Source organism: Pseudomonas citronellolis, from assembly GCF_029335315.1.
GTDB classification, from domain to species: Bacteria; Pseudomonadota; Gammaproteobacteria; order Pseudomonadales; family Pseudomonadaceae; genus Pseudomonas; species Pseudomonas citronellolis_A.
Window position 1 is genome coordinate 1 of the sequence record NZ_JARJLT010000417.1, and the last position, 56805, is coordinate 56805.

The following is a 56805-nucleotide window of genomic DNA, read 5'->3' on the forward strand; positions in this document are numbered from 1 at the left end:
TTTTTGCGCCCCGCCCCGGGATCGCGGGCATGGCCCGTTCCTACGAAAAATCCACATACCTGAAATAGCTGACCAAAAGATCAGAATTTATGTTGACTTGAAAGTCAGCTTTTCCTAGATTCGCCTCCAGCGCCCCGCACAAAACAAGAATCCGCCTGGAGGCATGCCTTGATCAGGTTCCTGCTCAACCGCGAGCTGCGTGTCGAAGACCGCCTCGACCCGAATCTCACCGTGCTCAACTACCTGCGCCAGCACCTCGGCAAGACCGGCACCAAGGAGGGCTGCGCCTCCGGTGACTGCGGCGCCTGCACCGTGGTGGTCGGCGAGCTGGTCGGTGCCGACGGCGCCGAGCGCATCCGTTACCGCACCCTCAATTCCTGCCTGACCTTCGTCTCCGCCCTGCACGGCAAGCAGTTGATCGTGGTCGACGACCTCAAGCACCGCGGCGAACTGCACGGCGTGCAGCAGGCCATGGTGGATTGCCACGGTTCGCAGTGCGGCTTCTGCACCCCCGGCTTCGTCATGTCGCTGTTCGCCCTGCAGAAGAACAGCGCCGGCGAAACCCCTGAAGCGCGCAAGGCCGAGGCCTACGAAGCGCTGGCCGGCAACCTCTGCCGCTGCACCGGCTACCGGCCGATCCTCGACGCCGCCGAGCAGTCCTGCTGCCAGCAGCGCCCGGACCAGTTCGACGCCGCCGAACCCCAGACCATCGCCCAGCTGAAAGCCATCGCCCCGCGCGAAACCGCCGAGCTGAACAGCGGCGACAAGCGCTGCCTGCTGCCGCTGACCATCGGCGACCTGGCCGACCTCTACTCCGCCAACCCGCAGGCGCGCCTGCTGGCCGGCGGCACCGACCTGGCCCTGGAAGTCACCCAGTTCCACCGCGAACTGCCGGTGATGATCTACGTCGGGCATGTCGAGGAGATGAAACGCGTCGAGGTGTTCGCCGACCGCATCGAGCTGGGCGCCGCGGCCTCGCTGACCGACTGCTACGAAGCCCTGGCCCACGACTACCCGGACTTCGGCGAGCTGCTGCACCGCTTCGCCTCGCTGCAGATCCGCAACCAGGGCACCCTCGGCGGCAACATCGGCAACGCCTCGCCCATCGGCGACTCGCCGCCGCTGCTGATCGCCCTGGGCGCGCGCATCGTGCTGCGCAAGGGCGCCGAGAGCCGCGAGCTGCCGATCGAGGACTACTTCATCGACTACAAGGTCACCGCGCGCCAGGAAGGCGAGTTCATCGAGAAGGTGATAGTCCCGCGCCCGCAGGCCCACCAGGCGTTCCGCGCCTACAAGGTGTCCAAGCGCCTGGACGACGACATCTCGGCGGTCTGCGCGGCCTTCAGCATTACCGTCGAGGACTGCCGCATCAGCGCCGTGCGCAGTGGCTTCGGCGGCATGGCGGCGATCCCCAAGCGCGCCCGCGCCTGCGAGGCGGCGTTGCTCGGCCAGCCGTTCAGCGCCGCCACCTTCGAGAACGCGGCCGTCGCCCTGGGCGAGGACTTCACCCCGCTCTCGGACTTCCGCGCCAGCAAGGAATACCGCCTGCTCACCGCGCAGAACCTGCTGCGCAAATGCTTCCTCGAACTGGAAGCGCCCCAGGCCGTGACTCGGGTGACCGCATATGCATAAGCAACAGAAAAGCCAGGAAGAACTGCAGGCGCTGTTCCGCGCCGACCTGACCACCGGCGTGGGCAGGAGCGTCAAGCACGAGAGCGCGCCCAAGCACGTCAGCGGCGAGGCGGTGTACATCGACGACCGCCTGGAATTCCCCAACCAGTTGCACGTCTATGCCCGCATGAGCGACCGCGCCCACGCGCGCATCACCCGGCTCGACGTCAGCCCCTGCTATGACTTCCCCGGCGTGGCCATCGCCATCACCAAGGACGACGTGCCCGGCCAGCTGGACATCGGCCCGGTGGTCGCCGGCGACCCGCTGCTGGCCGACGGCAAGGTCGAATACCTCGGCCAGATGGTCATCGCGGTGGCCGCCGACAGCCTGGAGACCGCGCGCAAGGCGGCCATGGCGGCGATCATCGAGTACGAGGACCTGGAGCCGGTGCTCGACGTGGTCGAGGCGCTGCGCAAGAAGCATTTCGTGCTGGACAGCCACCAGCACAAGATCGGCGACTCCACCGCGCAGCTGGCCAGCGCGCCGCACCGCATCCAGGGCACCCTGCACATCGGCGGCCAGGAGCACTTCTACCTGGAGACGCAGATTTCCTCGGTGATGCCCACCGAGGACGGCGGCGTGATCGTCTACACCTCCACGCAGAACCCCACCGAGGTGCAGAAGCTGGTGGCCGAGGTGCTGGGCATCTCCTTCAACAAGGTGGTGATCGACATGCGCCGCATGGGTGGCGGCTTCGGCGGCAAGGAAACCCAGGCCGCCGCGCCCGCCTGCCTGTGCGCGGTGATCGCCACGCTCACCGGACGCCCGGCGAAGATGCGCCTGCCGCGCGTCGAAGACATGCAGATGACCGGCAAGCGTCACCCGTTCTACGTCGAGTACGACGTGGGCTTCGACGACGACGGCCTGCTGCACGGCATCCACATGGACCTGGCCGGCAACTGCGGCTACTCGCCGGACCTCTCCGGCTCCATCGTCGACCGCGCGATGTTCCACTCCGACAACGCCTACTTCCTCGGCAACGCCACCATCAACGGCCACCGCTGCAAGACCAACACCGCCTCGAACACCGCCTACCGCGGCTTCGGCGGCCCGCAGGGGATGGTCGCCATCGAGGAAGTGATGGACGCCGTGGCGCGCCACCTGGGCAAGGACCCGCTGGAGGTGCGCAAGCGCAACTACTACGGCAAGGAAGAACGCAACGTCACCCACTACCACCAGCAGGTGGAACACAACCTGCTGGAGGAAATGACCGCCGAGCTCGAAGCCAGCGCCGACTATGCCAAGCGTCGCGCCGAGATTCGCGCGTTCAACGCCGCCAGCCCGGTCCTCAAGAAAGGCCTGGCGCTGACCCCGGTGAAGTTCGGCATCAGCTTCACCGCCACCTTCCTCAACCAGGCCGGCGCGCTGATCCACATCTACACCGACGGCAGCATCCACCTGAACCACGGCGGCACCGAGATGGGCCAGGGGCTCAACACCAAGGTCGCGCAGGTGGTGGCGGAGGTCTTCCAGGTCGACATCGACCGCGTGCAGATCACCGCGACCAACACCGACAAGGTGCCGAACACCTCGCCCACCGCCGCCTCCAGCGGCGCCGACCTCAACGGCAAGGCCGCGCAGAACGCCGCCGAAACCCTCAGGCAGCGCCTGGTGGAGTTCGCCGCGCGGCACTGGAAGGTCACCGAGGAAGACGTCGAGTTCCGCAACAACCAGGTGCGCGTGCGCGACCTGATCCTGCCGTTCGAGGAACTGGTGCAGCAGGCCTACTTCGGCCAGGTGTCGCTCTCCTCCACCGGCTTCTACCGCACGCCGAAGATTTTCTACGACCGCACCAAGGCCGCCGGCCGGCCGTTCTACTACTTCGCCTTCGGCGTGTCCTGCTCCGAGGTGCTGGTGGACACCCTGACCGGCGAATACCGCATGCTGCGCACCGACATCCTGCACGACGTCGGCGACTCGCTGAACCCGGCCATCGACATCGGCCAGGTGGAGGGCGGCTTCGTCCAGGGCATGGGCTGGCTGACCATGGAAGAGCTGGTGTGGAACGCCAAGGGCAAGCTCGTGACCAACGGCCCGGCCAGCTACAAGATCCCGGCGATCGCCGACATGCCGCTGGATTTGCGGGTGAAGCTGGTGGAGAACCGCAAGAACCCGGAGCAGACGGTGTTCCACTCCAAGGCCGTCGGCGAGCCGCCGTTCATGCTCGGCATCTCGGTGTTCTGCGCGATCAAGGACGCCGTGGCGAGCCTGGCCGACTACCGCGTGCAGCCGCAGATCGACGCCCCGGCGACGCCGGAGCGGGTGCTCTGGGGCGTGGAGCAGATGCGCAAGCTCAAGCAGGCGCAGCAACAGCCCACGCCGACAGCGGTCGAGCCCGCGTGACGATCCACCGTAGGGCGCATAACGCCACAGCGTTATCCGCCGCCAACGGCGTACAACCGCGAACGGTTGTACGCCCTACGCCCCTTCCGAGGTTGAAGCCATGAACTGGATCAGCGCCCTCGCCGACCTGCAGCAACGCGGCGAAGCCGCCGTGCTGGTGACCATCATCGAGGAGCGCGGCTCCACGCCGCGCAACGCCGGCTCGAAGATGGTCGTCGGCGCCGACAAGCTGTACGACACCATCGGCGGCGGCCACCTGGAGTACAAGGCCCTGCAGATCGCCCGCGAGATGCTCCAGCAGCGCAGCCAGCAGCCGCGCCTGGAGCGCTTCAGCCTGGGCGCCAGCCTCGGCCAGTGCTGCGGCGGCGCCACCGTGCTGTTGTTCGAGCCGATGGGCCAGCCGCAGGCGCATATCGCGGTGTTCGGCGCCGGCCACGTCGGCCGCGCGCTGGTGCCGCTGCTCGCCAGCCTGCCGTGCAAGGTGCGCTGGATCGACTCGCGCGACGCCGAGTTCCCCGAGGCGATCCCCGCCGGGGTGGAGAAAATCCTGAATGACGACGTGCTCGATGAGGTCGAGAATATGCCGGCGGGCAGCTACTACATCGTCATGACCCACAACCACGCCCTGGACCTGGAGCTGACCGCGGCGATACTGGGGCGCGACGACTTCGGCTACTTCGGCCTGATCGGCTCGGACACCAAGCGCGCCAAGTTCGAACACCGCCTGCGCGACCGCGGCTTCGCCAGCGAGAGCGTGCAGCGCATGCGCTGCCCGATGGGCATCGCCGAGGTGAAGGGCAAGCTGCCGGCGGAGATCGCCGTGTCCATCGCCGGCGAAGTGATCGCCACCTACAACGCCGCCTTCGGCCAGGAAAAGGCCAGCGGCGAACACTCGGTGGCCAGGCTCCTGCCCAGCAGCCGCCGCGCCCGCACCGCCGAGAGCGGTGCCTGACGGCAGACAACAGACATTCGTAGGATGGGTTGAGCGAAGCGATACCCATCGTTCCCAGGATCGAGAGAACGACATGACCAGCAAAGCCTACCGCGCCAGCATCCTGCACAGCGTCGCCGACCCCGCCGAAGTGGGTGTCGACCAGTCCTACCAATACTTCGAAGACGGCATCCTGCTGGTGGAGGACGGCAAGGTCGCGCGCCTCGGCCACGCCGCCGAACTGCTGCCGCAACTGGGCGGCGTGGAAGTGGAGGAATACCGCGACGCGCTGATCACCCCCGGCTTCATCGACACCCACATCCACTACCCGCAGACCGGCATGATCGCCTCCTACGGCGAGCAGCTGCTGGACTGGCTGAACACCTACACCTTCCCCACCGAGAAGCAGTTCGCCGACCCGGCCCACGCCGCCGACGTCGCCGGCATCTTCCTCAAGGAACTGCTGCGCAACGGCACCACCACCGCGCTGGTGTTCGGCAGCGTGCACCCGCAGTCGGTGGACGCGCTGTTCGGCGCCGCCGAGAAGCTCGACCTGCGCCTGATCGCCGGCAAGGTGATGATGGACCGCAACGCCCCGGACTACCTGACCGACACCGCCGAGAGCAGCTACCGCGACAGCAAGGCGCTGATCGAGCGCTGGCACGGCAAGGGCCGCCTGCTCTACGCGGTGACCCCGCGCTTCGCGCCCACAAGCACCCCCGAACAGCTCGACGCCGCCGGGCGCCTGCTCAAGGAGCACCCGGGCGTGTACCTGCACACCCACCTGTCGGAGAACCGCAAGGAGATCGAATGGGTCAAGGAGCTGTTCCCCGAGCGCAGCGGCTACCTGGACGTCTACGACCACCACGGCCTGCTCGGCGCGCGCTCGGTGTTCGCCCATGGCGTGCACCTGTGCGACGGCGAATGCCAGCGCCTGGCCGAAACCGGCTCGGCGGTGGCCTTCTGCCCAACCTCGAACCTGTTCCTCGGCAGCGGCCTGTTCGACCTGGCGAAGCTGGAGAAGTACAAGGTCAAGGTCGGCCTGGGCACCGACGTCGGCGCCGGCACCAGCTTCTCCCAGCTGCAATCGCTGAACGAGGCGTACAAGGTGATGCAGCTGCAGGGCATCAAGCTCGACCCGTTCAAGTCGCTGTACCTCGCCACCCTCGGCGGCGCCCGCGCGCTGGAGCTGCAGGACAAGGTCGGCAGCTTCGCCCAGGGCAACGAGGCGGACTTCGTGGTCCTCGACTACAAGGCCACCCCGCTGCTGGACTACCGCCTGCAACAGGCGAAGAGCCTGGAAGAGAAGCTCTTCGCCCTGATCATCCTCGGCGACGACCGCGCGGTGCGCGAAACCTTCGCCCACGGCCGCCCGGTGCACCAGCGCGGCTGACCCTTACGGTCGCGCCGGCCGGGCCCTCGCTCAGGACCACCCGCCGGCGTGGCCGCTTTTCTCCCCCGAACCGTAGGGCGCATAACGCCCCAGGCGTTATCCGCCGCAAGGCCAAGGTCTGGCGGCGGATAACCGCGAACGGTTATTCGCCCTACGTATGCCGCCGAGTCGGGGTGATGCGGAAGAGCTTCGCGCTATTCCCGCACCTCGACCAACACCGGACAGGGCGCGCGCTCGATCACCCGCTGCCCCACCGACGGGTCGAGCAGCCGTTCGATCCGTCCCAGGTGGCGGTGGCCGATGACGATCAGGTCGCACGCCAGGCGCTCCGCCTCGCGCAGGATCGCCCGCGCCGGGTCGCCGGCCAGCAGGCGGCCCTCGGCGCGCCCGGCCGGCAGCTCGCGCAGCGCGGCGTCGAGCAGGCCCTGGGCTTCATGCTGCTCGTGCTCGGCCGGCGGATAATCGAGGCCGTCCTCCTGGGTCAGGGCGAAGGCCCGGTCCACCACGCAGACCACCTGCAGGCGCGACTCGCCGCCAGCGGCCAGCTCGGCGGCGGTGGCGACGATGCGCCGCGACTGCGGCGAGCCATCGATGGCGACCAGGATGCATTCGAACATGGGGTTTCCTCTTCAAGACGGCAAATGCCCGTCATTCTTCGGGCTGGCCCGGAGTGCGTAAAGGCACCGCTGGCGCATTCCAGAGTTGCGCCGCACGCACGTATCGCCGAGCATCGCTGCGAACGAACGCTCCCGGAGGCGCCATGGCCCTGCCCGACCTCAACCTGCTGGTCGCCCTCAACGTGCTGCTCGAAGAGGGCAGCGTGGTCGGCGCCGCGCGCCGCCTGCACCTGAGCCCGCCGGCCATGAGCCGCACGCTGGGGCGCATCCGCGAGGCGGTGGGCGACCCGATCATGGTCCGCGCCGGGCGCAACCTGGTGCCCACGCCACGGGCGCTGCAACTGCGCGAGGAAGTCAGCGAGCTGGTGGAACACGCCATGCGCCTGTTCAACGCCAAGGAAAACCTGCGCCTGGACCAGCTCGAACGCTGCTTCGTGCTGCGTTCCAACAACGTACTGGTGGGCGGCTTCGCCTCGCGCATGCTCGCGGTGATGCGCGACGAGGCGCCGCGTTGCAGCCTGCGCATCGCCCCCGAGGCCGACTTCGACGACGAGGCCCTGCGGCAGAACCGCATCGACCTGTACATCGGCGCCACCTCCAGCCTGGAACCGGAAATCCGCACCCAGACCCTGTTCACAACCAACTTCGTCGGCCTGGCGCGCCGCGACCACCCGATCTTCGACGGCGAGATCACCCCGCAGCGTTTCGCCGCCTACCCGCAGATCAGCGTGTCGCGGCGCGGCCGGTCCGCCGGGCCGATCGACGAGGAACTGGCCAACCTCGGGCTCAGGCGCGACATCCGCCTGATCGCACCGACTTTCCATTCCTCGATCTTCGCCCTGCTCGAATCCGACCTGCTGCTGCCGATCGCCGAGCATTCGCTGTGGCGCCTCGACCGCCTGGGCCTGTCGCTGCGCAAGTTCGACATTCCGCTGCCGCTGAAATCGGTGGTGATCCTCCAGGCCTGGCACCCGCGCTTCGACAACGACCCGGCGCACAGCTGGCTGCGGCAAACGGTGAAGCGCGTGTGCATCGAGCTGCGGGAGAGTTCGGGGCTGCTGAACTGATGCCCAACCAGTGCGCCAGGCGCACTGATTAGTTGTAATCATTTCAATTTTCACAGCAATTGGCGCTCCCTAGACTCACGGCAAAACCGCAGAGTTCCCGACGCCATGCCTTGTCCAATCCCGCCGCCCGGCCTCCCTCGCGAGGTTCGGACATGACCGCCGCGCTCACGCCGCTCGCCACCCCCGCCGCCGCCCAGCCGGCGAAACCGGCGGCCCAGCCGTTCGGCCCGCGCATCGTGGTCGGCATGCTCGGCGTGCTGGTCGCCTCGCTCAGCGCCGGGCTCAACGACAAGGTCACCGACCTGGCGATGAGCGACGTGCGCGGCGCGCTCGCCATCGGCCACGACGAAGGCACCTGGCTGCTGGCGCTGTACGCGGCCTTCCAGGTCGCCGCCATGGCCTTCGCGCCCTGGTTCTCGGTGACCTTCTCGCTGCGCCGCTTCACCCTCGGCGCCATCGCCGTGTTCGCCGTGCTCGGGCTGCTCTGCCCGTTCGCCCCCAACGTGCAGACGCTGTACCTGCTGCGCGCCCTGCAAGGGCTGGCCGGCGGCTGCATGCCGCCGATGCTGATGACCGTGGCGCTGCGCTTCCTGCCGCCGGGGATCAAGCTCTACGGCCTGGGCGCCTACGCCCTCACCGCGACCTTCGCGCCCAACCTGGGCATGCCGCTGGCGGCACTGTGGACCGAGTACGTCGGCTGGCAGTGGGTGTTCTGGCAGGTCATTCCGCTCTGCGCGCTGGCCACGGCCGCGGTGGCCTGGGGCATTCCCCAGGACCCGACGCGCCTGGAGCGTTTCCGCCAGTTCGACTGGATCGGCCTGGGCCTCGGCCTGCCAGGCATCCTCATGCTGGTGCTGGGCCTGCTGCAGGGCGAGCGCCTGGACTGGTTCGAATCCGATCTCATCTGCCTGCTGCTGGTCGGCGGCGCGGCGCTGCTGGTGGCGTTCTTCCTCAACGAATGGACCCACCCGCTGCCGTTCTTCCGCCTGGACATCCTCAAGCGGCACAACTTCAGCCATTCGCTGCTGACCCTGGCCGGCGTCCTGGTGGTGCTCGGCGCCTGCGCCGGGGTACCGGCTTCCTACCTGGCCGCGGCCCACGGCTACCGCCCGCTGCAAACCGCGCCCATGGCGCTGCTGGTGGCGCTGCCGCAGCTGCTGACGCTGCCGCTGGTGGCCGGCCTGTGCAACATCCCGCGCGTCGATTGCCGCTGGGTGCTGGCCATCGGCATCGGCCTCTGCGGCCTCTCGGCCTACGGCATGAGCCAGCTCACCAGCGACTGGACGCGGGACAACTTCTACCTGCTGCTGGCCCTGCAGATCATCGGCCAGCCGATGGCCGTGGTGCCGCTGCTGATGTCCGCCACCAGCGTGGTGGCGCCCATCGAGGGGCCCTTCGCCTCGGCCTGGTTCAACAGCGTGCGGGCCTTCGCCGGGGTCATCGGCAGCGCCGTGGTGGGCATCCTCATGACCGCCCGCGAGCACTACCACTCCAACCGCCTGGTCGACCACCTGGGCGCCGCGCCCCAGGCCCTGGACCTGCGCCTGGGGCAGCTCGACGGCAGCCTCGCGCGCCTGGCCGGGCAGGTACACGGCCAGGCCGCCGTGCTCGCCGCCGCCGACACCCTCTGGTGCATGGCCTGGCTCGCCGCCGCCCTGCTCCCGCTGATCGCCCTGATGCCGCTGCGCGTGTACCCGCCGCGCCCGGTCGCCCCCGCTCACTGAGATTCGGAACGCCATCATGACCAAGACCTCGCTCACCTCCCGCCGCGCCGGCCTGACGCTGGCCGCCGTGCTGCTGCTCGCCACGCTGGCCTGGCTGCTGCTGCGCCTGCTCGCCCCGGAACGCGCGCAGAGCACCGACGACGCCTATGTGCACGCCGACTTCACCCTGGTGGCGCCGAAGGTCGCCGGGATCGTCGACGACGTGCGGGTGGAAGACAACCAGGCGGTCAAGGCCGGCCAGGTATTGGCGCGCATCGACGCCCGCGACTACCAGGCCGCCCTGGCCGCCGCCGAGGCCGACCTGCTGTCGGCCCAGGCGCGCCTGCGCCACGTCAGCGCCGACCTCGAGCGCCAGCAGGCGGTGATCGCCCAGAACAGCGCCCAGGTCGAGGCCGACCAGGCCACCCAGCGCTTCGCCCGCCAGGAACTGGAGCGCTACCAGCACCTCGCCAGCCAGGGCGCCGGAACCCTGCAGAACGCCCAGCAGGCGCGCTCGCGCCTGGACACCAGCCAGGCCGCGCTGGACAAGGCGCGCGCCGCCACCCTCGCCTCGCGCAAGCAGCTGGACGTGCTGCTGGCCCAGCAGGCCGAGGCGCAGAGCGCGGTGAAACGCGGCGAAGCGCAGTTGCGGCAGGCGCAGCTGAACCTGTCCTATTGCGAGATTCGCGCGCCCTTCGACGGCATGGTCGGCCGCCGTGGCGTGCGCGTCGGCGCCTACGTCACCCCGGGCAGCCCGCTGCTGGCGGTGGTGCCGCTGCAGCAGGCCTACGTGGTCGGCAACTTCCAGGAAACCCAGCTCACCGAGGTGCGTCCTGGCCAGGCGGTCAGCGTGCGCGTCGACAGCTTCCCCGGCGAAGTGCTGCGCGGCCACGTCGACAGCATCGCCCCGGCCACTGGCCTGAGCTTCGCGCCCATCGCCCCGGACAACGCCACCGGCAACTTCACCAAGGTGGTGCAGCGCATTCCGGTGAAGATCGTGCTGGAACCGAACCAGGCGCTGCTTGCCCGCCTGCGCGTGGGCATGTCGGTGATCGCCAGCATCGACACCGCTTCCGCCGCCGGCGAACAGGTGGCTGCGCAATGAAGCACGCCCCGCTCCTGCTCGCCTGCCTGGCCCTGGGCGCCTGCAGCCTCGGCCCGGACTTCCGCACACCCGACGCCGCCGCGCCGGCCGCCTGGAACGCCAAGGGCGCCGACGTACCCAGCCAGCCCGCCGACGGCGCCGTGGAAAGCCGCTGGTGGCGGCTGTTCAACGACCCGCAACTGGACCGCCTGCAAGCCCGCGTGGCGGCCGGCAACCTCGACCTGCAGGCCGCCGCCGCGCGCCTGCAGCAGAGCCGCGCGATCCGCCAGGCGCTGGGCGCCGACGCCGTGCCGACGGTGGACGGCAACGCCGCCTACTCGCGCCAGCGCAACAGCGAGGTGGGCCTGTCCGACCCGTCCGGCGAGAGCGGCCGGCACAACTTCAACCAGCTCGACGCCGGCTTCACCCTGAGCTGGGAACTGGACCTGTGGGGCCGCGTGCGCCGCGAGCTGGAGGCGGCCAACGCGCAGGTCGAGGCCAGCCAGGCGAGCCGCCACGACGTGCTGGTCGCGGTGCTCGCCGAAAGCGTCCGCGACTACCTGCAGCTGCGCGGCGAGCAGCGCCGCGAGGCGATCCTGCGCGGCAACCTGGAGATCGCCCGGCACAGCCTGCAGCTGACCCAGATGCGCCGCGCCGAGGGCGTGGCCACCGAGCTCGACGTCGCCGAGGCCAAGGCCCAGGTGGCGGTGATCGAATCGCAGCTGCCCGGCAGCCAGAAGCGCCAGGCACGGCTGCTCAACGCCCTGGCCTTCCTGCTCGGCGAGCAGCCCGGCGCGCTGACCGCCGAACTGGCCCAGGCCGCTCCCCTGCCGCGCCCGCCGCGCGCGGTGCCGGTGGGCCTGCCCTCGCAACTGGCGCAACGCCGCCCGGACATCCGCCAGGCCGAGGCGCAGCTGCACGCCGCCACCGCCGGCATCGGCATGGCCCGGGCGGACTTCTACCCGCGCATCAGCCTCAACGGCGACTTCGGTTTCCAGGCCCTGCAACTGGCCAACTTCGGCGACTGGAACAGCCACACCTTCGGTATCGGCCCCAGCCTGCACCTTCCGATCTTCGAGGGCGGACGGCTCAAGGGCACCCTGGCCCTGCGCGAGGCGCAGCAACGCGAGGCGGCCATCGCCTACCGGCGCACCGTGCTCAACGCCTGGCGCGAAGTGGACGACGCACTGAGCGACTACGCCGCCGACCAGCGCGAACTGGCGGCCCTCGACGAGGCGGTGGAACACGGCCGCACGGCCCTGGCGAACGCTCGCGAGCAGTACAAGGCGGGGGCGGTGGACTTCCTCAACGTGCTCAGCGCGCAGCGCGAGCTACTGGCCAGCGAGGAACGCCAGGCGCGCAGCGGCGAGGCCGTGGCGGTGAACCTGGCGCTGCTCTACAAGGCGTTGGGTGGGGGGTGGGAAGAGGCGGCTGCGTTATAGAAGCGAAGAGCCCCTCTCCCCAGCCCTCTCCCGCAAGCGGGAGAGGGGGCTATCCGTGCCGAGAAGGGATTTGGTAGCAGCCGGCGACTCGGTGCAAGCCGGCTAACGCGAAAATAGCAGCGCACTCCGAACGGTCCCCTCTCCCGCTTGCGGGAGAGGGTTAGGGAGAGGGAGCGGAGTCACCCTGGGCACCACAGCCGCCGGGTAACTCCGTTCGCGAGCAAGCTCGCTCCTACAAAAAGCGCGCTTTAGCGCGAAGCCTTGCGGCGCAGCGCCGCCGGGCTGAACTCGGCGACGTCCGGCGCCGGTTTGCTGAAGTCCGCGGTGCCGGCCTCTTCGTTGTCCAGCCATTGCACGCTGTAACGGCGCGATTGCAGGTCGTGGAAGGTGTCCAGCGCGGTCCACACCATGGGCTGCTCGTAGAAGTTCTTCAGGTAGGCCATCGACACCCGCCACAGCTCGCCGCGGCCGTCGTACTGGTCGACCACCGCCGCGCCCCAGCTGTCCTCGTCGAGGTACAGGGTGCGCTTGCTGTAGATGTGCCGCGCGCCGGGCTTCAGCTTGCCTTCCACCACCCATACCCGGTGCAGCTCGTAGCGGGTGTATTTCGGGTTGATATGGCCGGGGGTGAGCAGGTCCTGGTACTTAACCTGGGGACTGGTGACCAGGTAGTTGTTGTAGGGGATGTAGATCTCCTTCTTGCCTACCAGGGTCCAGGTGTAGCGGTCCGGGGCACCGTTGTACATGTCGGTGTCGTCGGCGGTGCGCAGGCCGTCGGAGTCCTCGATCGGGGTGTCGTAGGCCAGCGTCGGCGCGCGCCGCACGCGGCGCTGGCCAGGGCTGTAGCCCCAGGCCTGGCGCGGTTCCTTGACCTGGTCGAGGGTCTCCTGCACCAGCGCGCCCTCGCCCGCCAGGCGCGCCGGCGCGGTGGTGAAGGTCATGTAGTAGAACAGGGTGTTGCCCAGTTGCTCGAAGCTGCCCTTGGGATCGTAGAAGCGGAACAGCGCGGCGTCCTGGGAGGTCACCAGCGAGTAGGCGCCGTTGCGCTGCACGCCGGTCTGCGCCGAGCGCCGCTCGATGTAGGTGCCACGGTAGCGGGCGATGTGGTTCCACAGCGCTTCCAGGCCGCTCTGCGGAATCGGGAACGGCACGCCGCCATAGGCGTTGGCGAAGCCGTTGCCGCCCTCCACCAGGGTCCCGGTGGTGGCGTTCCTGAAGGTGTTGTCATACACCCACTGCGGGGCCGCGCCGCTGCGCCGGGTCTGGTAGACCGGCATCTGGAAGCTGTCCGGGTAGGTGTTGAACAGGGCGATCTGGCCGGGGGTCAGGTTCGCCTTGTACTGCTCCAGGTTGGCCTTGCTGATGGTGAACTGCGGCTTGTCGCCGGCGAAGGGGTCCACGTGGTGGCTGCCCGGGCCCTTGTAGCCGGCCGGGGCCTGGGTCAGGCCGCCGGTCCAGGCGGGGATGGTGCCGGCGGCGTTGCCGGCCTTCTCCGCGCCCAGCGGGGTCAGGCTGCTCTTGAGCTGCGCGGCCTGGTCGGCGCTGACGGCGGCGCGCGCGTCGGTCGCGGCCAGGGCCGCCAGGGCCAGCAGGGCGACCAGGGGTTTCTTGATGATCATACGAGTCTCCGTGCCCAGGTTGATCAGAACGAGTACTTGCCGGTGATCGAGACGTTGTCGCGGTCACGCATGGAGTTGTCGTCCCCCGCCCCGTAGTAGTTGGTGTACTGCATGCCGACCTGGAAGGCGTTCAGGTAGGTGGCGTCGGCGCCCAGGGTGTAGGCCTTGCGGCCCTCGATGAAGTTGCCGGTGCGGTCGGAGTTGCCCTTGAAGTCGTCCTGGTAGACCACGTACGGGGTCAGCTTCACGCCGGCGAACACGTCGTTCCAGGTACCACTGAGCAACAGGGTGTAGCCATAGCTGTCGCGGGTGATCTGCTGGTCGTCGTCGGCGCCGCCGACATAGGACTTGTCCTGCGCGCCCACGTACTTGCGCGTGGTGCCGTCCCAGGCGGTGTACTCCAGGCTGCTGCCACGGATGAACTCGCCGGCCACCTCGGCCACACCGACCACCGAGTCGAAGGTCATGTGCGGGCCGAAGTTGTAGATGCCGGTCAGCGAGGCGTTGTAGGTCTCGGCGCGCTCGTAGTTCTCGAACAGGCTGCCACGGCACAGCTGCTTGCCGGACACCGCGGCGCAGGCCTGGTCGGCCGGGGTATTGCCGTCGTACAGGTTGGTCAGGCCGAGCACGCCCTGGGTCAGCAGGTCGCCGAGCAGGTCGTTGGTGGCCGAGATGCTGATCGGCATGTTCGGCCGGTAGGCCAGCTCGCCCGCCACCGAGGCGTCGCCCAGGGTGGTGTTGAAGCTGAAGCCGTACATGCGGATGTCTTCGACGTAGTCGCGACGCGCCTGGGCGTTGCTGGCCATGTCGAGGGTCGCGAGGCCGGGAATCGCGCTCGCGAAGCCCGGGCCGAGCGCCGTGTTGAGCAGGCCGAGGTCGACGCCCTGGTAGTTGCGCAGGTCGACCGCCACCTGCGGTTCCTTCGAGTGGTAGTTGACGAAGTACAGGCCGAACTCGGTGGAGTTCAGCTCCTCGGCGACGTAGCGGAAGGCCACGCCGTATTCGCCGCTGTCGCGGGCGTCGAGGTCCTTGCCGATGCTGGCGACCTTGAAGGTGCCGGTGGCCGGGTTCAGGTAGGCGTTCGGGCCGGCCGGGCCGTTGCCCAGCAGGCCGAGGCCGGCCACGGTCGGATAGGCGCCCAGCAACTGCTTGAACAGCGGGCTGTCTTCGGTGGTGTAGGCGACGTCGCCGCCGTCGGCGAACAGGTCGGTGTCGGAGAAGTAGGTGCCCACCGGGTCCAGGCGGGTCTCTTTCCACTTCCACTGGTAGTAGCTTTCCATCGACAGGTTGTCGGTCAGCCCCAGGTTGAAGCTCAGCGCCTCGACCGGCACCAGCACTTCCTTGAGTTCCGAGCCCGGCAGGTGGAAGCGCGAGGCGTCCACCGGGTTGATGGTGTTGATGCCACCGCGGTAGAAGGTGCTCTCGCCCCAGTTCAGCACCTGGCGGCCGACGCGGCTGCTCAGCGGGTGCTCGGCCACGTCCCATTCGCCGGACAGGTAGGCGTCCAGCAGCTCGGCCTTGCGGCCGCTGATGTGGCGGGTGTCCGAGGTGAAGTGGTCGTCGTTGGGGAACGACTGGCTGGGCCGCTCGACGCCGTCGGTGGTGCTCAGGTAGTCGTTGCGCTTGTCCATGATCTGCGTGTCGTAGTACGCGGTACCACGCATGAACAGGCCATAGTTCTGGTATTTGGCGGAGAGGTCCGAGGTCATCTTGAAGACCTGGGAAACCAACCCCTTGTCGAAGTTGCGGTTACCGTCATCGGTGTTGATATCGTCGATGTTCGCGGTACCGCGGCCTTGCACGCGCCACATGGCGCCGTACGACAGAGTGGTGTCCAGCGAGCCGGTGACCTGGTTGTCGGCGAAGCTGAATTCGGCGGCCTGCACGGTCCCCGCCACCAGCAACGGCAGCAGCCCCATGAGCGCGCCAGCCCGACTCGGGGCCCAGAATACCGGGCGCCCCCACCCTTTTTCGATGCGCATACGACTGATCATCGAAGCATTACCTCCATGACGGCCAAGATTTATCGCCCCGGGCATTGCGTCCGGCGCTGTTGTTATTTGTTTCTCGGCTGCTGGCCAGCACGATGGCTCAGCAGTAAATCTCCCCTTCTGGCGCTTGCCGGCGCCCGCTGACTCCTCCGGAGAACCCTGCACGCGGGATTTTGGCACTATCGTGCAGGCAAGGTAACAAACTGTTTCCCCTCTTGCCAAGGCACGGGTATGAGGCGCCCGCTCATCCCTCAATCGTACAAAGGTGCGACCCAGACGGATTGGACCTGAGCGCCAGGCGCGCAGCAATGACAGGGCGCGCCACTCAGACTCACAAATCTGTCCTCTCCCGCACCACGCCGGTGCGTCAAGCATCGTCCTGCGCGCGCGATCGTGGTCAGGGGCGCAGGCTGCCGAGGGCGCCAATGATGGCACTTGGCTTGCTAGCGGAACGACAGACCCAAGGGAGATCGCCATGCTGCAGCTGTTGCGCCAACCGGCCCGCCAGGCCGCTGAAGAACAGGGCCTGCGCGCCCTGCTGGAAGACCACGACCTGAGCACCCGCCTGCCCGAGCGGCAACCGCTGCTGGCGCGCCTGAACCGCTTCAGCGACGGCCTGCAGCAGCGCATCGGCGGCAGCCTGGCGGCGGCCGTCGACATCGCCGCACACGCGCCGCGCCTGGCGCAGATCGCCGCCGCCACCGAGAGCAGCGGGCAGTTGCTGGCGCAGTCCTCGGAGCTGATCGCCAGCGCCAGCGAGCAGGCCAGCACCAGCCTCGACGCCGAGCTGGTGCCCGGCGCCAGCCGGGTGGCGCAGCTTTCCGGCGAAGTCGCGGCGACCCTGCGCGCCTGCCAGGCCAGCGGCCAGCAGGTGCTCGGCCAGGTCGAGGCCATCGGCCACAGCGAGGCGCTGCTGGAGGCGGTGATCCAGCGCCTGCTCGGGCAACTGGAGGAAGTCAGCCAGGTGATCGGGGTGATCGCCAGCATCAGCCAGCAGACCAACCTGCTGGCGCTCAACGCCGCCATCGAGGCTGCCCGCGCCGGCGAGCACGGCCGCGGCTTCGCCGTGGTCGCCGAGGAGGTGCGGCGCCTCGCCGGGCACACCACCAGCGCCACCGGCGAGGTCAGCCGGATCATCGAGGGCTTTCGCGCCGGCATGGCCGAATTGGGCGAGGCCGGCGCGCAGATGCACCAGTCGGTGGCCGCCGGGCGCAGCGGCATGGCCAGCGTCGGCGAGGGCCTGGAGCGCACGCGCCAGGCCATGGACAGCCTCGACGAGCGGGTCAGCCATATCGCCAGCGGCACCGAGCAGATCGGCCAGGCGGTGCGGGCGATCAACGCCGACGTGCAGAACATCGCCCAGGTCGCCGGCGACCTGCTCGGCAAGGCCGGCCAGGTGCTGACCCACAGCCAGGCGGTGCGCGCCGACGCCGACCAGTTGCTCGACGGCCTGGGCGCCTTCCGCCTGCGCCTGCACCGCGAGGTGCGCGAAAGCGTCGAACGGCTGGTGAGCGATCCGCGCCTGGGCGCCGGCCTCGACGAAGCCGAACAACTGCTGCGCCAGACCCTGGCGGCCGATCCGCGCTTCGAGTTGTTCTACCTGGTGGGCGGCGATGGTATCCAGCTGTCGCAGAACCTCTTCGCCGAGGGCATCGGCGATGCCGGGGGCGCCAGCGCGCGCGGCCGCGACTGGTCGCAGCGGCCCTGGTTCCGCGCCGTGCGCGACAGCGGGCGGGCCCACGTCACCGGCGTGTATCGCTCCAGCGCCACCGACGACTATTGCTTCACCGTCTCGGTGCCGCTGTTCGCGGCGGATGGCCGGCTGCAGCGGGTGCTGGGCGCCGACGTGCGGCTTTCGGCCCTGCTCTGAGGCGGGTGGGCCGGGCGCCGAGCGGCTATCCTATTGGCCATCGCCTTCCGGAACGCCCGCCATGACCGCCACCCCCTTCGCCATCCGCCCCCACGCCGAAGACGTCGAGGGCATGCCGATCCTGCGCGCGCTGCCGTCGGCGCAGTTCCGCAGCATCGGGCCCTTCGTGTTCTTCGATCACATGCTGGCCACCGACTTCGCCCCCGGCCGCGGCATGAACATCAACCAGCACCCGCATATCGGCCTGTCCACCCTCACCTACCTGCTCGAAGGCCAGGTGCAGCACAAGGACAGCCTCGGCTCCGACCAGCTGGTGCGCCCCGGCGACGTCAGCTGGATGAGCGCCGGGCGCGGCGTCGCGCATGTCGAGCGAACCCCGGCGGACCTGCGCGAGCGCGGCTCGCGCCTGCACGGCCTGCAGGTCTGGCTGGCCCATCCGCAGGCCGAGGAAGGCCGCGAGCCCAGCTACAGCCACCACCCCGTCGCCAGCCTGCCGCAGAGCGAGAGCCTCGGCGTGCGCATCCGCCTGATCGCCGGCAGCGGCTTCTGCCTCACCTCGCCGGTGCCGGTGTTGTCGCCGACGCTCTACGCCGACCTCGAGATGGTCGCCGGCAGCACCCTGAACCTGTCGCCTGAATATCCGCAAAGGGCGCTCTATCTGTTGGAAGGCGAGGCCCTGCTCGACGACAATCCCGCGCCGCTGCGCCAGCTGCTGGTCCTGCCCGAGGGCGAGAGCCCGCTGCTGAGCGCCTGCAGCGACTGCCGCGCAGTGCTCATCGGCGGCGCGGCGCTGGACGGGCCGCGGCGGATGAACTGGAACTTCGTCGCCAGCGACCCGGCCCTGATCGACCAGGCCCGCCAGCGCTGGGCCGCCGGCGACTGGCCGACGGTGCCCGGCGAGCACGAGCGCATCGAACTGCCGCGCTGAGCGCGGCGGTCCACCCTTTCCCCCGCTACCACCTCCTGGAGCTCCCATGCCAGAGCAGAACCGCCACACCAGCGCCCTCACGGTGCTCACCATTCTCTTCTTCATGTGGGGCCTGATCACCTCGCTGAACGACATCCTGGTGCCGCACCTGAAGGCGGTGTTCACCCTCAACTACGTGCAGGCCTCGCTGATCCAGTTCAGCTTCTTCACCGCCTACTTCATCATGTCCTTCCCGTCCGGGCGGCTGGTGGAGCGCCTGGGCTACAAGCGCGGGATCATCTTCGGCCTGCTCACCGCCGGCGTCGGTTGCCTGCTGTTCCTGCCGGCGGCCAGCGCGCAGTCCTACCCGGCGTTCCTCGCCGCGCTGTTCATCCTCGCCTCGGGCATCACCCTGCTGCAGGTGGCGGCCAACCCCTACGTCAACGTGCTGGGCAGCCCCGAGTCGGCGGCCAGCCGGTTGAACATGACCCAGGCCTTCAACTCCCTGGGCACCACCGTCGGCCCGCTGGTGGGTTCGGTGACCATCCTCGCCATCGGCGCCGGCGCGGTCGAAGGGCTAAGCAGCGCCGCCGCAGAAGCCGATTCGGTGAAGACCCCCTACCTGGTGCTGGCCGGCCTGCTGTTCGCCATCGCCATCGTCATCGGCCTGTTCCGCCTGCCGAAGATCACCCACGGCGAGCCCAGCGACGGCGCGGCCGCCGGCCAGCACTCGCTGTTCGCCCACCGGCACCTGGTGTTCGGGGTGATCGGCATCTTCTGCTACGTCGGCGCCGAGGTGTCGATCGGCAGCTACCTGGTCAGCCTGATGGGCCAGCCGGACATCGCCGGGCTGCCCAGCGAGCAGGCCAGCAAGTACCTCTCGCTGTACTGGGGCGGCGCCATGGTCGGCCGCTTCATCGGCAGCGTGCTGATGCGCAGCATCCGCCCGAACCGCATCCTCGCCTTCAACGCACTGACCATCGTGGCGCTGCTGGCGGTGGCGATCGGCGTGGGCGGGCACGTGGCGATGTGGGCGCTGATCCTCATCGGCCTGTTCAACTCGATCATGTTCCCGACCATCTTCTCGCTGGCCCTGGAAGGGCTGGGCAACCTGACCAGCAAGGGCTCGGGCCTGCTCTGCATGGCCATCGTCGGCGGCGCGGTGATGCCGCTGCTGCAAGGCTTCTTCGCCGATCGCGTGGGCCTGCTGCTGTCCTTCGCGGTGCCGCTGGTGTGCTACCTGTACATCACCTGGTTCGGCGCACGCGGCTATCGCGCGGATGAGAGCAAGGTGGTGCGGCAGGCGGTGGAGCCCTGACGGCGACCTGAGCGGGGCTCCAGCGACGCCCCCCTGTAGGAGCGAGCTTGCTCGCGAACGAACCCCGCCGCGAAGCTGTTCGCGAGCAAGCTCGCTCCTGCGAAAAGCCTCTCGCGAGGCTCCGGCGCCTACGCGCCCTCGGCTCCGCGACAAGAAAAAGCCCGGCGAACGCCGGGCTTTTGCATGGCGCAGGTGAAACGCCTTACTCGCCGAACTGCTCGTCCAGCAGGTCGTACATCGCCTGGAAGGCGCGGCGCGAGACTTTCGCGTCGTACTGCATCTTGCCGGGGATCTGCGCGTGCGGGTCGGTGAAGGAATGCGCCGCGCCGCCGTAGCTGGTCAGGGTCCAGTCCACCCCGGCGTCGTTCATTTCCTTGGCGAAGTCGCGCAGCTGCTCGCGCGGCACCAGCGGGTCGATGGCGCCATCCAGGACCAGCACCGCGCCCTTGATGTTCTTCGCCTCGGCCGGATCCGTCGCGTCGAGGGTGCCGTGGAAAGACACCGCGGCGGCGATCGGCGCGCCGTCGCGGGCCAGGTCCAGGGCGCAGCAACCGCCGAAGCAGAAACCGAAGGCGGCGAGCTTGGCGCCATCCAGCGGCGCCTTGCCGGCCTGGGCCTGGAGCGCCTTGAAGGCGGCCTGCAGGCGGCGGCGCAGGGCCGCGCGGTCGTTCTTCAGCGGCATCATCGCGGCGCCGGCCTGGTCCGGGCCGTTGGGGCGCACGTCCTTGCCATAGACGTCGGCCACCAGCACCACGTAACCGTGGCCGGCGACCTGGCGGGCGATATCCAGCGCGCCCTGGCTGACGCCCATCCAGTTCGGCGCCATCAGCAGGCCCGGGCGTTGCACGGTGCTGGAGGCGTCGAAGACGAGCTGGCCTTCGAAAGACACACCGTCGGCTTCATAGGCGACGGGCTGGACGCTGATCTGACTCATGGGTGGCTTCCTTGAGTGGGGTAGGAAAAGCACAAAGCCCGCTAAGGCGGGCTTTGTGGGAGGTTACTCGCTCAGGCGGAAAGTTCCACCAGCAGCTTGTTCAACCGGCGCACATAGGCGGCCGGGTCCTTCAGGCTGTCGCCGGCGGCCAGCGCGGCCTGGTCGAAGAGGATGTGCGCCAGTTCGCCGAAGCGCTCCTCGTCGGGCTCGGCGTCGAGCTTCTCGATCAGCGGGTGGGCCGGGTTGAACTCGAAGATCGGCTTCGACTCCGGCACCTTCTGCCCGCTGGCCTCGAGGATCTGGCGCATCTGCAGGCCGAGGTCGGCCTCGCCGATGGCGAGGATCGCCGGCGAGTCGGTCAGGCGGTGCGACACGCGCACTTCCGCGACTTCCTCGCCGAGAGCGGCTTTCAGGCGCTCGACCAGGCCCTCTTTGGCCTTGGCGACTTCTTCCTGGGCCTTCTTGTCCTCTTCGGAGTCCAGGCTGCCCAGGTCCAGGTCGCCACGGGCGACATCGACGAAGGCCTTGCCGTCGAAGTCCGACAGGTAGCTCATCAGCCACTCGTCGATGCGGTCGGTGAGCAGCAGCACTTCGATGCCTTTCTTGCGGAAGACTTCCAGGTGCGGGCTGCTCTTCACCTGCGCGTAACTCTCGCCGGTGAGGTAGTAGATCTTGTCCTGGCCTTCCTTCAGGCGGCCCAGGTAGTCGGCCAGGGAGACGCTCTGCTCGCCGGACTCGTCGCTGGTGGAGGAGAAGCGCAGCAGGCCGGCGATCTTCTCCTTGTTGGCGAAGTCTTCCGCCGGGCCTTCCTTGAGGACCTGGCCGAAGTTCTTCCAGAAGCCCTTGTAGGCCTCGGCGTCATTGCCCGCCAGCTTCTCCAGCATGTCCAGCACGCGCTTGGTCAGCGCCGACTTCATCGAGTCGATCACCGGGCCGGACTGGAGGATTTCGCGGGAGACGTTCAGCGACAGGTCGTTGGAGTCCACCACGCCCTTGATGAAGCGCAGGTACAGCGGCAGGAACTGCTCGGCCTGGTCCATGATGAACACGCGCTGCACGTACAGCTTCAGGCCGCGCGGGGCTTCGCGGTGGTACAGGTCGAACGGGGCGCGGCCGGGCACGTAGAGCAGCGAGGTGTATTCCAGCTTGCCTTCGACCTTGTTGTGGCTCCAGCTCAGCGGGTTCTCGAAGTCGTGGGCGATGTGCTTGTAGAACTCCTGGTATTCCTCGTCCTTGATCTCGGTACGCGGACGGGTCCAGAGGGCGCTGGCGCGGTTGACCACTTCCCACTCGACTTCCGCTGGCGCGTCTTCACCGTGCTGTTCTTTCGGCAGCTCGATGGGCAGGGCGATGTGGTCGGAGTACTTCTTGATGACGTTGCGCAGGCGCCAGCCGTCGGCGAACTCGTCCTCGCCATCCTTCAGGTGCAGGACGATGCGGGTGCCGCGCTCGGCCTTGTCGACGGTGGCGACGTCGAAGTCGCCCTCGCCTTTCGACGACCAGTGCACACCCTCGCTGGCCGGTGCGCCGGCGCGACGGCTGAACACGTCGACCTTGTCGGCGACGATGAAGGCCGAATAGAAGCCCACGCCGAACTGGCCGATCAGGTGCGAATCCTTCTTCTGGTCGCCCGACAGGTTCTTCAGGAAGTCGGCGGTGCCGGACTTGGCGATGGTGCCCAGGTGCGCGATCACTTCCTCGCGGCTCATGCCGATGCCGTTGTCTTCGAGGGTGACGGTCTTGGCGTCCTTGTCGAAGCTGACGCGGATCTTCAACTCGGCGCCGCCTTCGAGCAGCTCCGGCTTGGCCAGGGCTTCGAAGCGCAGCTTGTCGGCCGCGTCGGAGGCGTTGGAAATCAGCTCGCGGAGGAAGATTTCCTTGTTCGAATACAGGGAATGGATCATCAGGTGAAGCAGTTGCTTCACTTCGGTCTGAAAGCCCAGGGTCTCTTTCTGCGTCTCCACGCTCATTGGTTCTCGCTCCGAGGATGACAAAAGCCGCAGCGGGCGGCGGATGTCAGCGAAATGGGGTCTTCCCGAAGCTTTTCAAGGGCTTGCCCGACGAGGCGATCAATTCACCAGCAATTCGATCGCGCTGATCTCGCTCGGCCGCAGGCTGTAGCTGGCCTGCCCGGCGCCGGTGAGCAGGCGGCGGATGACCACCCGGCCGTCCTGGTCGAAGCCGGTGAAGATGCCCTCGGCCACCCGCCCGCGCTCGGTGGTCACGCGCATGCCGCGATTCACGTAGCGCTGCGGCTCGGCCTGCAGGCGCTGCAGCGACAGGGCCCCGCCGGCGCGGGAGAGCGGCGCCTGGGCCGGCTGCGCGGCGCGCGTCGGCGCGCTTTCGACCAGCGCGCGTGGCGCCAGGCGGGCGTAATGGTCGTCGCGCACCACCCAGCCGCGCTGCGCGTCGCGCTGCAATACCAGGTCCAGGTGGCGTGGCTGGCCATCGAGGTCGAAGTCCAGCGCCAGCGGCAGCTCGTGCTGGCCGGGAAGCGGCCGTGGCGCCTGCGCGAAGGCCGCCCGCTGACCGGGAAAGCGCCGCTGCAGGTAGTCACGCAGGACGTAGGCCAGGGTGTCGGCGGAGTCGTAACGGGTGTCGACCCGGCCGTCGCGGTAGCGCAGCTGATCGGTGTACAGCTCGACGCGGCCGCTGAGTGTGGTGCGGTATTCCGCCGGCAGCACCAGGTGGAAGTCGCCGACCAGGCGGTTCGACGCCTTGGGCTGCAGGTCCAGGTGCAGGCTGTAGCCGTCGCGCAGGCGCAGCGCCTGGGGCAGGTCCTGGCCCGGCTGCAGCTGGCTGATTTCCACGATCGGCCGCGCACCGCGGTCTTCGGGCAACAGGTCGAGACGCAACGGGCCGTGCGTCACGCCGGGCAGATGGATGCGCACTTCGCGGCTGGCGTAGAAGCCCTGCCCTTCGCGCAGGCTCAGCACGCCGTCGATCAGGTCCGCCTGGCGCGGTTCGAAGGCTTCGCCCTGCAGTTCGCCGCGCAGCTCGATGGCCAGCTCCGGCGCCGCCGCCGGCTCGCTGTGCAGCCACTGGAGCGCGACTATGGCCTGCAGCCGCGCCGGGTCCTGGGCGGCCAGCATGGCCAGGCCGACCACCAGCGGAATCCAGCCCAGCGCGCCGAAGATCACCGCGCGGCGGGCGAACGCCCAGTGCCGCGCGAGGAACACCGGCGCCAGCGGCGGCAGGAGGCAGGCGAGGCCCCACAGCGGGCCGCGCTCGAAGGCCAGCAGCACCAGCCAGACGTAGCCGGCCAGGATCAGCAGCAAGCCGCCGAGGATCAGCAGGGTGTCCATGGCCCGGACCTAGGCGCCGTCGACCTTGAAATGCGCACGGGCCGTGGCGATGGGCTCCGCGCGGGTGGTCTGCCAGGCGCTGATGGCGACGTTGGCCACGCGCCGGCCCTGGCGCCAGACCTGGCATTGCGCATAGGTGTCGCGGAAATGCCCGGCGCGCAGGTAGTCGACCGAGAAGTCGATGATCTTCGGCAGGTGCGGCTGGCCCATCAGCATCAGCAGGTGGAGCATGGCCGCGTGTTCCATGAAGCCGGCGATCACCCCGCCATGCAGCGCCGGCAGGGTCGGGTTGCCGATGTTGTCGCGGCTGGCCGGCAGGTGGAAGATCACGTCCTCGCCCAGGCGCAGGCAACGGATGCCGATCAACCGGGCGTAGGGAATCATGTCCAGCAGTGGGCTGAAGTCGTTGTCCTGGTGCATCTGGCGCAGCAGTTGCTGCATGTCCGGCGAGCTCATGCGCCCTCCCCCTTTCCGCCCGCGCCCTTGCCCAGGCGCATGAAGGTGCCGACCACGTGGGCGATGGGTTGCGAGGGGTCGTCCTGGTAGGCCACGCCACGGGTGAAGATCACCGTGGGGGTCACGCGGTAGCACTCGGCGAACCCGTAGACGTCCTTGTGCGGCTCGGCCGGGTGCATGTAGTCGATGCGCAGGTCCAGCGTCGGGCAGATTTCGAACTGCGGCAGCACGCAGATGGTCGAGATGCCGCAGGTGGTGTCCATCAGGGTGGTGATGGCGCCGCCGTGGATCACCCCGGTTTCCGGGTTGCCAACGATCGCTTCGCTATAAGGCAGGCGCAGGGTCAGACCTTTTTCATCCGCGGCGTGGGCGGCGATCCCCAGCACCTGGCAATGGCGCAGGACATCGAGAAAACGTTGCGCGCGCTCTAGGATGGACATTTCACTCATGCGAATCGGAGTCCTGGGCTGTTCGAAGGCGCATCATACTCCCCAGCCGAGGCGCTCTGCTGTGAATAATCGTAGTACCGACGCAAACTTGCGTTGAACTTCTGAAGGCAGGCTTAGCTCAAAGGGCTAACACTAGGAACGCCGCACATGGAGGCTCCACGATGAAAAAAACCCTTCCCTTCGCTCTGATGCTGGTTGCCGGTCTGACTCTGGCAGGCTGTGGCAAGAAAGAAGAGCCCAAGGCTCCGCCGGCCGCACCGGCCGCCGAGCAGCCGGCGACCCCGGCTCCGAGCACCCCGCCGGCCAACGAGGCCACTCCGGCGCCGACCACCCCGGCCCCGGCCACTCCGGCTCCGTCCGGCGAGGAGCAGAAGCAGCAGTAAGCTTCCGCAACAAAACACAAGGCCCGCATTCGCGGGCCTTGTCGTTTCTTCACTCCGGCTCTTTCGCCGGCTCGACGTTGGGCGTGGGGGTGAACACCATCACCTTGAGCACGTCGGAGTGGAACTCGCGCTGGTACAGCACCACCACCACGCCGGAGGTGACCAGCATGAAGATCCACGGGTTGATGAACCAGGCCAGCATGGCCAGGCCGAAGTAGTAGGAACGCAGGCCCTGGTTGAACTGGTGCGCGGCCATCGACACCACCCGCGCGGCGCGCTCGGCGAAGGCTCCGCGCTCCTGTTCGCCGACATGCCGTTCGCCGATCAGCGGCGCCGAGCCGATCAGCACCGCGGCGAAGTTGTACTGGCGCATGCACCAGCTGAAGGTGAAGAAGGCGTAGACGAACACCACGGCCAGGCACAGCAGCTTCAGCTCCGACAGCCCGCGCGTGGGCGAGGCCACGAACGGCAGGTCGGCCAGCACCGACACGGTGCGCTCGGCGGAGCCCAGCAGGGTGAGGATGCCGGCCAGGATGATCAGCGTGCTGGAAGCGAAGAACGAGGCGTTGCGCTCCAGGTTGCCGATCACGCTGGCATCGGCCACGCGGTTGTCGCGCAGCAGCAGGCGGCGCATCCAGTCCTTGCGGTACAGGTGCAGCACGCTGGCCAGGCAGGCGGTGTCGCGAGCCTTGTGGCTGGCGTAGCGGGTGTAGCCGACCCAGCAGAAGGCGAACCAGAGCATGGCCAGCAGGTTCCACAGGTACTGGATATCGAAGAGATCGACGACGTCGGTCATGGTCTTCCTTGGCGGGGCCGCAGGTGGGCCGGGCCTATGGTGGGGTGATTTGCGGAAAAACGCGGCAGATAGACGCCAGGTATTGGTGGGAAGACACGTGATCGCTGCCGATTCCCGCGGCACCCTGTAGGAGCGCGCTGCGCGCGAATCGCGGGCATGGCCCGCTCCTACGCCCCCAAAAGAAAAAGACCGCCTCGTGGGCGGCCTTTCTCGTTGCGGCGGGCCCGATCAGGCCAGCGCTTCGCTCGGTTTGCCGAGCAGGCGGTCGATCACCACCATCACGGCGAGCGTGGCCACCGAAGGGATCAGCCAGGCCAGGCCCTGCTCCGACAGCGGCAGGTGCGCCAGCCACTCGGGCATGGTGAAGCCGGCGCCCTTGAGCGCGTCGACCATGCCGAACAGCAGCGACACCACCATCACCGGCGCGACGATGCGGGTCTGCGACTTCCACAGGCCGGCGCAGAAGCTCAGCGCCACCAGCACGATGCACGGCGGGTAGATGGCGGTCAGCACCGGTACCGAGAACTGGATCAGCTTGGTCAGGCCGAGGTTGGACACCAGCAGCGAGAAGCCGGCCAGGATCACCACCAGGCTGCGGTAGGACAGCGGCAGCACCCGGCAGAAGTACTCGGCGCAGGCGCAGGTCAGGCCCACCGCGGTGACCAGGCAGGCCAGGGCGATGAGCACGGCGAGGAAGCCGCTGCCCAGCGAGCCGAAGGTGTGCTGCACGTAGGCGTGCAGGACGGCCGCGCCGTTGCTGGCGCCGGCGGCGATGTCATGGCTGCCCGCGCCCAGGCGGAACAGGCTGATGTACACCAGCGCCAGGCCGACCCCGGCGATCAGCCCGGCGATGATCGCGTAGCGGGTGATCAGGCGCGGCGACTGCACGCCGCGCGAGCGGATGGCGTTGACGATGACGATGCCGAAGACCAGGGCGCCCAGGGTGTCCATGGTCAGGTAGCCGTTGATGAAGCCCTGGGAGAAGGCAGCGTGCTCGTAGCTCGGCTCGGCCTGGCCGATGGTCCCGGCCGGCAGCATGAAGGCGGCGATGCCCAGCGCGGCCAGAGCGATGATCTTCAGCGGGGCGAGGAAGCGGCCCACGGTGTCCAGCAGCTTGCCGGGGTACAGCGAGATCACCAGGACGATGGCGAAGTACACCAGGCTGTAGATGAACAGCGGCAGCGGGCCGTCACCGGTAAGCGGCGCCAGGCCGACTTCGAACGACACGGTGGCGGTGCGCGGGGTGGCGAACAGCGGGCCCACGGAGAGGTAGCAGACCGCCGCCAGCAGACCGCCGGCGACACGCCCGATGGGGTGGCTGAGGGTGTCCATGGCGCCGCCGACCTTGGCCAGGGCGACCACGGTGATGACCGGCAGGCCGACCGCGGTGATCAGGAAGCCGAGCGCCGCCATCCACACGTGCGGGCCCGAGTGCAGGCCGACGATGGGCGGGAAGATGATGTTGCCTGCGCCGACGAACAGGGCGAAGGTCATAAAGCCAAGCGCCAGGATGTCCTGGCCTTTCAAGACGTTCATTTAGGGGAATACCACAGTGCTGAAACGGTTTCGTGGTCTCCCAAGGCACAAAAGTCGAACGGGCACGACGCTGCCGCATCGAACGGGATCGGCCGACTCGCCTGGCGAGCCTGCGCATCCTGTGACGCCGCTGTCATACCTGCACGGAGGATTTGTTCTTGGAAGTCCGATAGCAGAGGTTTTCCATGGGCTCGTGGCCCGTTTGCTCCTGCATTCTGGTTGTCCCGCCATCCATGACGGTCCGGAATCGCCGCCGTTCCGGATAAGGATTGGCGGTTAGCACGCTTTCCCTTGTGGGGAAGGCAGTACTGGGGATAGTTGCTAGCCTAACGATCTATCCGATGAACTGCACTGACGTACGTCAGCTCGTCCACAGGATGAAAGGGCGTGTCGCCTGAACGACACTTCTTGCGACGACGCAGCAATGCAAGAGGCCACCCTAAGGTGGCCTCTTGCGACGGGCGGTCAGGTAAAACCTGTCTACGATCTGCTGCGCGTCGGCATAACTGCGTTAAAAACAGGCGAGTGATGCTCATTTAGCGGACTAAACTCCGCTCCCTCGCCCGTTTTTGCCTAGTTCTGCTCTAGCTCGCGAGATCGTAAACAGATTCTAAGCGAAGCGCTTACTTGGTCGCCCAGCCGGTCAGCTCGGCCAGGGCCTTGCCGATGTCGGCCAGCGAACGCACGGTTTTCACACCGGCGTCCTGCAGGGCGGCGAACTTCTCGTCCGCGGTGCCCTTGCCACCGGAGATGATGGCGCCGGCGTGGCCCATGCGCTTGCCGGGCGGTGCGGTGACACCAGCGATGTAGGACACCACCGGCTTGGTCACGTTGGCCTTGATGTAGGCCGCGGCTTCTTCTTCAGCCGAACCACCGATCTCGCCGATCATGACGATGGCTTCGGTTTTCGGGTCTTCCTGGAACAGCTTCAGGATGTCGATGAAGTTGGAGCCCGGGATCGGGTCGCCACCGATGCCCACGCAGGTGGACTGGCCGAAGCCGGCGTCGGTGGTCTGCTTCACGGCTTCGTAGGTCAGGGTGCCGGAACGCGACACGATGCCCACTTTGCCCGGCAGGTGGATGTGACCCGGCATGATGCCGATCTTGCACTCGCCGGGAGTGATCACGCCCGGGCAGTTCGGGCCGATCAGGCGTACGCCCAGCTCGTCGCACTTGACCTTGGCGTCCAGCATGTCGAGGGTCGGGATGCCTTCGGTGATGCAGACGATCAGCTTGATGCCGCCGAAGGCGGCTTCCAGGATCGAGTCCTTGCAGAACGGAGCCGGAACGTAGATCACCGAAGCTTCGGCGCCGGTGGCTTCAACGGCTTCCTTGACGGTGTCGAACACCGGCAGGCCCAGGTGGGTGGTGCCGCCCTTGCCGGGGGTCACGCCGCCGACCATCTTGGTGCCGTAGGCGATGGCCTGTTCGCTGTGGAAGGTGCCCTGCGAACCGGTGAAGCCCTGGCAGATGACCTTGGTGTCTTTGTTGATCAGGATGCTCATTACTTACCCTCCGCGGCCTTGACGACTTGCTGGGCAGCGTCGGTCAGGCTGGTCGCAGCGATGATGTTCAGACCGCTTTCGGCCAGTACCTTGGCGCCGAGTTCAGCGTTGTTGCCTTCCAGACGGACGACAACCGGAACCTTCACGCCGACTTCCTTGACGGCACCGATGATGCCTTCGGCGATCATGTCGCAGCGAACGATGCCGCCGAAGATGTTCACCAGAACGGCAGCGACGTTGCTGTCGGAGAGGATGATCTTGAACGCTTCGGTCACGCGTTCTTTGGTCGCGCCGCCGCCAACGTCGAGGAAGTTGGCCGGCTTGCCGCCGTGCAGGTTGACGATGTCCATGGTGCCCATGGCCAGGCCAGCGCCGTTGACCATGCAGCCGATGTTGCCTTCCAGCGCGACGTAGTTCAGTTCCCACTTCTGCGCATGGGCTTCACGAGCGTCGTCCTGGGACGGGTCGTGCATGGCGCGCAGCTTGGGCTGACGGTACATGGCGTTGGCGTCGATGTTGATCTTGGCGTCCAGGCAGTGCAGGTTGCCGTCTTTCTTGATCACCAGCGGGTTGACTTCGAGCAGGGCCAGGTCGTAGTCCTGGAACAGCTTCGCCAGGCCGACGAAGATGTGTACGAACTGCTTGATCTGGTCGCCTTTCAGGCCCAGCTGGAAGGCCAGCTCGCGGCCCTGGAACGGCTGCGCGCCGACCAGCGGGTCGATGGTAGCCTTCAGAATCTTCTCGGGAGTGTCGTGAGCGACCTTCTCGATGTCCACGCCACCTTCGGTGGAAGCCATGAACACGATGCGGCGGCTGGAACGGTCGACGACGGCGCCGAGGTACAGCTCCTTGTCGATGTCGGTGCAGGATTCCACCAGGATCTTGCTGACCGGCTGGCCGTTGGCGTCAGTCTGGTAGGTCACCAGGCGCTTGCCCAGCCAGTTGGCGGCGAACGCCTTGGCGTCCTCCTTGCTCTTGACCAGCTTCACACCGCCCGCTTTACCGCGGCCACCGGCGTGCACCTGGGCTTTGACGACCCACTCGGTGCCACCGATTTTCTCACAGGCTTCTGCGGCCTCTTCGGGTGTGTCAACGGCGTAGCCCTTGGATACGGGCAGGCCGTACTCAGCGAACAGCTGCTTACCCTGATACTCGTGGAGATTCATGCTTGTCTACCGTTATTCGTCTTGGGTATTGCGCATTCGGCGCGCCGCTCGTGGCGCCGCGCCACCTGTGACTCCTGCTCCGGGGAGCGGGAATCCGGCGGGATGGTTACGACAGTCCCTCGCAAATGACTGCCGCCCTGCCCCGCCGTGGTCCTACCGCCTCAGCGCTTCTTGCGGTTGGCGATGTGGATGGCGTGGCCATTCACCGCCAGGGCCGCTTCGTGCAGCGCTTCGGACAGAGTCGGGTGGGAGAAGACCATCATGCCCAGGTCTTCGGCGCTGGTGCCGAATTCCATGGCGATCGCGCCCTGCTGAACCAGCTCGGCGGCGCTCGGGCCGATCACGTGGACGCCCAGGACGCGGTCGGTCTTGGCGTCGGCGATGACCTTGACCAGGCCGCCGGTGTCGTTGGCAGCCATGGCGCGGCCGCTGGCGGCGAACGGGAAGGTGCCGACGTTGACTTCGACGCCTTCGCCCTTGAGTTGCTGCTCGGTCTTGCCGACCCACGCGATTTCCGGGTGGGTGTAGATGACCGACGGGATCAGGTCGTAGTTCATCTGGGCCTTGTGACCGGCGATGCGCTCGGCGACCATCACGCCCTCTTCCGAGGCCTTGTGCGCCAGCATGGCGCCACGGACCACGTCACCGATGGCGAAGACGCCCGGAACGCTGGTCTTGCAGTGGTCGTCGACGAAGATGAAGCCACGCTCGTCCAGGGTCACGCCGCTGTCGGCGGCCAGCAGGTCGGTGGTCACCGGGCGACGGCCCACGGCCACGATCAGCTTGTCGAAGGTTTCCTTCTGCTCGCCGTTGGCGTCGGTGAAGGTCACGGTGACCTGCTTCTTCTTCACGTCCGAACCGGTGACGCGAGCGCCCAGGCGGATGTTCAGGCCTTGCTTGGTCAGGGTCTTCAGGGCTTCCTTGGCGATCTGCTCGTCGGCGGCCGGGAGGAACTTGTCCAGGGCTTCCAGGACGGTCACTTCGGCACCCAGGCGGGCCCAGACCGAACCCAGCTCCAGGCCGATGACGCCGGCGCCGATCACGCCCAGCTTCTTCGGTACGCTCTGGAATTCCAGGGCGCCGGTGGAGTCGACGATCACGTCGTCGGTCAGCGGGGCCGGCGGGATTTCGACCGGCTTGGAGCCCGAAGCGATGATGATGTTATCGGCTTCCAGAACCTGGGTCTTGCCGTCCAGGCCGGTCACTTCGACCTGCTTGTTGGCCAGGACCTTGCCGTGGCCTTCGAAGGAGGTCACGCCGTTGGCCTTGAACAGGGTGGCGATGCCGCCGGTCAGGTTCTTCACGATGTTGGCCTTGCGGGCAACCATCGCCGGAACGTCCATCTTCACTTCGCCAGTGGAGATACCGTGGACGTTGAAGCTCTCTTTGGCTTCCTTGTACTTCCAGGAGCTGTCCAGCAGCGCCTTGGACGGAATGCAGCCTACGTTCAGGCAGGTACCGCCGAGGGCGACCTTGCCCTCTTTACCGATGTACTTCTCGATGCAGGCGGTCTTCAGGCCGAGCTGGGCGGCACGGATGGCGGCTACGTAACCGCCGGGGCCAGCACCAATCACAACCACGTCGAATTTCTGGCTCATGTCTCAATCCTTATTCCGGTGAAGCGGACGGCCCCGCGAGGGGCCGTCGTGGTAGTACGGGGCCGTCGTATGAAATGACGAATCAGACGTCCAGCAGCAGACGAGCCGGGTCTTCCAGCAGGTCCTTCATGGCGACCAGGAAGCTGACCGCTTCCTTGCCATCGATCATGCGGTGGTCGTAGGACAGCGCCAGGTACATCATCGGCAGGATCACCACCTGGCCGTTAACGGCCATCGGGCGCTCCTGGATCTTGTGCATGCCGAGGATGGCGGTCTGCGGCGGGTTGACGATCGGAGTCGACAGCAGGGAACCGAATACGCCACCGTTGGAAATGGTGAAAGTACCACCGGTCATGTCTTCGATCGACAGCTTGCCGTCTTTGGCTTTCTTGCCGAAGGTGGCGATGCCGTTCTCGATCTCGGCCAGGCTCATGAACTCGGCGTTACGCAGTACCGGAACGACCAGACCGCGGTCGCTGGATACGGCGACACCGATGTCCTGGTAGCCGTGGTAGACGATGTCGTTGCCGTCGATCGAGGCGTTGACGCCCGGGAAGCGCTTGAGGGCTTCGGTGGCGGCCTTGACGAAGAAGGACATGAAGCCCAGGCGGACGCCGTTGTGCTTCTTCTCGAACAGGTCCTTGTACTTGTTGCGCAGGTCCATGATCGGCTTCATGTTGACTTCGTTGAAGGTAGTCAGCATGGCCATGGAGGACTGGGCCTCGACCAGACGCTCGGCGACCTTGGCGCGCAGGCGGGTCATCGGCACGCGCTTCTCGACGCGGTCACCGGCGGCGAACACCGGAGCCTCGACGGCAGCGGCGGCCGGCTTGGCGGCGGCCGGAGCGGCAGCCGGGGCGTTCTTCTTGGCTTCCACGGCGGCGACCACGTCTTCCTTGGTCACACGGCCGCCTTTGCCGGTGCCGGCGATGGCGTTCGGGTCGATGCCGTTCTCTTCGGCCAGCTTGCGGGCGGCCGGCGAGAGGATGGCGTCTTCGGCGGCGGCGGCCGGAGCGGCAGCAGCCGGGGCGGCGGCGGGAGCAGCGGCGGCGGCCGGAGCGGCGGCAGCGGCGCCGCCCTCGCTCAGGGTGCCCAGCAGTTCGTTGCTGAGTACGGTGTCGCCTTCGTTCTTGACGATGCTGGCCAGGACGCCATCAGCCTCGGCGAGAACCTCGATCACGACCTTGTCGGTTTCGATGTCGACGATCAGCTCGTCACGCTTGACGGCTTCGCCCGGCTTCTTGTGCCAGGTGGCGACGGTGCCGTCGGCGACCGATTCCGGGAAGGATGGGGCTTTGATTTCGATAGCCATTATGTGTGTTTCCTTAAATTCGGTATCAACTGCGCGTTGGCGTTAAACGGTGAAGGCGTCCTGCAGCAGTTTTTCCTGCTGCTCGGCGTGCATCGAAGCGTAGCCGCAAGCCGGGGCGGCCGAGCCATCGCGGCCGGCGTATTCCAGGTTGAGGCCTTTCTTGTGCGCGGCGATGACACGGCGCATGTGGTGCTGCGAGCAGTACCAGGCACCCTGGTTCATCGGCTCTTCCTGACACCAGACGATGTGCTTGAGGTTCTTGTACTTGGACAGAACTTCGGCCAGGTCGTCTTCGGGGAACGGATAGAGCTGCTCCAGGCGCACGATCGCGATGTTCTCGCGGCCTTCGGCACGACGCTTCTCGAGCAGGTCGTAGTACACCTTGCCGCTGCACAGTACGAGGCGGTCGACCTTCTTCGGATCCAGGCTGTCGATCTCGTCGATGACGGTCTGGAACGAGCCGTTGGCCAGGTCTTCCAGGGTCGAGATGGCCAGCTTGTGGCGCAGCAGCGACTTCGGAGTCATGACGATCAGCGGCTTGCGCAGCGGACGGATCACCTGACGGCGCAGCATGTGGTAGACCTGCGCCGGGGTGGTCGGCACGCAGACCTGGATGTTCTGCTCGGCGCACAGTTGCAGGTAACGCTCCAGACGCGCGGAGGAGTGCTCCGGACCCTGGCCTTCGTAGCCGTGCGGCAGCAGCATGGTCAGGCCGCAGAGGCGCTGCCACTTGGTCTCGCCACTGGTGATGAACTGGTCGATCACCACTTGCGCGCCGTTGGCGAAGTCGCCGAACTGCGCTTCCCAGATCACCAGGGCGTCCGGGGTGGTGGTGGCGTAGCCGTATTCGAACGCCAGAACCGCCTCTTCCGAGAGGTAGGAGTCGTACAGGCTGACGCGCGGCTGGCCGTCGAACACATGGGCCAGCGGGATGTAGACCGAGTCGTCCTTCTGGTTGTGCAGCGCCGCGTGGCGGTGCGAGAAGGTGCCGCGGCCGACGTCCTGACCGGTCATGCGCACCGGGTGGCCTTCGAACAGCAGGGTCGCGTACGCCAGGTTCTCGGCGAAGCCCCAGTTGATCGGCATGCCGCCGGCCGCCATCTTGGCGCGGTCTTCGTAGATCTTCTGCACCTGACGCTGCATGACGAAGCCGTCCGGAGTCTCCAGCAGCTTGCTGGACAGTTCCTGCAGGGTCTTCAGGTCGAAGCGGGTGTCGTGACGCGCGGTCCAGGCGTGGCCGACGTACGGACGCCAGTCGACGAACAGTTCCTTGTTCGGCTCCTTGACCAGGCTCTTCACCACGTGCAGGCCGTTGTCCAGGGCGTCGCGGTATTCGTCGACCTTCTCCTGGGCCTGTTCGGCAGTCTGCGCGCCAGCGGCGATCAGAGCGTCGGCGTACAGCTCGCGAGTGGTGCGCTGCTTGGCGATCTGCTGGTACATCAGCGGCTGGGTGCCGCTCGGCTCGTCGGCCTCGTTGTGGCCGCGACGGCGGTAGCAGACCAGGTCGATGACCACGTCACGCTTGAACTGCATGCGGTAGTCGACGGCCAGCTGGGTGACGAACAGCACCGCTTCCGGGTCGTCGCCGTTCACGTGGAAGATCGGCGCCTGGATCATCTTGGCAACGTCGGTCGCGTACTCGGTGGAGCGCGCGTCGTCCTGGCGGCTGGTGGTGAAGCCGACCTGGTTGTTGATCACGATGTGGATGGTGCCGCCGGTCTTGTAGGCACGGGTCTGGGACATCTGGAAGGTTTCCATGACCACGCCCTGCCCCGCGAAGGCGGCATCACCGTGGATGGAAATCGGCACGACCTTGTCGCCGCTGCCGTCCTTGCGACGGTCCTGACGCGCGCGGACCGAACCCTCGACCACCGGGGAGACGATCTCCAGGTGCGACGGGTTGAAGGCCAGCGCCAGGTGGACTTCGCCACCACTGGTCATGACGTTGGAAGAGAAGCCCTGGTGGTACTTCACGTCGCCGGAACCGAGCTGGACCAGCTTCTTGCCTTCGAACTCGTCGAACAGGTCGCGCGGGTTCTTGCCGAGGGTGTTGACCAGGACGTTCAGGCGGCCACGGTGGGCCATGCCGATGACGATTTCCTTGGCGCCGTAGGAACCGGAGCGCTGGATGATCTCGTCGACCATCGGAATCAGGCTTTCGCCGCCTTCAAGACCGAAACGCTTGGTGCCCGGGTACTTGGTGCCCAGGTACTTTTCCAGGCCCTCGGCCGCGGTCAGGCGCTCCAGCAGGTGCGCGCGGGCCTCGGTGGAGTACGTCGGACGACCGCGTACGCTTTCCAGGCGCTGGGCGAACCAGTGGCGCTGCTCGGAATCGACGATGTGCATGAACTCGGCGCCGATGGTGCTGCAGTAGGTCTGCTTCAGTGCATCGAGGATTTCACGCAGGGTTGCCTCTTCCTTGCCGATGTAGAGTTCACCGGTGCGGAAGGTGGTGTCGAGGTCGGCGGCAGTCAGGCCATAGTGGTCGAGCGACAGGTCGGAGGGCGCGCTGCGCACCCAGAGACCCAGCGGATCGAGCTTGGCCGCCTGATGTCCACGCAGTCGATACGCCAGGATCAGGCGCAGGACTTCTACCTGCTTCTTCTCGTGCTCGGTGCTGACGCTGCCGGCGGATACCGGTGCGGCACGACGCTGGTTCTTGGCCAGGAGTACGAAATGATCGCGGATCGAGGAATGCGAGACGTCGGGAGCGGGATTGCCGTCGGCGGGGAGCTTCTGGAAGTACGTGCGCCACTCTTCTGGCACAGCGTTCGGGTCGTGCAGGTAGAGCTCGTAGAGCTCTTCGACGTAGGCAGCGTTCCCACCGGATAGATGGGCACTGTTCCACATCCGCTGCATTACGCTTTCGTGCATGCTTGGTCACCCTCGGTAAGGGGACTCCACCTGTGGAACGCGTCGGGATACCAAGCCCTGTGCAGCGACTGGTAGCCACCAAGGTTCCCGCAGATAGTCCGGGTACCAGCCCGGATGCCCCTGCTGGTCATATATACGTTTTCAATGTCAGAACCCGGCTTTGTGAGCTGGGGCCCGTTGCAACCGCACCGCCGGACAATGTTCCGGCGGCACGGGTATTGCTCTTTAGCGCATGCGCCAGGAGTGGGATCAGGTCCCGCTCTGCAGCAGCATGTTACGCACGTGACCGATGGCCTTGGTCGGGTTCAGGCCTTTCGGGCACACGTTCACGCAGTTCATGATCCCGCGGCAGCGGAATACGCTGAACGGGTCATCCAGCGAAGCCAGACGCTCTTCGGTCTTGGTGTCGCGGCTGTCGGCCAGGAAACGATAGGCTTGCAGCAGCGCGGCGGGACCGAGGAACTTGTCGGGGTTCCACCAGAAGGACGGGCAGGAGGTCGAGCAGCAGGCGCACAGGATGCACTCGTACAGACCGTCCAGCTTCTCGCGTTCTTCCGGGGTCTGCAGACGCTCGATGGCCGGAGCCGGAGTATCGTTCTGCAGGAACGGCTTCACCTTCTCGTATTGCTTGTAGAAGATGCTCATGTCGACGACCAGGTCACGGATCACCGGCAGGCCCGGCAGCGGACGCAGCACCAGCTTGCCGCCCTTCAGGCCGGCGGCCGACAGCGGAGTGATGCAGGCCAGGCCGTTCTTGCCGTTGATGTTCATGCCATCGGAACCGCAGACGCCTTCACGGCAGGAGCGACGGTAGGAGAAACCCTCGTCCTGTTCCTTGATCAGCGCCAGTACGTCGAGGACCATCACGTCCTTACCGTCGGTGTTGACATCGAAGTCCTGCATGTAGGGTGCAGCGTCGGTGTCGGGGTTGTAGCGGTAAACACTTACTTTCAACATGGCGGGCACCCTTAGTAAGTCCGAACCTTGGGTTCGAATGCCGGTACTGTCTTCGGCGCGAAGTTGACGGCACGCTTGGCGACGCGCTTCTCACCCGGGAAGTACAGGGTGTGGCACAGCCAGTTCTCGTCGTCGCGCTCCTCGAAGTCTTCGCGGGCGTGGGCGCCGCGGGACTCTTTGCGGTGTTCGGCCGCAATGGCAGTGGCTTCGGCCACTTCGAGGAGGTTCTGCAGTTCCAGCGCTTCGATGCGCGCGGTGTTGAAAGCCTGGCTCTTGTCGTTGATCTTGACGTTGGCGATACGCTCGCGCAGGTCAGCCAGTTGAGCGATGCCCTTCTGCATGTATTCGCCGGTACGGAATACACCGAAGTAGTTCTGCATGCACTGTTGCAGCTCGCGCTTGAGCGGGGCGACTTCTTCGCCGCTGGTGCGCTCGTTCACGCCGTTGAGGCGCTTGAACGAAGCTTCCAAGTCGCTCTCGGAGGCGCCGCGGTGCTCGATGCCCTCTTTCAGGGCCTTTTCCAGGTGCAGACCGGTCGCGCGGCCGAAGACCACCAGGTCGAGCAGCGAGTTGCCGCCCAGGCGGTTGGCGCCGTGTACCGATACGCAAGCCACTTCGCCTACGGCGAACAGGCCTTCGACGATGGTGTCGTTGCCATTGGCGTCCATGGTCAGGGCCTGACCGTGGATGTTGGTGGCGACGCCGCCCATCATGTAGTGGCAGGTCGGGATGACCGGGATCGGCGCGACGACCGGGTCGACGTGCGCGAAGGTCTTGGACAGTTCGCAGATGCCGGGCAGGCGGCTGTGCAGAACTTCCTCGCCGAGGTGGTCGAGCTTCAGCAGTACGTGGTCCTTGTTCGGGCCCACGCCGTTGCCGGCGATCACTTCCTTGACCATGGAGCGGGCGACCACGTCGCGGCCAGCCAGGTCCTTGGCGTTCGGAGCGTAACGCTCCATGAAGCGCTCGCCATGGGCGTTGATCAGGTAACCGCCTTCACCGCGGCAACCTTCGGTGACCAGTACACCGGCGCCGGCGATGCCGGTCGGGTGGAACTGCCACATTTCGATGTCCTGCACCGGCACGCCAGCACGCAGGGCCATGCCCACGCCGTCACCGGTGTTGATCAGGGCGTTGGTGGTGGAGGCGTAGATACGGCCCGCACCGCCGGTCGCCAGGACCACGGCCTTGGAACGGATGTAGACGGTTTCGCCGGTCTCGATGCAGATGGCGATGATGCCGACCACGTGGCCGTCCTGGTTCTTCACCAGGTCGACGGCGTACCACTCGTTGAGGAACGAGGTGCCGTTCTTCAGGTTGGCCTGGTACAGGGTGTGCAGCAGGGCGTGACCGGTACGGTCGGCCGCGGCGCAGGTACGGGCGGCCTGGCCACCCTTGCCGAAGTCCTTGGACTGGCCACCGAACGGACGCTGGTAGATGCGGCCCTGCTCGGTACGGGAGAACGGCAGGCCCATGTGTTCCAGTTCGAACACGGCTTCCGGGCCGACGGAGCACATGTATTCGATCGCGTCCTGGTCACCGATGTAGTCGGAGCCCTTGACGGTGTCGTACATGTGCCAGCGCCAATCGTCGTTCGGGTCGGCCGAAGCGATGGCGCAGGTGATGCCGCCCTGGGCGGATACGGTGTGCGAGCGGGTCGGGAAGACCTTGGTCACGACGGCGGTCTTGTGACCGCCCTGGGCCAGTTGCAGCGCTGCGCGCATGCCGGCGCCGCCACCACCAACGATGATGGCGTCGAAGGAAAGAGTACGATTGCTAGCCATGGATCAGTTACCCCAGAGAATCTGCACACCCCAGACGAAGAATGCGAACATGGCCATGCCGCATACCGCCTGGACGAGGAAACGCACGACGGTCGCGGCTTTGCCGAGGGCCATCGGAGTCAGGTAGTCGGTGGTGATGGTCCACATGCCGACCCAGGCGTGTACGCTCAGGGCAACCAGCGTGAGAAGACTGAAGATCTTCATCAGGCTGTGGGAGAACAGACCATGCCACTCCTCGTAGGAGATGTTCGGGTGGGTAACCAGGTAACCCAGCAGGAAAAGCACGTAAGTCGCGAGAACGACCGCGGAAACGCGTTGGGCCATCCAGTCGTAGAGGCCAGAACGCGAGAAGTTAGTGACGTTAGTTACCATACCCAGACCCCCGCCAGAACGATCAGCACCACAGCGATGGCGATGACGATTTTCGAACCACGCTTACCGCCTTCCAGTGTTTCGCCGACACCTGCGTCCATGACGAGGTGACGCACACCGGCTACTAGGTGGTACAGCAGCGCAGACAGCAGGCCCCAGATCACAAGCTTGGCCAACGGATGGGCCAGACACGCCTTCACCTGCTCAAAGCTGTCTTCCGATGCGAGGGACTTGTCGAGCGCAAATAGCAGAACGGCAATGCCTACGAAAAGGATGACGCCAGAGATGCGGTGGAGAATGGACGTGTAAGCGGTGACAGGGAGTTTGATGGTCCTTAGGTCTAGGTTTACAGGTCGTTTGCTATTCACGGCTTTTTTCACACTGAGAGCCCTTTGAATTGCAGGGCTAGTTGTCGGGAGGTGCACTTGTCAGGTACCCATCACCTTCGGGAGTGACAACCGCCTGTGGAGCGAGGTCTGGAGGCCTCTGGCGGCTGGTCGCCGAGTATAGACAGTTAGGCTCCTAATGACAACGGAATCCCCTACGCCTAAGGACTTATTGCCGCACCCCCGCAAAAGGCGTAAATAGGCGATTTTTTTCGCCAAAACAGGCAGTTGGAAGGGCTGTCCGACACCGGTTCGCGCAAATTGACAATCGAATTTATCTCTCTATAGTGGTGCGGGCCCTGCGTGGGGGGTCGTACAGATGATTTCAAGCATTAATAGGAGGCCAAATCATGGCTGACAAGAAAGCGCAGTTGATCATCGAGGGCGCAGCCCCCGTCGAACTGCCCGTCCTATCCGGCACGCTGGGCCCCGATGTAGTCGATGTGCGGGGTCTCACCTCCACGGGCCACTTCACTTTCGATCCTGGCTTCATGTCGACCGCCTCCTGCGAGTCGAAGATCACCTACATCGACGGCGACAAGGGCGTGCTGCTGCACCGCGGCTACCCCATCGAGCAGCTGGCCGAGCACTCCGACTACCTGGAAACCTGCTACCTGCTGCTCAAGGGCGAACTGCCCACCGCCGAGCAGAAGGAACAGTTCGTCGGCACCATCAAGAACCACACCATGGTTCACGAGCAGCTGAAGACCTTCTTCAACGGCTTCCGCCGCGACGCTCACCCGATGGCCATCATGTGTGGCGTCATCGGTGCCCTGTCGGCCTTCTATCACGACTCCCTGGACATCAATAACCCCAAGCATCGCGAGATCTCCGCGCATCGCCTGGTCGCCAAGATGCCCACCATCGCCGCCATGGTGTACAAGTACTCCATGGGTCAGCCGATGATGTATCCGCGCAACGACCTGAGCTATGCAGAGAACTTCCTGCATATGATGTTCAACACCCCCTGCGAAACCAAGCCGATCAGCCCCGTGCTGGCCAAGGCCATGGACCGCATCTTCATCCTGCACGCCGACCACGAGCAGAACGCGTCGACCTCGACCGTACGCCTGGCCGGTTCGTCGGGCGCCAACCCGTTCGCCTGCATCGCCTCCGGCATCGCCGCCCTCTGGGGCCCGGCCCACGGTGGCGCGAACGAAGCCGTTCTGCGCATGCTGGACGAGATCGGTGACGTTTCGAACATCGAGAAGTTCGTGGCCAAGGCCAAGGACAAGAACGATCCGTTCAAGCTGATGGGCTTCGGCCACCGCGTGTACAAGAACTTCGACCCGCGCGCCAAGGTCATGAAACAGACCTGCGACGAGGTGCTCAGCGAGCTGGGCATCAACGATCCGCAGCTGGAACTGGCCATGAAGCTGGAAGAGATCGCCCGCCACGACCCCTACTTCGTGGAGCGCAACCTCTACCCGAACGTGGACTTCTACTCGGGCATCATCCTCAAGGCCATCGGCATCCCGACCAGCATGTTCACCGTGATCTTCGCCCTGGCACGTACCGTGGGCTGGATCTCGCACTGGCAGGAAATGCTCTCCGGCCCGTACAAGATCGGCCGTCCGCGCCAGCTGTACACCGGCTACACCCAGCGCAACTTCGTCGAGCTCGACGCTCGCAAGTAAGTCTCGCTGGACACGAAAAAGGCTGCCTCGGCAGCCTTTTTTTATTGCCCGCGCCCCTTGCCTCGCGCACGCCTTCACCCGCTCAAATCCCGTAGGGCGCATAACGCCTACGGCGTTATCCGCCATTGCCGCCGGCTCCGGCGCTCGGGCCGACGGCGGATAACCGCGAACGGTTATGCGCCCTACGACGCTGGACCAAGCTTCAGGTGGTCCCCCCGTAGGAGCGGCACCGCTGTCCGGCGTCGCAACGCCGAATCGCGGGCATGAAAAAGGCCGCCCGAAGGCGGCCTCGTCTCACCGGCCGGTTGCGTCTCAGCGCTTCTCGGCTGCCGAACGCAGGCCCTTCAGGGTGTTCATCGGCGCGTCCACCACGAAGCTGTTGGCCAGCCAGGACGGGATGCTGCCGCCCGGCTCGGTCTGCACCTGGTAGGTCACTTCGGTAACGCCGGCGCCCTTGGGCACCAGCTTCCACTCGCCGACCAGCTTGGGCACGCGGATCTCGCCCTTCTCTTCCGGGATGTACGCCGGGTCGGCGTTGAGGTGACGGATCAGGCCGCCGTCGGCGGTCTTCTCGGTGGTCACGTGGATCACCACGTCACGGCCGGTCACCGGCCACGGCATGTCGATCTTCGAGTAGGTCCAGGAGTTGTCGCCCTCGCTTTTCAGCAGGCGCATATCGGCGCAGGCGTGAATCCACTTGCAGGAGCCCTTCACGTCTTCCTGCAGGGCGTTGATGGCGGCCACGTCGGCCTTGATGTCCACCACGCCGCGGTAGGCCTTGTACTTGGAGCCCGGAACGCTGCTCAGGTAGACCTTGACCCCGTCCTCGTCCTTGGCCAACTGCCAGTCCTCGGCCAGGGCGTTGCCGCAGACGGCCACCATGGCGGCGCTCAACAGGGTCATACGCAGGATGCCACGCATCGTTTTTTCCTCTGGTTATTGTTGGTCTCGCGGGGCCCGCGCGCAGGCCGACCCCGTGCAAATCCGCGATCCTGAGCGGTTCGGCAGTCAGGATGGGCGCCAGTATGGGCCTTGAAAACGTGACTTCCAAGTCACTCAGGCGGCGGTGATCCGCTCCCACTCGGTGAGGATGCGATAGGCCGCTTCGTTACTGTCGCCGCAGGCCTCGGCGTCGGCGTCGAAGGCCGCGCAGACGGCCGGCCGCTCGGGCTTGCCGAACAGGCGGCAGAGGTTGCGCTCGTCGAGTTGCACGCAGCGCACGCCCGCGGGCTTGCCGGCGGGCATGCCGGGAATCGGCGAGGAGATCGACGGCGCCACGCAGCAGGCGCCACAACCGGCACGGCATTGCATCTTCAGCAGGACTCGGACGGGAATGGAGGATTCGCGCGCACGGCGGGAAGCCTTGCGCGGCGCGCAGGATAAGCCCGCCAGCGCGCGCCGCCAAGCGCTACGCGTCGGCCCTTGGCGGCGCCGGCGCGACGCTCTAGGCTGGCGAACCGTCCATCCCTGGAGCATGCGCATGCCGGTCTGGGTCCAAACCGCCACCCTCCTGGTGTTCTCCAACCTGTTCATGACCTTCGCCTGGTACGGGCACCTGAAGACCCTGAACAGCAAGCCGTGGATCATCGCCGCGCTGGTCAGCTGGGGCATCGCCCTGTTCGAGTACCTGCTGCAGGTACCGGCCAACCGCATCGGCTACACGCAGCTCTCGGTGGGCCAGCTGAAGATCATGCAGGAGGTCATCACCCTCGCGGTGTTCGTGCCCTTCAGCGTGTTCTTCATGCAGCAGCCGCTGAAGCTCGACTACCTGTGGGCCGGCCTGTGCCTGCTGGGCGCGGTCTACTTCATCTTCCGCAGCTGAATCAGTCGCGCGGCTTCAGCCGGGTGATCAGGCTCGAGGTGTCCCAGCGCCCACCACCGGCGGCCTGGACTTCCGCGTAGAACTGGTCGACCAGCGCCGTCACCGGCAGCTGCGCGCCATTGCGCCGCGCCTCGTCGAGAACGATGGCGAAGTCCTTGCGCATCCAGTCGACGGCGAAGCCGAAGTCGAAGCGCCCTTCGAGCATGCTCTTGTGGCGGTTCTCCATCTGCCAGGACTGCGCCGCGCCCTTGCTGATCACGCCCACCACGGCCTCGCCGTCGAGCCCGGCGCACTGGGCGAAGTGCAGGGCCTCGGACAGGCCCTGGACCAGGCCGCCGATGCAGATCTGGTTGACCATCTTGGTCAGCTGCCCGGCGCCGCTGTGGCCCATCAGCCGCTGCATCCGCGCGTAGGCGCCGATGAGCGGCTCGGCGCGCCGGTAGAAGGCCTCCTCGCCACCCACCATCACCGTCAGCACGCCGTTTTCGGCACCGGCCTGGCCGCCGGAAACCGGCGCATCGAGGAAGCCCAGCTCACGCTCGGCGGCTTGTACCGCCAATTCGCGGGCCACCGCCGCCGACGCCGTGGTGTGATCGACGAAGACGCTGCCCGGCTGCATGCCGGCGAAGGCGCCGTCGGGCCCCAGCACCACGCTGCGCAGGTCGTCGTCGTTGCCCACGCAGCACATCACGAATTCCGCCCCGGCGGCCGCCTCGCGCGGCGTCGGCGCGGCGCTGCCGCCATGCTCGGCGACCCATTGCGCGGCGCGTGTCGGCGTGCGGTTGTAGACCCGCACCTCGTGCCCCTTGGCCCGCAGGTGCCCGGCCATGGGATAGCCCATGACGCCCAGGCCGATGAACGCGACTTTGGCCATTGCTCGATGCTCCCCTGTTGTCGATCGGCCAAGCCTAGCAGCGGTTTGCCGAGCCCCGAAAGGCCTTCCATACTGCTTGCCAGGCGCCACGCGCGCCGCCGAACCGCCCCGACAACCCACGAGCAGGCCCTATGCCCCACTGGTTGGTCATCGATCTGGAAGCCACGACCGAGGAAGGCGGCTGGCCAGTCGAGGAAATGGAAATCATCGAGATCGGCGCCAGCCTGGTGGCCGCCGCCGACGGTCGCGAGCTGGATCACTTCCAGCGCTTCGTTCGCCCGCAACGCCGCCCGCTGCTGACCAGCTTCTGCCGCGAGCTCACCCACATCAGCCAGGCCGATGTCGACGCGGCCGCGCCGCTCAGCGCGGTCTGGCCACAGTTCGAGCGCTGGCTGGCGCAACACAGCCCGCGCCTGGCCGGCTGGGCCAGCTGGGGCGACTACGACCGCCGCCAGCTGGAGCAGGAATGGCGGCACCAGCGCATTCACAGCCAGCTGAGCCAGGTACCGCACCTGAACCTCAAGCAACGCTTCGCAGAAGCCCGCCAGCTCAAGCGCCCGGTAGGTCTGAACACCGCGCTGCAACTCGCCGGCCTGCACTTCCACGGCCAGCAGCACCGCGCCCTGGAAGATGCGCGCAATACCGCGCGGCTGCTCCCCCTGGCGCTGTGAAAACCGCGTAGTGACGCTGCCCGCCGCCTTGGGCATACTGGCGCTCCTTTTTTCCCGCCCTTCCCTTTCCAGCTGAGGAGCAGCCCATGTTCAAGGTCAACGAATACTTCGACGGCACCGTCAAATCCATCGCCTTCGGCATGGCGGAAGGCCCGGCCACCATCGGCGTGATGGCCGCCGGCGAGTACGAGTTCGGCACCAGCCAGCTGGAAATCATGCACGTCGTCGCCGGCGCCCTGACCGTCAAGCTGCCCGGCAGCGACGCCTGGGAAACCTTCGCCTCGGGCAGCCAGTTCACCGTTCCGGCGAACAGCAAGTTCCAGCTGAAGGTCGCCGTGGACACCGCCTACCTCTGCGAATACCGCTGAGTCGCGACGGCGTCTCGAAGAACCGGCCCGATGGGCCGGTTTTTTATGGCCGCCGCGCGAGGCGCTGCTGGGTGGCGCTGGGCGTCTCGCCGAACAGCTTGCGATAGTCGCCGGCGAAGCGCCCCAGGTGCGCGAAGCCCCAGTCCAGCGCCACTTCGGAGACATTGCGGGTGCCGCCGCAGGCGAGCAGGTCCTCGCGCACCCGGCGCAGGCGGTAGTGCTTCAGGTAGGTCATCGGCGCACTGCCGAAGTGCTTGCGGAAGCCTTCGAACAGCTTGCAGCGCGACACCCCGGCGACCCGCTCCAGGTCGTCCAGGCGGATCGCCTCGCGAGCCTGCGCCTGCAGGTAGTCGCGGGCGCGCAGCAGGTAGTGCGGCACCCGCCCGCCCCGGCCACCGTGCAGTTCGTCGCTGTAGTTGTTCGGCTGGGCGAGGAGCAGGCCCTTGAGCAACGCCCGCTCCAGGTCGCGGTTGAAGAAAGCCTGGCCGAACAGCTCGCTGTGCCCCAGTTCGTCGTCCAGATGGCGAACCATGCGCCACCAGGCGGCCGAGGCGCCCTCCACGGCGTCCATCTCCGGTTCGAACACCAGCGGCCGCTCGGCCGGGCGCTGGAGAATCTCCTCCAGCGCGCTGCGCAGGGCCGGCTGCGGGATCACTACTTGCAGCTTGCGGCAATCGCCGGAAATGCACAGCTCCTGGCTCTGGTTCGGCGAGACGATCACTCCGCGCCGGCTGTCCGAACGCAGGTGGCGCCCGGCCACGCTCAGCTCCTGCTCGCCGCTCAGCGGCAGGCTCAGGCTGTAACTGTTGAAACGCTCCACCTCGACGATGTCGATGGTCACTTCGGTGCCGTACTCGATGCAGCCCAGGGTGGTGGACAGGCCCTTGAGCACGCTGCCGGCATGCTGGAAGCACACCGCGCCGGGTTCGGCGGCATGCAGGCGGTGCGGCCCGCAGATGCCCGACATCCAGCTGCGGGCAGCGGCGAGGTCGAGGCGATCGGCGCGGATATCACGGAGGTGACCGGCATTCTTCGGGTTCATCGCAAGGCACTCTCGGTGGATTCGGGCGGCTCTGACGGCGGCTCCTGGCAGTGTGCAGCAAGATGCGTTCCGCCCGCCGGGGCTCACCGACGAATAGCGCACCAAGCGGATAGCCTTCGGGCATTTTCTGGATGATCGCCCCGCCTCGCCAGAGGCCTGTGCGATAACCGCCCGGGAAGTCGCACCACACTTGGGCAGCATCTACCCAGGCGGGCGCGGCGGATTGTTACCGCCGCCAACTTTGTGGATCGCCTTCGCCCACTGCGCGGATAGCCCGCGCGCCGCGCGCGCCGTGAAATGAAGGCACCGCAACGCCCGATGGGACAACAACAATGAACGCACCAAGCAAGAGCCTCGCGCAGTGGCAGGACTACATCCGTGGCTGCCTCGACTTCCGCCCCGCCGAAGGGGTGTACCGCATCGCCCGCGACATGTTCACCGAGCCGCAACTGTTCGACCTGGAGATGGAGCTGATCTTCGAGAAGCAGTGGATCTACGCCTGCCATGAGAGCGAAATCGCCAACCCCAACGACTTCATCACCCTGCGCGCCGGGCGCCAGCCGATGATCGTCACCCGCGACGCCAGCGGCCAGCTGAACGCCCTGGTCAACGCCTGCCAGCACCGCGGCGCCACCCTCACCCGGGTGTGCAAGGGCAACCAGTCCACCTTCACCTGCCCCTTCCACGCCTGGTGCTACAAGAGCGACGGGCGCCTGGTGAAGGTCAAGGCGCCCGGTGAATACCCGGCGGACTTCGACAAGGCCAGCCGCGGCCTGAAGAAGGCGCGCATCGACAGCTACAAGGGCTTCGTCTTCATCAGCCTGGACGTGACCGCCACGGACAGCCTGGAAGACTTCCTCGGCGATGCGAAAGTGTTCTTCGACATGATGGTGGCGCAGTCTCCGACCGGCGAGCTGGAAGTGCTGCCGGGCCGCTCCGCCTACACCTTCGACGGCAACTGGAAGCTGCAGAACGAGAACGGGCTGGACGGTTACCACGTCAGCACCGTGCACTACAACTACGTGGCCACCGTGCAGCACCGCCAGCAGGTCAACGTCGAGAACGGCACCGCCAGCGGCACCCTGGACTACAGCAAGCTCGGCGCCGGCGACGCGCAGACCGACGATGGCTGGTTCAGCTTCCGCAACGGCCACAGCGTGTTGTTCAGCGACATGCCCAACCCCGCCGTACGCCCCGGCTACGCCAGCGTGATGCCGCGCCTGGTAGAGGAACACGGCCAGGCCAGGGCCGAGTGGATGATGCACCGCCTGCGCAACCTGAACATCTACCCCAGCCTGTTCTTCATGGACCAGATCAGCTCGCAGCTGCGCATCGTCCGCCCCATCGCCTGGAACCGGACCGAAGTCGTCAGCCAGTGCATCGGCGTGAAAGGCGAGTCCGACCAGGACCGCGAGAATCGCATCCGCCAGTTCGAGGACTTCTTCAACGTCTCCGGCATGGGCACCCCGGACGACCTGGTGGAATTCCGCGAACAGCAGCGCGGCTTCCAGGGCCGCCTGGAGCGCTGGAGCGACATCTCCCGCGGCCACGGCAAGTGGGTCGAGGGCCCGACGCCGAACAGCCAGACGCTGGGTATCGCCCCCGTGCTCACCGGCACCGAGATCACCCACGAAGGCCTCTACGTCAACCAGCACCGGCACTGGCAGCGCTTCCTCCTCGACGGGCTGGAACGCAAGGCCCTGGCACTCAAGGAGGTGCAGGCATGAGCGCGCAACTGCAATACCGGGTGGAACAGTTCCTCTACCGCAACGCCGAGGCGTGCGACGCCCAGGACTGGGACGCCTACCTCGACATGTTCAGCGAGGACAGCGAGTTCCACGCCCCGCAATGGGATTCCGAGCACGTCTACACCACCGATCCGAAGCGTGGCATGTCGCTGATCTACTACCCCAGCCGCGCCGGCCTGGAGGACCGGGTGTTCCGCATCCGCACCGGCAAGGCCGCCTCGACCATCCCCATGCCGCGAACCCTGCACGGCATCGACAACGTGCGTATCCGCGAACTGGACGGCGGCGATCTGGAGGTGCGGGCCAACTGGCACACGCTGTTCTACCGCCTGGAGACGCCCGGGCAGTTCTTCGGCCACGCCACCTACCGCCTGCGCCCCCATGGCGAGAGCTGGCTGATCGCCCGCAAGCACGTGCTGCTGCTCAACGACCGCATCGATTCGGTGCTCGACTTCTACCACCTGTGAGGATGGCCCGATGAACCACAAGGTCGCCTTCAGCTTCGCCGACGGCAAGACGCTGTTCTTCCCCGTGCAAGGCAACGAAATCCTGCTCGACGCGGCGCTGCGCAACGGCATCAAGATCCCTCTGGACTGCCGCGAGGGCGTCTGCGGCACCTGCATGGGCCGCTGCGAGTCCGGCAGCTACGCGATGGACTACGCCGACGAGGAAACCCTCTCCGCCGAGGACCTGGCCCAGCGCAAGATCCTCAGTTGCCAGACCCGCGTGCAGTCCGACGCCGCGTTCTACTTCGACTTCGACTCCAGCCTGTGCAGCGCCGCCGGCCCGTCCAGCCATCGCGGGGTGGTCAGCGGCGTCGAGCAGGTCTCGTCGAACACCGCCATCCTGCGCCTGCAGGTCGAAGGCCCGGCGCTGGACTACCTGCCCGGCCAGTACGCGCGCCTGTGCGTACCGGGCACGGACGCGGTGCGCTCCTACTCCTTCGCCAACCGGCCCAATGCGCGGAACCAGCTGCAGTTCCTCATCCGCCTGCTGCCCGACGGCGTCATGAGCGACTACATCCGCGAGCGCTGCCGGCCGGGCGACGAAATCCGCTTCGAGGCGCCGCTGGGCGCCTTCTACCTGCGCCACGTCGACCGCCCGCTGCAGCTGGTGGCCGGCGGCACCGGTCTGTCGGCCTTCCTCGGGATGCTCGACGAACTGGCCGAGGCCGGCGGCCGCGGGCAGCCGGTGCACCTGTACTACGGCGTGCGCCAGGCGGCGGACCTTTGCGAATTGGAGCGCATCGCAACCTACGCCGAGCGCATCCCGGGCTTCACCTTCACCCCGGTGATCAGCGATGACGCCAGCTGGGACGGCAAGCGCGGCTACGTCACCGAGCACTTCGACACCGAGCCCCTGCGCGACGCGCCCTTCGACATGTACCTGTGCGGCCCGCCGCCGATGGTCGAGTCGGTGAAGGCCTGGTTGCAGGACCAGGGATTGGCGAACGGCCGGCTGTTCCTGGAGAAGTTCACCCAGAGCAACAATTGAACCCGTGAACGCTGTGGCCGGGCTGGGCGTAGGGCGAATAACGCTCCGCGTTATCCGCCGTTGGCCCGGAACAACGCTGCCCTGCATTGTTTGGCAGGAGCGGGCTTGCTCACGAACAGACTTCGCTACAGGGCCCATTCGCGAGCAAGCTCGCTCCTACGAAAAGCCGTGCTCGCCTGCAACGTAGAGTTTATCCACGACCCCGTCGGCAGGGCTAGCGCCATGCCATCGCGGACAAGGTCCGCTTGTTTTCTGGATTCCCGCGTTCGCGGGAACTCAATGAAACGTCGTCGTAGGATGGCGTTGAGCGAAGCGATACCCATCACCGCAGCTACATGGGGTTCGCAAGCTCAACCCATTCTAGGAAAGCAGCGGCAGCCTCAGCCTTCCTCGCCCAACTCCACGCTGGCAGCGCGCAGGCACTCGCGGAACAACCGAGCCGCCGGCCCCAGTTCGCGGCCGCTGGGATGGAAGCAGCCGATGTCGCCGAAGCGCAGCTCGATGTCCAGCGCGAAGGCTCGGACGCCGCCGCCATCGGCCATTTGCCGGGCGGTTTCCAGGGGCAGCAGGCCGACGGTCTGCTGGTCCTGCATCAGGGCAACGTTGGTGAGCACCGACAGCGACTCGATGACGTTGCCCGGCAGCGCCAGGCCGGCCTGTGCGAACAGGTGGTCGACCGTCTGCCGCAGCAGGGAGCCGGGCGGCGGCAGCACCCAGGGGTAGGCATGCAGCTCGGCCAGACTCACCGCGCCGCCGGCATGCAGTGGGTGGCCCCGGCCACCGACGATGCACAGGCGCTCGTCGTAGAGCACGTCCACGCCCAGCGCCCGCGCTTCGCCACGGGCCTGCCAGTCGTCCGGCACACGGCCCACCACCAGGTCCGCCTCACCGCCGATGAGGGCCGGGAACAGTTGGTCGAACTGGCCGATGCGTACTGACACCAACACCCGTGGCGCGCGACTCTTGAGCAGGCGCAGGGCGCGCGGCAGCAGCGAGGTGGAAGCGGAGATCAGGGTACCCACCACCACGTGCCCGGAGGTACCGTCGCGGAAGGCTTCCACCTCGTCGCTCAGTGCCCGCAGCTCGGCGAGCATCGAGCGCGCCCGGCGCAACACCAGCTCGCCCAGCTCGGTGACCTTCACCCCACGGTTGCTCCGTTCGAGCAACGGCGCGTCGAAGTACGACTCCAGCTCGTGGATGACCTTGGTCACCGCCGGCTGGGTCAGGTTCAGCACCTGCGCCGCGCGCAGCAGCGAACCGCTCTGCACCACCTGGTCGAGCACCACCAGTTGGTAGAACTTCAGCTTGCGCGCGACCGATACCACACTCGACTTCATGGGTTACCCCGACATCCAGCCCGGAAACGGAAAGTACCACGCATCCGCGGCAACGCAGCTCCGTGGTTGCCGCCGACCGCCCCCCCAGGCAAGGTCGGCGAGAAGACTGCGTCCCTCCGTCGTCGCCACCGACCGACCAGCGGCCGGCGTTTCAGGCAAGCTCGCCCCGCGCGGCGCCCGGTGCGTGGCGCGTGGCCATGACGAACAGCGCCAGGCTGGCCAGCAGCGCCGGCGCGGCGAGCCAGAGGAAGAACACCTGCAGGCCACCGGCGGCCTCGAACAGCCAGGCGCCGAGCAGCGAGCCGATGATCGAGCCGGCGCGCCCGGCGCTCAGCGCCCAGCTCACGCCGGTGGCGCGGGCGTGGGTCGGGTACAGGGTGGCGGCGAGGATGCTCAGGTTGTTCAGCGCGCCGGTGAGGGTGAAGCCCACGGCGAAGACCATCAGCAGCAGTGCCAGGCTGTTACCCAGCTGGGTACCGGTCAGCGCCAGGGCCGCGGCGGCGCACAGGCACAGCGGCGGCAGCAGACGCTGGGCGCCGAAGCGGTCCATCAGCAGGGCCATGACGATGCCGCCGACCACCCCGCCGAAGGGGATCATCGCGGCGATGTGCGAGGTCTCCTGGGTGCCGTAGCCGCTGCCGCGGAGGATGGTCGGCAGCCAGCTGGTCAGCAGGTAGAAGACGAACAGGCAGCAGAAGAAGGTCAGCCACAGCATCAGGGTGCGCAGCGCCCGGCCCTCGGCGAACAGGGTCGAGGCCGGCGAACGCTGTTGCGCGGCGGCGACGTCGCCGACCAGGGTCACTTCGTCCAGGTCCCGGCGAGCGCTGATGCGCCCAAGGATCGCCCGCAGCCGCTGGGCGTGCGCCGGGCTGCCGGCCATGAAGCAGGTGGACTCCGGCAGCGCCAGGACCAGCGCCGGCAACAGCACCAGCGGCGCCAGTCCGCCGCACAACAGCAGGCCCTTCCAGCCCACCAGCGGCAGCAGCAGGCCGGCCACCCAGCCGCCCAGGGCCAGGCCCAGGGTGAAGCCGGAATAGCTCAGGGTTACCAGCAGCATGCGCCGCCGCGCCGGCGAATACTCCGAGGCGAGGGTGATGGCGTTGGGCAGCACGCCGCCCAGGCCCAGGCCGGTGAAGAAGCGCAGCGCGGTGAGCACCTCGATGTTCGGCGCCAGGGCGCAGGCCAGGGTGCCCAGGGCGACGATGCCCAGGCTGAGCAGCAGGACGAATTTGCGGCCCTTGCGGTCGGCCACCGGGCCGAAGCCGACGCTGCCCACCAGCATGCCGAACAGCCCGGCGGCGAAGGCCGGGGCCAACTGGCCGCGGGTGATGCCCCAGTCACGGATCAGTTCGGGGGCGATGTAGCCGATGGCGGCGGTGTCGAAGCCGTCGAGTACCACCACCAGGAAGCACAGCAGCAGCACGCGGATCTGCAGCGCGGACAGCGGGCTGTTGTCGATCACGTCGCTGACGCGCAGGGTTTGTCTGTTCATGGCGTTCTTCTCGTTGCTAGAGGGTGGGCCGGCTCAGAAGAGCTTCCAGGTGTAACTGAGGATCAGGCGGTTCTCGTCGACGTCGGTGAGGTAGTTGGAGCGGGCCACGGCGTTGCGCAGGCGGACGTTCAGTCCGGCCAGCGGGCCGCTCTGCAGCGTGTAGGCCAGCTCCAGGTCGCGCTCGCGGTCGCGGCCCTCGAAGCCCCTGCCGGTGTCGACGTTGCTGCCACGCAGGTAGCGCAGCGTGGTGCTCAGGCCGGGGATGCCGAGGGCGGCGAAGTCGTAGTCGTGGCGCACCTGCCAGGAGCGCTCGTCGGCCGAGGCGAACTGAAAGGTAGGCACCTCGTTGCCCAGCGGCGCGACGTTGGGGAACACCCGCGGGAAGCCGTCGTCGCCGAACATGCCCTGGTAGCCGACATAGAAGGTATGTCCGCCGCGCTTTGCCGAGAGCAGCGCGTAGAAGGCGCGGTTGTCCAGCGTGCCGAGCAGGCGCTTGCCGTCCTCGTTGGCGTCGTAGTAACCGAGGTTGCCGCCCAGCACCCAGTCGCCGACGGGCTGGTTGTGCTTGAGGCCGACAAAGCCCTGGCGGTAGATGTCTTCCAACTGGCCGTACCACAGGCTGGCGCGGGTGCGCTTGGCGTTGAAGTCGTAATCGCCGCCGACGAAGTTGAAGGCGTCGCTTTTCACCTGGCGGTAGGGTGTCGTGCCGACCATCGCCTGCAGGTCGCTGGTGCCGGCCTCGTTGCGCATGCTGTAGGACTTCAGCCGGCCCGCCTGCAGGGTCAGCCCGGGAATCTCCGCGGAGGCCAGCATCGCGCCCTGGTAGGTCGGCGGCAGCAGGCGGTTGTCGCTGGCCGGCAGCACCGGCAGGTTGGGCTGCAGTTCGCCGAGCTTGAGCTCGCTGTGCGAGACCTTCGCCTTCAGCGCCACGCCCAGGCGGCTGTAGTCGTCCGGCGCGCGGCCGTCGCCGTCCACCGGCAACAGCCCGGTGTTGGCCCGGTCCGGGCTGCTGTCCAGCTTCAGGCCGAGCAGGCCGATGGCGTCCACGCCGAAGCCCACGGGCCCCGCCGTGTAGCCGGAACGGAAGTCGAGGATGAAGCCCTGGGCCCACTCCTCCGCTTTCGATTGCCGGCTGGCGCCGACGATGTCCGAATAGTCGCGGCTGAAGTAGTAGTTGCGCGCCTGCAGGGTGGCGCTGGCGCCCTCGACCAGGCCGTCGCCGGCCTCGGCCTGGGGCAGCGCCGCCAGGGTTCCGGAGGCGAGCACCGCCAGGGACAGTTTGGGGTGATTGCTCATGTTGCTTGCACTCTTCTCGTTGTTGTAGGCAAGGCGTCCCCGCCACCGGCAACCCGGCGGCAGGAATGAGTCGGTAGCGGAGTCGTCAGTTCACCGGTTCACGCTGGCGCAACGCGGCGTCGTAGGGCTCGCGCACTACACCCTTGGGCGTCAGCTCGAAGGCCATCAGGTCCTGGCCGATAACGAAGGAGCCGTCGTAGCCCTGGGCCACGCGCGAACGGATCTCCTCTTCGGAAGCGCGGCCGATGTCGCCGCGGCTGTACAGCGAGATATGCGAGAACACCGCATCGCGCGGGTGCGTTTCGCTGAGCACTTTCGCCACCGTCTCCGGGTTGGCCAGGTAGTCGTAGAAGTGCTTCACGTAGTCGGGATAGGCCTTCTCCAACTGGTGGCTGGCGATCGACAGGGAGTGCACCAGCAGGTCCACGCCCTTGGCCTGGCGGACCAGGTTGGGGGCGTAGGTGGTGTCGCCGGAGAGCACCACCGAACGCCCCGCGTAGTCGATGCGATAGCCGTAGGCCGGCTTCACGTAGCCGTGGTCCACCAGGAACGCGGTGACCTTCACGCCCTGCTGGTCGAAGACCACGCCGCCCTCCGCCGGTATGGCCTGGTCGGCGATGCGCGCGGCCTGCGCGTTGGTTTCCTTGCCGCGGATGCGGTTGTTCTCGCTGAACATCTGCTCGATGCCCCGCGCCACGCTGTCGATGCCCTTGGGCCCATAGACCGGCAGGGCCTGGGTGCGCCGGCCATCGTCGGTGGGCAGCGGCGCAGTGGCGTACAGGTCCGGCAGGCCGGTGAGGTGGTCGGAGTGCAGGTGCGTGATGAACACCGCCTCGATATCGCGCAGCGGCACCTGCAACTGATGCAGGCGGATCGCCGCGCCGCGCCCGGCGTCGAACAGCAGTTTGTGCGGGCCGGCCTCGACCAGGGTGCTCATGCCGAAGCGGTTGACGTTGAGGATCGGGGTCCCGGTGCCCAGCAGGGTCACCTTGATGCTGTCCTCCGCCGCCGCGGAGGCGGGAGCGCCATGCAGCGCCAGCAAGGCGGCGCCGACGACGCCCAGGATGCGAAGAGTTTTCATCGTGTTCTACCTTCTGTTGTTGTTATTGGCACTTGGCCGGCACCGGCCCGGCACGCCCAGCCATTAGCGGTCGCCGCAACCTGCCGGTCTATCCGAATAGTCGGCGTCGTCGATCCGCTGAATGCCGATGCGCTCGCCGCGTCGACCGGCACTCGGTTTTGCATTGAGCGGGTGAATACTTCACCCCTCACACGGCATGCGCCGCCGCGGCGAGTCCTCTCAAAGACCGAAGAAGGCCTGGGCGTTGCCGGCGCAGATGCGCGCCTTGTCCTGCTCGCTGAGCTGCGGGTGTTCCAGCACGCCGGCGCCGATGCTCTGCTCGCCCAGCGGGAAGGGCGAGTCGGAGCCGAGCATCACCCGGTCGGCGCCCATCACGTCCACCAGCAGGCGCAGCGCGCCGGGGTCGAACACCGCCGAGTCGACGAAGAAGCGCTTGACGTAGCTGGACGGCAACTGCGGGCAGTCCGCGCGGACGATGTCGCGGTGGCGCCAGGCGTTGTCCACGCGGCCGAGCAGGAAGGCGAAGCCGCCGCCGCCGTGGGCGAAGCAGATGCGCAGCGACTCGGGCAGGCGCTCGAAAGCCCCGGAGAGGATCAGCGAGAGGATGCCCAGCTGGGTTTCCGCCGGCATGGCCACCAGCCAGGGCAGCATCCACTTCTTCATGCGCTCGCGGCCCATCATGTCCCAGGGGTGCACCAGCAGCGGGATGCCCTCCTCCGCGCAGTGCCGGAGGAAGGCTTCCAGGCCGGCGTCATCCAGGTCGCGCTCGCCGACATGGTTGCCGATCTGCACGCCGACGTGGCCGCAGGCCATGGCCCGGCTGGCTTCGCGGCAGGCGGCATCGATGTCCTGCAGCGGCACCTGGGCCAGCACCTTGAGGCGGTCCGGGGCGGCGGCGGTCATCTCCAGGGCGCGGTCGTTCATCAGCTGCGCCCAGGGCAAGGCGCGTTCGATGGGCTGGTCGTAGCCGAACATCACCGGGGTGGCGCACATCACCTGGACGTCCAGGCCCTGTTCGTCCAGGTGCTCGACGCGCCGCTGGGCGTCCCAGAGCACGTCGTGCACCGGGCGGAACGGCTTGTCGCCGAGCATGATCTGGCCGTGCCGGCCCTCGGCATGCAGCCAGGGCGCGCGCTCGGGGTGCAGGCGCGCCGCCTCGGCCTGGGTGATGCGCGGGAAGAAGTGCGAGTGGATGTCGATCTTCATACGGAATGGAACTCACGCAGGGTCTGGTGCCAGGCCTGCCAGTCGCGGCCCGGGTGGATTTCGCCGCAACCGCCGCAGCGGCGCTCCTCGTCGGAGGTGGCGTAGAACTGCTCGTACACCGGCGGCAGGTCGGCGACGATGCTTTGCAGCTGCATTTCGTAGCGCTTGATCAGCCCTCCGCAGCGCGCACAGGACCACTGCAGGGCGTCGTGCTGGCCCGCCGGGCGGCGGTGCTCGATCACCAGGCACAGGCTGCCGGGCTCGGGGCGCTGCGGCGAATGGATGACGTGCGGGGCCATCAGGTAGATGTCGCCTTCCTTGAGGTCCACCCGCTCGTAGCGCCCGGCATTCCAGATGTTCAGGTAGGCGTTGCCCTTGAACTGGTAGAAGAACTCCTCCACCGGGTCGTCGTGGAAGTCGGTGCGCTGGTTGGGGCCGCCGACCACGGTGACCATGTAGTCGCTGCCCTGCCAGATCTGCTGGTTGTTCACCGGCGGCTTGAGCAGGTGGGCGTGCTCGTCGAGCCAGCGGTTGAAATTGAAAGGTGCGCTGAAGTGGTGCTTGTCCATTGTTGTTATCTCCCAGCGGTTCAACGGGTGCGGGGGGCGTAGGCCACCGCCTTGATCTCGATGCGCAGGTGCGGGTGCGGCAGTTGGTGCACGGCCACGGTGGTGCGGGTCGGGCCGTTCTCGTCGAAGTACTGGGCGTAGACCTGGTTGTAGCCGCCGAAGTCGTTCATATCGACGAGGAAGCTGCTGATCTCGACCACGTCCGACAGCCGCGCGCCCTCGCTGGCTAGGATGTCGCGGATGTTCTCGATCACCGCGCGGGTCTGGGCGCGGATGTCGAGGTTGGTGGTGCCCATGGCGTCCACCTCGACGCCGACGAAGCTGTTGTCCGGGCGCCGCGAGCTGGTGCCGGAGACGAAAAGGAAATCACCGGCGCGCTTGATGTGCGGGAAGCGCCC

The 56805-nt window shown here is 67.0% G+C and carries 49 protein-coding genes (1 of these 49 only partly in view); 19 read left to right on the top strand and 30 right to left on the bottom strand.

The window, feature by feature from the left end; all coding sequences use genetic code 11:
* The first annotated feature begins 168 nt into the window (after positions 1 to 168).
* The 4 genes from xdhA (at position 169) to guaD (ending at position 6339) form a co-directional block, all read left to right on the top strand.
* Entirely contained in the window at positions 169 to 1632 is a 1464-nt protein-coding gene (gene xdhA, locus P3W75_RS31565) for a xanthine dehydrogenase small subunit (protein WP_276231267.1), read from the top strand.
* A complete protein-coding gene (xdhB, locus tag P3W75_RS31570; RefSeq protein ID WP_276231268.1) occupies positions 1625 to 4015 on the top strand; it encodes a xanthine dehydrogenase molybdopterin binding subunit in 2391 nt (796 codons plus the stop codon). The genes xdhA and xdhB overlap by 8 nt, the downstream gene beginning before the upstream one ends.
* Before the next feature lie 100 nt (positions 4016 to 4115).
* On the top strand, positions 4116 to 4967 hold the full coding sequence (gene xdhC / locus P3W75_RS31575) for a xanthine dehydrogenase accessory protein XdhC (RefSeq protein ID WP_276231269.1): 852 nt from the start codon (positions 4116 to 4118) through the stop codon (positions 4965 to 4967).
* A 73-nt stretch (positions 4968 to 5040) separates the two neighbouring features.
* Entirely contained in the window at positions 5041 to 6339 is a 1299-nt protein-coding gene (gene guaD / locus P3W75_RS31580; RefSeq protein WP_276231270.1) for a guanine deaminase, read from the top strand.
* A 194-nt stretch (positions 6340 to 6533) separates the two neighbouring features.
* Here guaD and P3W75_RS31585 read toward each other — a convergent pair whose 3' ends face one another.
* Positions 6534 to 6956, bottom strand: a complete 423-nt coding sequence (locus P3W75_RS31585; RefSeq protein WP_276231271.1) for a universal stress protein — start codon at positions 6954 to 6956, stop codon at positions 6534 to 6536.
* A 143-nt stretch (positions 6957 to 7099) separates the two neighbouring features.
* Here P3W75_RS31585 and P3W75_RS31590 point away from each other — a divergent pair, with 143 nt between their 5' ends.
* The 4 genes from P3W75_RS31590 to P3W75_RS31605 all read left to right on the top strand — a co-directional run bounded on the left by P3W75_RS31590 (position 7100) and on the right by P3W75_RS31605 (position 12252).
* Positions 7100 to 8023 carry a LysR family transcriptional regulator gene (locus tag P3W75_RS31590; protein ID WP_276231272.1) on the top strand — a complete coding sequence of 308 codons (924 nt, stop codon included), beginning with the start codon at positions 7100 to 7102 and terminating at the stop codon, positions 8021 to 8023.
* Between the two features lie 152 nt (positions 8024 to 8175).
* The gene (locus P3W75_RS31595; RefSeq protein WP_276231273.1) at positions 8176 to 9747 is read left to right on the top strand and encodes an MFS transporter; all 1572 of its coding nucleotides are present in this window, start codon (positions 8176 to 8178) and stop codon (positions 9745 to 9747) included.
* Between the two features lie 16 nt (positions 9748 to 9763).
* Positions 9764 to 10831 (top strand): HlyD family secretion protein, encoded by a 1068-nt coding sequence (locus P3W75_RS31600; RefSeq protein ID WP_276231274.1) that lies wholly within the window; start codon positions 9764 to 9766, stop codon positions 10829 to 10831.
* Positions 10828 to 12252: an efflux transporter outer membrane subunit gene (locus P3W75_RS31605; RefSeq protein ID WP_276231275.1), complete on the top strand. Its 1425-nt coding sequence runs from the start codon at positions 10828 to 10830 to the stop codon at positions 12250 to 12252. Before P3W75_RS31600 ends, P3W75_RS31605 begins: the two co-directional genes overlap by 4 nt.
* Before the next feature lie 248 nt (positions 12253 to 12500).
* Here P3W75_RS31605 and P3W75_RS31610 read toward each other — a convergent pair whose 3' ends face one another.
* Together P3W75_RS31610 and P3W75_RS31615 are read right to left on the bottom strand one after the other, a co-directional pair.
* Positions 12501 to 13871, bottom strand: a complete 1371-nt coding sequence (locus tag P3W75_RS31610; protein ID WP_276231276.1) for a DUF1329 domain-containing protein — start codon at positions 13869 to 13871, stop codon at positions 12501 to 12503.
* Between the two features lie 23 nt (positions 13872 to 13894).
* On the bottom strand, positions 13895 to 15865 hold the full coding sequence (locus tag P3W75_RS31615) for a DUF1302 domain-containing protein (RefSeq protein WP_430765433.1): 1971 nt from the start codon (positions 15863 to 15865) through the stop codon (positions 13895 to 13897).
* 472 nt (positions 15866 to 16337) lie between these two features.
* Here P3W75_RS31615 and P3W75_RS31620 point away from each other — a divergent pair, with 472 nt between their 5' ends.
* The 3 genes from P3W75_RS31620 (at position 16338) to P3W75_RS31630 (ending at position 19957) form a co-directional block, all read left to right on the top strand.
* The gene (locus P3W75_RS31620; protein ID WP_276231278.1) at positions 16338 to 17732 is read left to right on the top strand and encodes a methyl-accepting chemotaxis protein; all 1395 of its coding nucleotides are present in this window, start codon (positions 16338 to 16340) and stop codon (positions 17730 to 17732) included.
* A 61-nt stretch (positions 17733 to 17793) separates the two neighbouring features.
* The gene (locus tag P3W75_RS31625) at positions 17794 to 18660 is read left to right on the top strand and encodes a pirin family protein (protein WP_276231279.1); all 867 of its coding nucleotides are present in this window, start codon (positions 17794 to 17796) and stop codon (positions 18658 to 18660) included.
* A 46-nt stretch (positions 18661 to 18706) separates the two neighbouring features.
* Positions 18707 to 19957, top strand: coding sequence for a sugar MFS transporter (locus P3W75_RS31630; RefSeq protein ID WP_276231280.1), 1251 nt, complete (start codon positions 18707 to 18709; stop codon positions 19955 to 19957).
* 202 nt (positions 19958 to 20159) lie between these two features.
* Here P3W75_RS31630 and P3W75_RS31635 read toward each other — a convergent pair whose 3' ends face one another.
* From P3W75_RS31635 to P3W75_RS31655, 5 genes are all read right to left on the bottom strand, one after another.
* A complete protein-coding gene (locus P3W75_RS31635; RefSeq protein ID WP_276231281.1) occupies positions 20160 to 20891 on the bottom strand; it encodes a dienelactone hydrolase family protein in 732 nt (243 codons plus the stop codon).
* 71 nt (positions 20892 to 20962) lie between these two features.
* On the bottom strand, positions 20963 to 22861 hold the full coding sequence (gene htpG / locus P3W75_RS31640) for a molecular chaperone HtpG (RefSeq protein WP_276231282.1): 1899 nt from the start codon (positions 22859 to 22861) through the stop codon (positions 20963 to 20965).
* A 99-nt stretch (positions 22862 to 22960) separates the two neighbouring features.
* On the bottom strand, positions 22961 to 24196 hold the full coding sequence (locus P3W75_RS31645) for an MFS transporter (RefSeq protein WP_276231283.1): 1236 nt from the start codon (positions 24194 to 24196) through the stop codon (positions 22961 to 22963).
* A gap of 9 nt (positions 24197 to 24205) precedes the next feature.
* Positions 24206 to 24652, bottom strand: coding sequence for a PaaI family thioesterase (locus P3W75_RS31650; protein ID WP_276231284.1), 447 nt, complete (start codon positions 24650 to 24652; stop codon positions 24206 to 24208).
* Entirely contained in the window at positions 24649 to 25101 is a 453-nt protein-coding gene (locus tag P3W75_RS31655; RefSeq protein ID WP_276231285.1) for a PaaI family thioesterase, read from the bottom strand. The genes P3W75_RS31650 and P3W75_RS31655 overlap by 4 nt, the downstream gene beginning before the upstream one ends.
* Positions 25102 to 25262: 161 nt before the next feature.
* On the opposite strand from P3W75_RS31655, the gene P3W75_RS31660 reads away from it, so the two are divergent.
* Complete coding sequence (locus P3W75_RS31660) at positions 25263 to 25484, top strand: hypothetical protein (RefSeq protein ID WP_276231286.1); 222 nt, start codon at positions 25263 to 25265, stop codon at positions 25482 to 25484.
* A gap of 49 nt (positions 25485 to 25533) precedes the next feature.
* Here the strand turns inward: P3W75_RS31660 and P3W75_RS31665 are convergent, their stop codons facing one another.
* The 11 genes from P3W75_RS31665 to sdhC all read right to left on the bottom strand — a co-directional run bounded on the left by P3W75_RS31665 (position 25534) and on the right by sdhC (position 39764).
* Positions 25534 to 26280 (bottom strand): DUF599 domain-containing protein, encoded by a 747-nt coding sequence (locus P3W75_RS31665; protein WP_276231287.1) that lies wholly within the window; start codon positions 26278 to 26280, stop codon positions 25534 to 25536.
* A 228-nt stretch (positions 26281 to 26508) separates the two neighbouring features.
* The gene (brnQ, locus tag P3W75_RS31670; RefSeq protein WP_276231288.1) at positions 26509 to 27816 is read right to left on the bottom strand and encodes a branched-chain amino acid transport system II carrier protein; all 1308 of its coding nucleotides are present in this window, start codon (positions 27814 to 27816) and stop codon (positions 26509 to 26511) included.
* 623 nt (positions 27817 to 28439) lie between these two features.
* A complete protein-coding gene (gene sucD / locus P3W75_RS31675; RefSeq protein ID WP_276231289.1) occupies positions 28440 to 29321 on the bottom strand; it encodes a succinate--CoA ligase subunit alpha in 882 nt (293 codons plus the stop codon).
* Positions 29321 to 30487 carry an ADP-forming succinate--CoA ligase subunit beta gene (sucC, locus tag P3W75_RS31680; RefSeq protein ID WP_276231290.1) on the bottom strand — a complete coding sequence of 389 codons (1167 nt, stop codon included), beginning with the start codon at positions 30485 to 30487 and terminating at the stop codon, positions 29321 to 29323. The genes sucD and sucC overlap by 1 nt, the downstream gene beginning before the upstream one ends.
* Positions 30488 to 30648: 161 nt before the next feature.
* Complete coding sequence (lpdA, locus tag P3W75_RS31685; protein ID WP_276231291.1) at positions 30649 to 32085, bottom strand: dihydrolipoyl dehydrogenase; 1437 nt, start codon at positions 32083 to 32085, stop codon at positions 30649 to 30651.
* 82 nt (positions 32086 to 32167) lie between these two features.
* Positions 32168 to 33397: a 2-oxoglutarate dehydrogenase complex dihydrolipoyllysine-residue succinyltransferase gene (gene odhB, locus P3W75_RS31690; RefSeq protein ID WP_276231292.1), complete on the bottom strand. Its 1230-nt coding sequence runs from the start codon at positions 33395 to 33397 to the stop codon at positions 32168 to 32170.
* Between the two features lie 42 nt (positions 33398 to 33439).
* Positions 33440 to 36271 carry a 2-oxoglutarate dehydrogenase E1 component gene (locus tag P3W75_RS31695; RefSeq protein WP_276231293.1) on the bottom strand — a complete coding sequence of 944 codons (2832 nt, stop codon included), beginning with the start codon at positions 36269 to 36271 and terminating at the stop codon, positions 33440 to 33442.
* A 249-nt stretch (positions 36272 to 36520) separates the two neighbouring features.
* The gene (locus tag P3W75_RS31700; RefSeq protein WP_276231294.1) at positions 36521 to 37228 is read right to left on the bottom strand and encodes a succinate dehydrogenase iron-sulfur subunit; all 708 of its coding nucleotides are present in this window, start codon (positions 37226 to 37228) and stop codon (positions 36521 to 36523) included.
* A gap of 11 nt (positions 37229 to 37239) precedes the next feature.
* Positions 37240 to 39012 (bottom strand): succinate dehydrogenase flavoprotein subunit, encoded by a 1773-nt coding sequence (gene sdhA / locus P3W75_RS31705; RefSeq protein ID WP_276231295.1) that lies wholly within the window; start codon positions 39010 to 39012, stop codon positions 37240 to 37242.
* Positions 39013 to 39015: 3 nt separating this feature from the next.
* Positions 39016 to 39384: a succinate dehydrogenase, hydrophobic membrane anchor protein gene (sdhD, locus tag P3W75_RS31710; protein ID WP_276231296.1), complete on the bottom strand. Its 369-nt coding sequence runs from the start codon at positions 39382 to 39384 to the stop codon at positions 39016 to 39018.
* Positions 39378 to 39764 carry a succinate dehydrogenase, cytochrome b556 subunit gene (gene sdhC / locus P3W75_RS31715; RefSeq protein WP_276231297.1) on the bottom strand — a complete coding sequence of 129 codons (387 nt, stop codon included), beginning with the start codon at positions 39762 to 39764 and terminating at the stop codon, positions 39378 to 39380. The genes sdhD and sdhC overlap by 7 nt, the downstream gene beginning before the upstream one ends.
* Positions 39765 to 40120: 356 nt before the next feature.
* Here sdhC and gltA point away from each other — a divergent pair, with 356 nt between their 5' ends.
* Entirely contained in the window at positions 40121 to 41407 is a 1287-nt protein-coding gene (gene gltA / locus P3W75_RS31720) for a citrate synthase (protein ID WP_276231298.1), read from the top strand.
* 312 nt (positions 41408 to 41719) lie between these two features.
* On the opposite strand, the gene P3W75_RS31725 is transcribed toward gltA, so the two are convergent.
* Positions 41720 to 42328 (bottom strand): START domain-containing protein, encoded by a 609-nt coding sequence (locus P3W75_RS31725; protein ID WP_276231299.1) that lies wholly within the window; start codon positions 42326 to 42328, stop codon positions 41720 to 41722.
* A 135-nt stretch (positions 42329 to 42463) separates the two neighbouring features.
* Positions 42464 to 42718 (bottom strand): YkgJ family cysteine cluster protein, encoded by a 255-nt coding sequence (locus P3W75_RS31730; RefSeq protein ID WP_276231300.1) that lies wholly within the window; start codon positions 42716 to 42718, stop codon positions 42464 to 42466.
* A 169-nt stretch (positions 42719 to 42887) separates the two neighbouring features.
* Between P3W75_RS31730 and P3W75_RS31735 the strand changes: the two genes are divergently transcribed.
* The gene (locus tag P3W75_RS31735; protein WP_276231301.1) at positions 42888 to 43229 is read left to right on the top strand and encodes a DMT family protein; all 342 of its coding nucleotides are present in this window, start codon (positions 42888 to 42890) and stop codon (positions 43227 to 43229) included.
* A gap of 1 nt (position 43230) precedes the next feature.
* On the opposite strand, the gene P3W75_RS31740 is transcribed toward P3W75_RS31735, so the two are convergent.
* Positions 43231 to 44223 (bottom strand): NAD(P)-dependent oxidoreductase, encoded by a 993-nt coding sequence (locus P3W75_RS31740; RefSeq protein ID WP_346429870.1) that lies wholly within the window; start codon positions 44221 to 44223, stop codon positions 43231 to 43233.
* 11 nt (positions 44224 to 44234) lie between these two features.
* On the opposite strand from P3W75_RS31740, the gene P3W75_RS31745 reads away from it, so the two are divergent.
* Positions 44235 to 44774 carry an exonuclease domain-containing protein gene (locus P3W75_RS31745; protein ID WP_276231303.1) on the top strand — a complete coding sequence of 180 codons (540 nt, stop codon included), beginning with the start codon at positions 44235 to 44237 and terminating at the stop codon, positions 44772 to 44774.
* Positions 44775 to 44860: 86 nt separating this feature from the next.
* On the top strand, positions 44861 to 45142 hold the full coding sequence (locus P3W75_RS31750; RefSeq protein ID WP_276231304.1) for a pyrimidine/purine nucleoside phosphorylase: 282 nt from the start codon (positions 44861 to 44863) through the stop codon (positions 45140 to 45142).
* 43 nt (positions 45143 to 45185) lie between these two features.
* Here the strand turns inward: P3W75_RS31750 and P3W75_RS31755 are convergent, their stop codons facing one another.
* Positions 45186 to 46184, bottom strand: coding sequence for an AraC family transcriptional regulator (locus tag P3W75_RS31755; RefSeq protein WP_276231305.1), 999 nt, complete (start codon positions 46182 to 46184; stop codon positions 45186 to 45188).
* A 332-nt stretch (positions 46185 to 46516) separates the two neighbouring features.
* Here P3W75_RS31755 and antA point away from each other — a divergent pair, with 332 nt between their 5' ends.
* The 3 genes from antA to antC are packed head-to-tail and all read left to right on the top strand — an operon-like array spanning position 46517 to position 49426.
* A complete protein-coding gene (antA, locus tag P3W75_RS31760) occupies positions 46517 to 47911 on the top strand; it encodes an anthranilate 1,2-dioxygenase large subunit (RefSeq protein WP_276231306.1) in 1395 nt (464 codons plus the stop codon).
* Positions 47908 to 48399 carry an anthranilate 1,2-dioxygenase small subunit gene (gene antB / locus P3W75_RS31765; RefSeq protein WP_276231307.1) on the top strand — a complete coding sequence of 164 codons (492 nt, stop codon included), beginning with the start codon at positions 47908 to 47910 and terminating at the stop codon, positions 48397 to 48399. Before antA ends, antB begins: the two co-directional genes overlap by 4 nt.
* A gap of 10 nt (positions 48400 to 48409) precedes the next feature.
* On the top strand, positions 48410 to 49426 hold the full coding sequence (gene antC, locus P3W75_RS31770; RefSeq protein ID WP_276231308.1) for an anthranilate 1,2-dioxygenase electron transfer component AntC: 1017 nt from the start codon (positions 48410 to 48412) through the stop codon (positions 49424 to 49426).
* A 380-nt stretch (positions 49427 to 49806) separates the two neighbouring features.
* On the opposite strand, the gene P3W75_RS31775 is transcribed toward antC, so the two are convergent.
* From P3W75_RS31775 to P3W75_RS31805, 7 genes are all read right to left on the bottom strand, one after another.
* Positions 49807 to 50763: a LysR substrate-binding domain-containing protein gene (locus P3W75_RS31775; RefSeq protein WP_276231309.1), complete on the bottom strand. Its 957-nt coding sequence runs from the start codon at positions 50761 to 50763 to the stop codon at positions 49807 to 49809.
* 151 nt (positions 50764 to 50914) lie between these two features.
* Positions 50915 to 52255 carry an MFS transporter gene (locus tag P3W75_RS31780; protein WP_276231310.1) on the bottom strand — a complete coding sequence of 447 codons (1341 nt, stop codon included), beginning with the start codon at positions 52253 to 52255 and terminating at the stop codon, positions 50915 to 50917.
* Between the two features lie 33 nt (positions 52256 to 52288).
* A complete protein-coding gene (locus P3W75_RS31785; protein ID WP_276231311.1) occupies positions 52289 to 53551 on the bottom strand; it encodes an OprD family porin in 1263 nt (420 codons plus the stop codon).
* An 85-nt stretch (positions 53552 to 53636) separates the two neighbouring features.
* Complete coding sequence (locus P3W75_RS31790; protein WP_276231312.1) at positions 53637 to 54632, bottom strand: MBL fold metallo-hydrolase; 996 nt, start codon at positions 54630 to 54632, stop codon at positions 53637 to 53639.
* 219 nt (positions 54633 to 54851) lie between these two features.
* The gene (locus tag P3W75_RS31795; RefSeq protein ID WP_276231313.1) at positions 54852 to 55838 is read right to left on the bottom strand and encodes an amidohydrolase family protein; all 987 of its coding nucleotides are present in this window, start codon (positions 55836 to 55838) and stop codon (positions 54852 to 54854) included.
* Complete coding sequence (locus P3W75_RS31800) at positions 55835 to 56407, bottom strand: 3-hydroxyanthranilate 3,4-dioxygenase (protein ID WP_276231314.1); 573 nt, start codon at positions 56405 to 56407, stop codon at positions 55835 to 55837. Before P3W75_RS31800 ends, P3W75_RS31795 begins: the two co-directional genes overlap by 4 nt.
* A 20-nt stretch (positions 56408 to 56427) precedes the next feature.
* Positions 56428 to 56805: the 3' portion of a RidA family protein gene (locus tag P3W75_RS31805; protein ID WP_276231315.1), read on the bottom strand. It continues 48 nt past the right edge of the window; only the last 378 of its 426 coding nucleotides appear in the window; its start codon lies beyond the right edge, outside the window; the stop codon is at positions 56428 to 56430.

Coding starts and splice junctions, on each gene's coding strand:
- P3W75_RS31635 (WP_276231281.1), bottom strand. CDS start 20,891: ATGAGTCAGATCAGCGTCCAGCCCGTCGCCTATGAAGCCGACGGTGTG.
- P3W75_RS31620 (WP_276231278.1), top strand. CDS start 16,338: ATGCTGCAGCTGTTGCGCCAACCGGCCCGCCAGGCCGCTGAAGAACAG.
- antA (WP_276231306.1), top strand. CDS start 46,517: ATGAACGCACCAAGCAAGAGCCTCGCGCAGTGGCAGGACTACATCCGT.
- P3W75_RS31785 (WP_276231311.1), bottom strand. CDS start 53,551: ATGAGCAATCACCCCAAACTGTCCCTGGCGGTGCTCGCCTCCGGAACC.
- htpG (WP_276231282.1), bottom strand. CDS start 22,861: ATGAGCGTGGAGACGCAGAAAGAGACCCTGGGCTTTCAGACCGAAGTG.
- P3W75_RS31600 (WP_276231274.1), top strand. CDS start 9,764: ATGACCAAGACCTCGCTCACCTCCCGCCGCGCCGGCCTGACGCTGGCC.
- P3W75_RS31790 (WP_276231312.1), bottom strand. CDS start 54,632: ATGAAAACTCTTCGCATCCTGGGCGTCGTCGGCGCCGCCTTGCTGGCG.
- P3W75_RS31625 (WP_276231279.1), top strand. CDS start 17,794: ATGACCGCCACCCCCTTCGCCATCCGCCCCCACGCCGAAGACGTCGAG.
- lpdA (WP_276231291.1), bottom strand. CDS start 32,085: ATGAGCCAGAAATTCGACGTGGTTGTGATTGGTGCTGGCCCCGGCGGT.
- P3W75_RS31755 (WP_276231305.1), bottom strand. CDS start 46,184: ATGAACCCGAAGAATGCCGGTCACCTCCGTGATATCCGCGCCGATCGC.
- gltA (WP_276231298.1), top strand. CDS start 40,121: ATGGCTGACAAGAAAGCGCAGTTGATCATCGAGGGCGCAGCCCCCGTC.
- sdhA (WP_276231295.1), bottom strand. CDS start 39,012: ATGGCTAGCAATCGTACTCTTTCCTTCGACGCCATCATCGTTGGTGGT.
- antC (WP_276231308.1), top strand. CDS start 48,410: ATGAACCACAAGGTCGCCTTCAGCTTCGCCGACGGCAAGACGCTGTTC.
- P3W75_RS31775 (WP_276231309.1), bottom strand. CDS start 50,763: ATGAAGTCGAGTGTGGTATCGGTCGCGCGCAAGCTGAAGTTCTACCAA.
- P3W75_RS31700 (WP_276231294.1), bottom strand. CDS start 37,228: ATGTTGAAAGTAAGTGTTTACCGCTACAACCCCGACACCGACGCTGCA.
- P3W75_RS31695 (WP_276231293.1), bottom strand. CDS start 36,271: ATGCACGAAAGCGTAATGCAGCGGATGTGGAACAGTGCCCATCTATCC.
- P3W75_RS31645 (WP_276231283.1), bottom strand. CDS start 24,196: ATGGACACCCTGCTGATCCTCGGCGGCTTGCTGCTGATCCTGGCCGGC.
- P3W75_RS31735 (WP_276231301.1), top strand. CDS start 42,888: ATGCCGGTCTGGGTCCAAACCGCCACCCTCCTGGTGTTCTCCAACCTG.
- guaD (WP_276231270.1), top strand. CDS start 5,041: ATGACCAGCAAAGCCTACCGCGCCAGCATCCTGCACAGCGTCGCCGAC.
- P3W75_RS31800 (WP_276231314.1), bottom strand. CDS start 56,407: ATGGACAAGCACCACTTCAGCGCACCTTTCAATTTCAACCGCTGGCTC.
- P3W75_RS31650 (WP_276231284.1), bottom strand. CDS start 24,652: ATGAGCTCGCCGGACATGCAGCAACTGCTGCGCCAGATGCACCAGGAC.
- odhB (WP_276231292.1), bottom strand. CDS start 33,397: ATGGCTATCGAAATCAAAGCCCCATCCTTCCCGGAATCGGTCGCCGAC.
- P3W75_RS31660 (WP_276231286.1), top strand. CDS start 25,263: ATGAAAAAAACCCTTCCCTTCGCTCTGATGCTGGTTGCCGGTCTGACT.
- xdhB (WP_276231268.1), top strand. CDS start 1,625: ATGCATAAGCAACAGAAAAGCCAGGAAGAACTGCAGGCGCTGTTCCGC.
- brnQ (WP_276231288.1), bottom strand. CDS start 27,816: ATGAACGTCTTGAAAGGCCAGGACATCCTGGCGCTTGGCTTTATGACC.
- P3W75_RS31595 (WP_276231273.1), top strand. CDS start 8,176: ATGACCGCCGCGCTCACGCCGCTCGCCACCCCCGCCGCCGCCCAGCCG.
- P3W75_RS31615 (WP_430765433.1), bottom strand. CDS start 15,865: ATGATCAGTCGTATGCGCATCGAAAAAGGGTGGGGGCGCCCGGTATTC.
- P3W75_RS31665 (WP_276231287.1), bottom strand. CDS start 26,280: ATGACCGACGTCGTCGATCTCTTCGATATCCAGTACCTGTGGAACCTG.
- xdhC (WP_276231269.1), top strand. CDS start 4,116: ATGAACTGGATCAGCGCCCTCGCCGACCTGCAGCAACGCGGCGAAGCC.
- sucC (WP_276231290.1), bottom strand. CDS start 30,487: ATGAATCTCCACGAGTATCAGGGTAAGCAGCTGTTCGCTGAGTACGGC.
- P3W75_RS31725 (WP_276231299.1), bottom strand. CDS start 42,328: ATGCGTGGCATCCTGCGTATGACCCTGTTGAGCGCCGCCATGGTGGCC.
- sdhD (WP_276231296.1), bottom strand. CDS start 39,384: ATGGTAACTAACGTCACTAACTTCTCGCGTTCTGGCCTCTACGACTGG.
- P3W75_RS31730 (WP_276231300.1), bottom strand. CDS start 42,718: ATGCAATGCCGTGCCGGTTGTGGCGCCTGCTGCGTGGCGCCGTCGATC.
- P3W75_RS31610 (WP_276231276.1), bottom strand. CDS start 13,871: ATGATCATCAAGAAACCCCTGGTCGCCCTGCTGGCCCTGGCGGCCCTG.
- P3W75_RS31745 (WP_276231303.1), top strand. CDS start 44,235: ATGCCCCACTGGTTGGTCATCGATCTGGAAGCCACGACCGAGGAAGGC.
- P3W75_RS31780 (WP_276231310.1), bottom strand. CDS start 52,255: ATGAACAGACAAACCCTGCGCGTCAGCGACGTGATCGACAACAGCCCG.
- P3W75_RS31655 (WP_276231285.1), bottom strand. CDS start 25,101: ATGAGTGAAATGTCCATCCTAGAGCGCGCGCAACGTTTTCTCGATGTC.
- P3W75_RS31750 (WP_276231304.1), top strand. CDS start 44,861: ATGTTCAAGGTCAACGAATACTTCGACGGCACCGTCAAATCCATCGCC.
- P3W75_RS31590 (WP_276231272.1), top strand. CDS start 7,100: ATGGCCCTGCCCGACCTCAACCTGCTGGTCGCCCTCAACGTGCTGCTC.
- P3W75_RS31585 (WP_276231271.1), bottom strand. CDS start 6,956: ATGTTCGAATGCATCCTGGTCGCCATCGATGGCTCGCCGCAGTCGCGG.
- P3W75_RS31605 (WP_276231275.1), top strand. CDS start 10,828: ATGAAGCACGCCCCGCTCCTGCTCGCCTGCCTGGCCCTGGGCGCCTGC.
- P3W75_RS31630 (WP_276231280.1), top strand. CDS start 18,707: ATGCCAGAGCAGAACCGCCACACCAGCGCCCTCACGGTGCTCACCATT.
- P3W75_RS31795 (WP_276231313.1), bottom strand. CDS start 55,838: ATGAAGATCGACATCCACTCGCACTTCTTCCCGCGCATCACCCAGGCC.
- antB (WP_276231307.1), top strand. CDS start 47,908: ATGAGCGCGCAACTGCAATACCGGGTGGAACAGTTCCTCTACCGCAAC.
- sucD (WP_276231289.1), bottom strand. CDS start 29,321: ATGAGCATCCTGATCAACAAAGACACCAAGGTCATCTGCCAGGGCTTC.